Origin of the sequence: Frankia sp. AvcI1, from assembly GCF_001420875.1 — a bacterium.
Taxonomy (GTDB): domain Bacteria; phylum Actinomycetota; class Actinomycetes; order Frankiales; family Frankiaceae; genus Frankia; species Frankia alni.
This window is the reverse complement of record NZ_LJFZ01000002.1, coordinates 1-57,671: the sequence shown is the minus strand read 5'-3', so window position 1 is coordinate 57,671 and position 57,671 is coordinate 1. Positions and strand designations below refer to the sequence as shown.

General features: G+C 73.7%; 22 protein-coding genes and 62 pseudogenes (1 of these 84 running past the window's edge). 56 read left to right on the top strand and 28 right to left on the bottom strand.

Annotated elements, in window-relative coordinates:
- From UK94_RS37505 to UK94_RS37480, 6 genes and pseudogenes are all read right to left on the bottom strand, one after another.
- A pseudogene (locus tag UK94_RS37505) lies at positions 1 to 167 on the bottom strand (VOC family protein); its annotated part reaches 71 nt to the left of the window's first position; the annotation flags it as partial.
- Position 168: 1 nt separating this feature from the next.
- A pseudogene (locus tag UK94_RS37500) lies at positions 169 to 397 on the bottom strand (VOC family protein); the annotation flags it as partial.
- A gap of 565 nt (positions 398 to 962) precedes the next feature.
- Positions 963 to 1,115, bottom strand: a pseudogene (locus tag UK94_RS37495) (CoA transferase); the annotation flags it as partial.
- A gap of 1 nt (position 1,116) precedes the next feature.
- Positions 1,117 to 1,244 (bottom strand): annotated as a pseudogene (locus tag UK94_RS37490) (CoA transferase); the annotation flags it as partial.
- A gap of 1 nt (position 1,245) precedes the next feature.
- Positions 1,246 to 1,460: pseudogene (locus UK94_RS37485) on the bottom strand (CoA transferase); the annotation flags it as partial.
- Between the two features lies 1 nt (position 1,461).
- A partial coding sequence (locus UK94_RS37480; RefSeq protein ID WP_235486258.1) for a CoA transferase occupies positions 1,462 to 2,142 on the bottom strand: 681 nt, incomplete at its 3' end.
- A 174-nt stretch (positions 2,143 to 2,316) separates the two neighbouring features.
- Here UK94_RS37480 and UK94_RS37475 point away from each other — a divergent pair.
- The 3 pseudogenes from UK94_RS37475 to prpE form a co-directional block, all read left to right on the top strand.
- A pseudogene (locus UK94_RS37475) lies at positions 2,317 to 2,469 on the top strand (acetyl-coenzyme A synthetase N-terminal domain-containing protein); the annotation flags it as partial.
- 1 nt (position 2,470) lies between these two features.
- Positions 2,471 to 3,797 (top strand): annotated as a pseudogene (locus UK94_RS02430) (AMP-binding protein); the annotation flags it as partial.
- 1 nt (position 3,798) lies between these two features.
- Positions 3,799 to 4,209: pseudogene (prpE, locus tag UK94_RS37470) on the top strand (propionyl-CoA synthetase); the annotation flags it as partial.
- Positions 4,210 to 4,417: 208 nt separating this feature from the next.
- On the opposite strand, the pseudogene UK94_RS37465 reads toward prpE, so the two are convergent.
- The 4 pseudogenes from UK94_RS37465 to UK94_RS37450 all read right to left on the bottom strand — a co-directional run.
- Positions 4,418 to 4,759: pseudogene (locus tag UK94_RS37465) on the bottom strand (glutamate decarboxylase); the annotation flags it as partial.
- Between the two features lies 1 nt (position 4,760).
- A pseudogene (locus tag UK94_RS37460) lies at positions 4,761 to 5,097 on the bottom strand (pyridoxal-dependent decarboxylase); the annotation flags it as partial.
- A gap of 1 nt (position 5,098) precedes the next feature.
- A pseudogene (locus UK94_RS37455) lies at positions 5,099 to 5,574 on the bottom strand (pyridoxal-dependent decarboxylase); the annotation flags it as partial.
- Position 5,575: 1 nt separating this feature from the next.
- A pseudogene (locus UK94_RS37450) lies at positions 5,576 to 5,824 on the bottom strand (glutamate decarboxylase); the annotation flags it as partial.
- 317 nt (positions 5,825 to 6,141) lie between these two features.
- Between UK94_RS37450 and UK94_RS02420 the strand changes: the two are divergent.
- From UK94_RS02420 to UK94_RS02415, 4 genes and pseudogenes are all read left to right on the top strand, one after another.
- A pseudogene (locus UK94_RS02420) lies at positions 6,142 to 7,167 on the top strand (acyl-CoA dehydrogenase family protein); the annotation flags it as partial.
- 1 nt (position 7,168) lies between these two features.
- Positions 7,169 to 7,267: pseudogene (locus UK94_RS37445) on the top strand (hypothetical protein); the annotation flags it as partial.
- Position 7,268: 1 nt separating this feature from the next.
- A pseudogene (locus tag UK94_RS37440) lies at positions 7,269 to 7,422 on the top strand (acyl-CoA dehydrogenase); the annotation flags it as partial.
- Between the two features lie 78 nt (positions 7,423 to 7,500).
- On the top strand, positions 7,501 to 8,703 hold the full coding sequence (locus UK94_RS02415) for an acyl-CoA dehydrogenase family protein (RefSeq protein WP_055748565.1): 1,203 nt from the start codon (positions 7,501 to 7,503) through the stop codon (positions 8,701 to 8,703).
- Between the two features lie 101 nt (positions 8,704 to 8,804).
- Here the strand turns inward: UK94_RS02415 and UK94_RS02410 are convergent, their stop codons facing one another.
- From UK94_RS02410 to UK94_RS02400, 7 genes and pseudogenes are all read right to left on the bottom strand, one after another.
- A complete protein-coding gene (locus UK94_RS02410; RefSeq protein WP_011601634.1) occupies positions 8,805 to 9,533 on the bottom strand; it encodes an aspartate/glutamate racemase family protein in 729 nt (242 codons plus the stop codon).
- A gap of 46 nt (positions 9,534 to 9,579) precedes the next feature.
- Positions 9,580 to 9,764 (bottom strand): annotated as a pseudogene (locus UK94_RS72620) (NCS1 family nucleobase:cation symporter-1); the annotation flags it as partial.
- Position 9,765: 1 nt separating this feature from the next.
- A pseudogene (locus tag UK94_RS37435) lies at positions 9,766 to 10,071 on the bottom strand (cytosine permease); the annotation flags it as partial.
- A 1-nt stretch (position 10,072) separates the two neighbouring features.
- A pseudogene (locus UK94_RS37430) lies at positions 10,073 to 10,583 on the bottom strand (cytosine permease); the annotation flags it as partial.
- A gap of 7 nt (positions 10,584 to 10,590) precedes the next feature.
- On the bottom strand, positions 10,591 to 11,082 hold a 492-nt coding region (locus UK94_RS37425), incomplete at its 3' end, for a cytosine permease (protein WP_313949442.1).
- Between the two features lie 431 nt (positions 11,083 to 11,513).
- A pseudogene (locus UK94_RS37420) lies at positions 11,514 to 11,692 on the bottom strand (GntR family transcriptional regulator); the annotation flags it as partial.
- A 1-nt stretch (position 11,693) separates the two neighbouring features.
- A partial coding sequence (locus tag UK94_RS02400; RefSeq protein WP_235486255.1) for a GntR family transcriptional regulator occupies positions 11,694 to 12,221 on the bottom strand: 528 nt, incomplete at its 3' end.
- Positions 12,222 to 12,399: 178 nt separating this feature from the next.
- On the opposite strand from UK94_RS02400, the pseudogene UK94_RS34525 reads away from it, so the two are divergent.
- From UK94_RS34525 to UK94_RS37325, 20 genes and pseudogenes are all read left to right on the top strand, one after another.
- Positions 12,400 to 12,827: pseudogene (locus tag UK94_RS34525) on the top strand (acetyltransferase); the annotation flags it as partial.
- Between the two features lies 1 nt (position 12,828).
- Positions 12,829 to 13,050, top strand: a pseudogene (locus tag UK94_RS37415) (acetyltransferase); the annotation flags it as partial.
- 942 nt (positions 13,051 to 13,992) lie between these two features.
- A pseudogene (locus tag UK94_RS75690) lies at positions 13,993 to 14,667 on the top strand (hypothetical protein); the annotation flags it as partial.
- A gap of 1 nt (position 14,668) precedes the next feature.
- Positions 14,669 to 14,778 (top strand): annotated as a pseudogene (locus UK94_RS37405) (methyltransferase); the annotation flags it as partial.
- Position 14,779: 1 nt separating this feature from the next.
- Positions 14,780 to 15,084: pseudogene (locus UK94_RS37400) on the top strand (methyltransferase); the annotation flags it as partial.
- Between the two features lie 49 nt (positions 15,085 to 15,133).
- Positions 15,134 to 15,292 (top strand): annotated as a pseudogene (locus tag UK94_RS72615) (hypothetical protein); the annotation flags it as partial.
- Between the two features lies 1 nt (position 15,293).
- A pseudogene (locus UK94_RS37390) lies at positions 15,294 to 15,641 on the top strand (hypothetical protein); the annotation flags it as partial.
- Position 15,642: 1 nt separating this feature from the next.
- Positions 15,643 to 16,196 (top strand): annotated as a pseudogene (locus UK94_RS37385) (hypothetical protein); the annotation flags it as partial.
- Position 16,197: 1 nt separating this feature from the next.
- Positions 16,198 to 16,778 (top strand): annotated as a pseudogene (locus UK94_RS37380) (hypothetical protein); the annotation flags it as partial.
- 1 nt (position 16,779) lies between these two features.
- A pseudogene (locus UK94_RS37375) lies at positions 16,780 to 16,996 on the top strand (hypothetical protein); the annotation flags it as partial.
- Positions 16,993 to 17,295 (top strand): annotated as a pseudogene (locus UK94_RS37370) (ParA family protein); the annotation flags it as partial. The pseudogenes UK94_RS37375 and UK94_RS37370, both read left to right, overlap by 4 nt.
- A 1-nt stretch (position 17,296) precedes the next feature.
- Positions 17,297 to 17,373 (top strand): annotated as a pseudogene (locus tag UK94_RS37365) (hypothetical protein); the annotation flags it as partial.
- Between the two features lies 1 nt (position 17,374).
- Positions 17,375 to 17,669, top strand: a pseudogene (locus UK94_RS37360) (ParA family protein); the annotation flags it as partial.
- Between the two features lie 8 nt (positions 17,670 to 17,677).
- A pseudogene (locus UK94_RS37355) lies at positions 17,678 to 17,910 on the top strand (ParA family protein); the annotation flags it as partial.
- 1,024 nt (positions 17,911 to 18,934) lie between these two features.
- Positions 18,935 to 19,273: pseudogene (locus UK94_RS37350) on the top strand (hypothetical protein); the annotation flags it as partial.
- A 1-nt stretch (position 19,274) separates the two neighbouring features.
- A pseudogene (locus tag UK94_RS37345) lies at positions 19,275 to 19,450 on the top strand (hypothetical protein); the annotation flags it as partial.
- Between the two features lies 1 nt (position 19,451).
- A partial coding sequence (locus UK94_RS37340; RefSeq protein WP_235486253.1) for an SCO2522 family protein occupies positions 19,452 to 19,954 on the top strand: 503 nt, incomplete at its 5' end.
- A 1,158-nt stretch (positions 19,955 to 21,112) separates the two neighbouring features.
- Positions 21,113 to 21,304 (top strand): annotated as a pseudogene (locus tag UK94_RS37335) (mechanosensitive ion channel family protein); the annotation flags it as partial.
- Position 21,305: 1 nt separating this feature from the next.
- A pseudogene (locus tag UK94_RS37330) lies at positions 21,306 to 21,891 on the top strand (mechanosensitive ion channel); the annotation flags it as partial.
- A gap of 1 nt (position 21,892) precedes the next feature.
- Positions 21,893 to 22,696: pseudogene (locus UK94_RS37325) on the top strand (mechanosensitive ion channel family protein); the annotation flags it as partial.
- 694 nt (positions 22,697 to 23,390) lie between these two features.
- Here the strand turns inward: UK94_RS37325 and UK94_RS02350 are convergent.
- Positions 23,391 to 23,699 carry a GlsB/YeaQ/YmgE family stress response membrane protein gene (locus UK94_RS02350; protein ID WP_011601622.1) on the bottom strand — a complete coding sequence of 103 codons (309 nt, stop codon included), beginning with the start codon at positions 23,697 to 23,699 and terminating at the stop codon, positions 23,391 to 23,393.
- 149 nt (positions 23,700 to 23,848) lie between these two features.
- Positions 23,849 to 24,511 carry a hypothetical protein gene (locus UK94_RS02345; RefSeq protein ID WP_011601621.1) on the bottom strand — a complete coding sequence of 221 codons (663 nt, stop codon included), beginning with the start codon at positions 24,509 to 24,511 and terminating at the stop codon, positions 23,849 to 23,851.
- Between the two features lie 457 nt (positions 24,512 to 24,968).
- Here UK94_RS02345 and UK94_RS37320 point away from each other — a divergent pair.
- The 3 genes and pseudogenes from UK94_RS37320 to UK94_RS02335 form a co-directional block, all read left to right on the top strand.
- Positions 24,969 to 25,878, top strand: a pseudogene (locus tag UK94_RS37320) (amidase family protein); the annotation flags it as partial.
- Position 25,879: 1 nt separating this feature from the next.
- On the top strand, positions 25,880 to 26,453 hold a 574-nt coding region (locus tag UK94_RS37315), incomplete at its 5' end, for an amidase family protein (protein WP_268761189.1).
- Between the two features lie 131 nt (positions 26,454 to 26,584).
- Positions 26,585 to 27,658, top strand: a complete 1,074-nt coding sequence (locus UK94_RS02335; protein ID WP_308203095.1) for a PP2C family protein-serine/threonine phosphatase — start codon at positions 26,585 to 26,587, stop codon at positions 27,656 to 27,658.
- A gap of 81 nt (positions 27,659 to 27,739) precedes the next feature.
- On the opposite strand, the gene UK94_RS02330 is transcribed toward UK94_RS02335, so the two are convergent.
- A complete protein-coding gene (locus UK94_RS02330; protein ID WP_011601618.1) occupies positions 27,740 to 27,949 on the bottom strand; it encodes a DUF4236 domain-containing protein in 210 nt (69 codons plus the stop codon).
- Positions 27,950 to 28,242: 293 nt separating this feature from the next.
- Between UK94_RS02330 and UK94_RS02325 the strand changes: the two genes are divergently transcribed.
- Positions 28,243 to 28,677 carry a hypothetical protein gene (locus UK94_RS02325; RefSeq protein ID WP_011601617.1) on the top strand — a complete coding sequence of 145 codons (435 nt, stop codon included), beginning with the start codon at positions 28,243 to 28,245 and terminating at the stop codon, positions 28,675 to 28,677.
- Between the two features lie 150 nt (positions 28,678 to 28,827).
- Here UK94_RS02325 and UK94_RS02320 read toward each other — a convergent pair whose 3' ends face one another.
- A complete protein-coding gene (locus UK94_RS02320) occupies positions 28,828 to 29,565 on the bottom strand; it encodes a TIGR03086 family metal-binding protein (RefSeq protein ID WP_041938670.1) in 738 nt (245 codons plus the stop codon).
- Positions 29,566 to 29,915: 350 nt separating this feature from the next.
- Between UK94_RS02320 and UK94_RS02315 the strand changes: the two are divergent.
- Positions 29,916 to 30,822: pseudogene (locus UK94_RS02315) on the top strand (NtaA/DmoA family FMN-dependent monooxygenase); the annotation flags it as partial.
- 1 nt (position 30,823) lies between these two features.
- Positions 30,824 to 31,226: pseudogene (locus UK94_RS37310) on the top strand (FMNH2-dependent monooxygenase); the annotation flags it as partial.
- A 55-nt stretch (positions 31,227 to 31,281) separates the two neighbouring features.
- Here the strand turns inward: UK94_RS37310 and UK94_RS02310 are convergent.
- A complete protein-coding gene (locus UK94_RS02310) occupies positions 31,282 to 31,914 on the bottom strand; it encodes a TetR/AcrR family transcriptional regulator (protein WP_235486251.1) in 633 nt (210 codons plus the stop codon).
- 202 nt (positions 31,915 to 32,116) lie between these two features.
- Here UK94_RS02310 and UK94_RS02305 point away from each other — a divergent pair.
- From UK94_RS02305 to UK94_RS37285, 7 genes and pseudogenes are all read left to right on the top strand, one after another.
- Positions 32,117 to 32,693, top strand: a pseudogene (locus tag UK94_RS02305) (SDR family mycofactocin-dependent oxidoreductase); the annotation flags it as partial.
- A 1-nt stretch (position 32,694) separates the two neighbouring features.
- Positions 32,695 to 32,932, top strand: a 238-nt coding sequence (locus UK94_RS37305) for an SDR family oxidoreductase (protein WP_235486249.1), incomplete at its 5' end; no start/stop codon positions are given.
- A 325-nt stretch (positions 32,933 to 33,257) separates the two neighbouring features.
- A pseudogene (locus UK94_RS37300) lies at positions 33,258 to 33,554 on the top strand (glycosyltransferase family 1 protein); the annotation flags it as partial.
- Positions 33,555 to 33,557: 3 nt separating this feature from the next.
- Positions 33,558 to 34,679 (top strand): glycosyltransferase family 4 protein (locus tag UK94_RS02300; protein ID WP_235486247.1); only part of this gene is annotated, 1,122 nt, incomplete at its 5' end.
- Positions 34,679 to 35,531 (top strand): annotated as a pseudogene (locus UK94_RS37295) (lysylphosphatidylglycerol synthase domain-containing protein); the annotation flags it as partial. The gene UK94_RS02300 and the pseudogene UK94_RS37295, both read left to right, overlap by 1 nt.
- Before the next feature lies 1 nt (position 35,532).
- A pseudogene (locus UK94_RS37290) lies at positions 35,533 to 35,656 on the top strand (UPF0104 family protein); the annotation flags it as partial.
- Between the two features lies 1 nt (position 35,657).
- The coding region (locus UK94_RS37285; protein WP_235486245.1) for a lysylphosphatidylglycerol synthase domain-containing protein at positions 35,658 to 35,854 on the top strand (197 nt) is incomplete at its 5' end.
- Between the two features lie 198 nt (positions 35,855 to 36,052).
- Here the strand turns inward: UK94_RS37285 and UK94_RS37280 are convergent.
- The 6 genes and pseudogenes from UK94_RS37280 to UK94_RS75685 form a co-directional block, all read right to left on the bottom strand.
- Positions 36,053 to 36,890, bottom strand: a pseudogene (locus UK94_RS37280) (MFS transporter); the annotation flags it as partial.
- Position 36,891: 1 nt separating this feature from the next.
- Positions 36,892 to 37,006 (bottom strand): annotated as a pseudogene (locus UK94_RS37275) (hypothetical protein); the annotation flags it as partial.
- 1 nt (position 37,007) lies between these two features.
- A pseudogene (locus UK94_RS37270) lies at positions 37,008 to 37,062 on the bottom strand (hypothetical protein); the annotation flags it as partial.
- 1 nt (position 37,063) lies between these two features.
- Positions 37,064 to 37,921, bottom strand: an 858-nt coding sequence (locus tag UK94_RS37265; protein ID WP_235486243.1) for an MFS transporter, incomplete at its 3' end; no start/stop codon positions are given.
- A 279-nt stretch (positions 37,922 to 38,200) separates the two neighbouring features.
- Positions 38,201 to 40,201 (bottom strand): ABC transporter ATP-binding protein, encoded by a 2,001-nt coding sequence (locus tag UK94_RS02280; protein ID WP_055748550.1) that lies wholly within the window; start codon positions 40,199 to 40,201, stop codon positions 38,201 to 38,203.
- An 875-nt stretch (positions 40,202 to 41,076) separates the two neighbouring features.
- The coding region (locus tag UK94_RS75685) for a hypothetical protein (RefSeq protein ID WP_313949440.1) at positions 41,077 to 41,400 on the bottom strand (324 nt) is incomplete at its 3' end.
- Here UK94_RS75685 and UK94_RS02275 point away from each other — a divergent pair.
- From UK94_RS02275 to UK94_RS37190, 16 genes and pseudogenes are all read left to right on the top strand, one after another.
- Positions 41,393 to 42,157, top strand: coding sequence for a kelch-like protein (locus UK94_RS02275; RefSeq protein ID WP_231861453.1), 765 nt, complete (start codon positions 41,393 to 41,395; stop codon positions 42,155 to 42,157). The two genes, UK94_RS75685 and UK94_RS02275, sit on opposite strands and share 8 nt — an antisense overlap.
- Before the next feature lie 382 nt (positions 42,158 to 42,539).
- Positions 42,540 to 43,378 (top strand): annotated as a pseudogene (locus UK94_RS37260) (polyketide synthase); the annotation flags it as partial.
- A 4-nt stretch (positions 43,379 to 43,382) separates the two neighbouring features.
- Positions 43,383 to 44,306: pseudogene (locus tag UK94_RS37255) on the top strand (ketoacyl-synthetase C-terminal extension domain-containing protein); the annotation flags it as partial.
- Between the two features lies 1 nt (position 44,307).
- Positions 44,308 to 46,130: pseudogene (locus UK94_RS37250) on the top strand (acyltransferase domain-containing protein); the annotation flags it as partial.
- Position 46,131: 1 nt separating this feature from the next.
- Positions 46,132 to 46,783 (top strand): annotated as a pseudogene (locus UK94_RS37245) (polyketide synthase); the annotation flags it as partial.
- A gap of 7 nt (positions 46,784 to 46,790) precedes the next feature.
- A pseudogene (locus tag UK94_RS37240) lies at positions 46,791 to 48,373 on the top strand (acyltransferase domain-containing protein); the annotation flags it as partial.
- Between the two features lies 1 nt (position 48,374).
- A pseudogene (locus tag UK94_RS37235) lies at positions 48,375 to 50,675 on the top strand (polyketide synthase dehydratase domain-containing protein); the annotation flags it as partial.
- Positions 50,676 to 52,782: 2,107 nt separating this feature from the next.
- A pseudogene (locus UK94_RS37230) lies at positions 52,783 to 53,024 on the top strand (polyketide synthase docking domain-containing protein); the annotation flags it as partial.
- A 1-nt stretch (position 53,025) separates the two neighbouring features.
- Positions 53,026 to 53,796, top strand: a pseudogene (locus UK94_RS37225) (polyketide synthase); the annotation flags it as partial.
- A gap of 1 nt (position 53,797) precedes the next feature.
- Positions 53,798 to 53,952: pseudogene (locus tag UK94_RS37220) on the top strand (hypothetical protein); the annotation flags it as partial.
- Between the two features lies 1 nt (position 53,953).
- Positions 53,954 to 55,237: pseudogene (locus UK94_RS37215) on the top strand (acyltransferase domain-containing protein); the annotation flags it as partial.
- A 1-nt stretch (position 55,238) separates the two neighbouring features.
- A pseudogene (locus UK94_RS37210) lies at positions 55,239 to 55,404 on the top strand (hypothetical protein); the annotation flags it as partial.
- Between the two features lies 1 nt (position 55,405).
- Positions 55,406 to 56,062, top strand: a pseudogene (locus UK94_RS37205) (polyketide synthase dehydratase domain-containing protein); the annotation flags it as partial.
- Between the two features lies 1 nt (position 56,063).
- Positions 56,064 to 56,306 (top strand): annotated as a pseudogene (locus UK94_RS37200) (hypothetical protein); the annotation flags it as partial.
- A gap of 1 nt (position 56,307) precedes the next feature.
- Positions 56,308 to 57,471, top strand: a pseudogene (locus tag UK94_RS37195) (polyketide synthase dehydratase domain-containing protein); the annotation flags it as partial.
- 5 nt (positions 57,472 to 57,476) lie between these two features.
- On the top strand, positions 57,477 to 57,671 hold a 195-nt coding region (locus UK94_RS37190; protein WP_235486364.1), incomplete at both ends, for a KR domain-containing protein.

The following is a 57,671-nucleotide window of genomic DNA, read 5'->3' as shown; positions in this document are numbered from 1 at the left end:
CGGCGAGGCGACCATACGGAGTGTCCTCGGCCGGCAGGACGACCGAGCCGCCGAGCGCGGCGGCCCGCTCCAGCGTCGCGTCCGTGTCCGCCGTGGCGAAGTACACCGACCAGTGCGCCGGCACGCCGTCCGGCAGGAAACCGCTCGCATCCATGATCCCGGCGTGCNCGGCGTCGCCGGGCCCGTAGGTCGAGTAGCGGAACTCCGGGGTGTCGGCGGCGACGTGGACATCCCAGCCGAAGACATCACGGTAGAAGGGGACCGCGGCGTTGTAATCCCGGGTGAGCAGCTCGAACCAGCCCGGCGCGCCCGGCTCGGCGGCGACCCCGAAGCCGCTGTGCGTGCCGGGCTGCCACAGGCCGATGGCCGCGCCGCCCGGGTCGGTCACCACGGCCATGACACCGAGGTCGGCCACGGCCATCGGCCCGACGATCACTCCACCGCCGTGCTCGGTCGCGGCGGCGACGGTCTTCTCCGCATCGGGCGTGGACAGGTAGACNGACCAGCCGTCGGGGGCGTCCATCCCCGGCTGCTTGGGCATCAGACCGCCGATGCGGACGCCGTCCTTGGTGAGGTTGGTGTAGCCGCCGAACTCGGGGGCGGGCTCCTCGGCCGCCCAGCCGAACAGCTCACCGTAGAACGCCTTGGCACCGGCGGCGTCGGAGGTCATCAGGTCGACCCAACAGGGGGCGCCGGCGGGGATGTTGTCTCGCGTGGGCATGGTGACTCCTTCGAGTGCTGCGAACCGTGCCACCNCCCTGGACCCCACCACCGACAGTTTTTTCTCGTCGCCCGGCGGGACGCCACCCGGAGGCCACGGTGAGCCCACGGTTCGGACCCGCGGCGGGACTGTGGACCGGGTGGCATCGGTGCCGCGGAACGCCTGTGACCAGGNCCTACCCACGCTCTGGTCGGCGCATCCCGGCAGGGGCTCGGTGCTCAGGGCTCGGCGATGACCTTGNCGTCGAGCAGGCGGAGGATCTCCGTCTCGCCGTAGCCGAGCTCGGTGAGGACCTCGCGGGAATGCTGGCCCAGGGTCGGTCCAGCGCGCCGGGCCGCCGGCAGCTCGTCGTCGAACTGCACCGGAGCGGCCGCGAGCCGGACGTCGGGATGCTNGGGGTGCTGCATGAGATAGCCGTTGGCGACCACCGCCGGGTCGGCGACGACCTCCATCGGGGTCGCGAAGAACGAGAAGATGCACCCCTGGGCGCGCAGCTTCGCCTCCAGCTCGACGTGGTCGAGTGNGGTGATCACCGCATTGATCCGCTCGTGGATCACCGGCCAGCCCGCTCGGCGCGAGGCCGGGTCGGGGAAACGGGGGACGAGATCGTCCAGGCCGAGCGCCCGGCAGGCCTGCTCCCAGTAACGCGCCTCGTCGATCATCATCAGGGACACCCACCGGCCGTCGACGGTCCGGTACTGGCGCACGAGCGGCGAGATCTGCTCGTCGGCCGCCATCGNCATCTGCCCGCCGGCCAGGGTGGTGTAGGCCAGATCGGGCCCGAGCGTCCACGCCGCCGAGCCGAGCAGGGAGGTGTCGACCACGATGCCCTTGCCGGTCCGCCCCACGTGGACGAGCCCGGCGCAGATCCCGCCGGCGAGGAACATTCCGCTGGGGCCGTCGCCGAGGGCCGGGCGCTGCTTGGTCGGGCGCGTCGCGTCCGCGTCGGTCAGGACGTGGGCCACGCCGCCGCGCGCCCAGTACGAGACCCCGTCGAAACCACCGGCCTCGGCGTCGGGTCCGCGCTGCCCCTGGCCGTGCCCACGCGCATAGACGATGGTCGGGTTCAGCGCGAAGATGTCGGCCGGTTCCGTGCGCAGCTTGCGGCGGACGCGGGGAAGCTGGTTGGTGATGTACACCTCGGCCCAGCGCACGAGTTTTTCGAAGATCTCGCGCCCCGCGGGCTGCTCGACGTCTAACGCGATGCCGCGCTTGTTGCGGTTGAACAGCTCGAACTGGAAGTCGTAGCCGTCCTTCGTGGCGACCATGCCGCTGGCGATGATCCGGCGCATGGCGTCGCCGGCGAGCCGCTCGATCTTGACCACGTCCGCACCGAAGTCGCCGAGCGCCGCGGCGGCCGACGGCACGAAGCCGTGCTCGGAGAAGTCGAGGACCCGGACGCCCTCCAACGGTCTGGTCATGGCTGCTCTCCCTGTCTCGATTCGCTTTTGCGCGGAACGTAACACCACCACCTGGGCCGAAGTCATGATCAGCGCGGCAGGCCCGGGCCGCACCCCGCACGCCCGGTGTGCCGCTCGAGGCGGTGGGCGACCGGGTGGCGGGAATGCGCTCCGGCGGTCGCCGGGCGCGGGAGGATGCCGGTCATGGGCGCATACCAACGGGAGTACGACCGAGCCGCGAACGATCCCGAGGGGTTCTGGGCGGACGCCGCACAGGCACTCGACTGGACCCGGCCGCCGCGGCGGATCCTCGACGCCACCAGGGCGCCGTTCACCCGCTGGTTCCCCNACGCCGAGCTCAACACCTGCGCCAACGCCCTCGACCGGCACGTCGCCGCGGGCCGGGGCGACGCGCTCGCGCTGATCTACGACTCGCCGGTCACCGACACGGTCCGCCGCTTCACCTTCGCCGAGCTGACCGACGAGGTGGCGCGCGCCGCCGGGGCGTTGGCCGCGCTCGGGGTCGGCCGCGGCGACCGGGTCATCATCTACCTGCCGATGATCCCCGCGGCCGTGGTGAGCATGCTCGCCTGCGCCCGGCTCGGCGCGGTGCACTCCGTGGTCTTCGGCGGGTTCGCCGCGGCCGAGCTCGCCGCCCGGATGGACGACGCGCAGGCGAAGGTCGTCGTCAGCGCCTCCTGCGGCATCGAACCGACGAGGCTGGTGGCGTACAAGCCGATCCTCGACGAGGCGATCGCGCTGGCCGCCCACGCTCCCGCCGCGACCCTCATCGTCCAGCGGGACCGCCAGCGCTGCTCGATGGTCGTCGGCCGGGACCACGACTGGGACGCGGCTCTGGCCGCCGCGGCGCCGCACCCGCCCGTGCCGGTCGCCGCCACCGATCCGCTCTACATCCTCTACACGTCGGGCACGACCGGCCGGCCGAAGGGGATCGTGCGCGACAACGGCGGCCACGGCGTCGCCCTGACCTGGTCGATGGGCACCATCTACGGGGTCCGGGCGGGGGACGTCATGTGGGCGGCCTCCGACGTGGGCTGGGCGGTCGGGCACTCGTACGCGGTCTACGCCCCGCTGCTCGCCGGCGCGGCGACCGTGCTCTACGAGGGCAAGCCGGTGGGCACGCCGGATGCCGGCGCCTTCTGGCGGGTCGTCGCCGAGCACGGGGTGAACGTGCTGTTCACCGCGCCGACGGCGATCCGGGCGATCAAGAAGGAGGACCCGGCGGGCGCCCTGGTGCGCGGGTACGACCGCTCGTCGCTGCGCGCACTGTTCCTGGCCGGCGAACGCCTCGACCCGGCCACCTACGACTTGGCCGTCGCCACCCTGGGCATCCCGGTGATCGACAACTACTGGCAGACGGAGACGGGCTGGCCCATCTGCGCCAACCCGATCGGCCTGGAGCAGCTGCCCACCCGCGCGGGCTCCCCCACCATGCCGATGCCGGGCTACGACGTGCGGGTGCTGGACCCGGCGGGCCAGCCCGTCCCCGCCGGCACGGAGGGCGCGATCTGCCTGCGCCTGCCGCTGCCGCCCGGCACCCTGCCGACCCTGTGGGAGGACGACGACCGGTACGTCGCGTCCTACCTGTCCGCCTTCGACGGGTACTACCTGACCGGCGACGGCGGCTACGTCGACGCCGACGGGTACCTGTTCGTNCTGGGCCGCACCGACGACGTGATCAATGTGGCCGGGCACCGGCTGTCCACCGGATCGATGGAGGCCGTCCTCGCCGCGCACCCCGCCGTGGCCGAGTGCGCCGTCGTCGGCGTCGCGGACGCGTTGAAGGGGCAGGTGCCGCGCGGGCTGGTGGTGGTGAAGACCGGAGTCGAGATCGGGCCGGACGCCCTCGCCGCGGAACTGGTCGCCCGCGTCCGCGCGGAGATCGGGCCGGTGGCCGCGTTCCAGCGGGTCGACGTGGTGGCGGCCCTGCCCAAGACCCGCTCCGGCAAGATCCTTCGCCGGACCATGCGCGAGATCGCCGACGGCCGCTCCCCCGCCGTCCCGCCGACCATCGAGGACGCCACCGTCCTCGACGCCCTGCGCCCCGTCCTCACCGCCGCCCCCTGACCACCCACCCGCCGCAACCCCCGCCCCCGCCCCCGCCCCGGCCGGTTATCCGGAGGGATAAATCGGACGCCCGAGGCCTCCGGATAAGCGGGCGGGGCCGCAGCACCGATCCGCGGCACATTTCCCGGCTATCCGGAGGGATAAATCGGACGCCCGAGGCCTCCGGACAGGTGCGGCGGCCGACGGCTCGGCGAGCCGCGCGAGGTCGTCAGTGGTGGAAGGAGGCCGCCTCGCCGTCCGGCGGGGGCGGCGGGAGGGGCCGCCCGGCGCCGCTCAGCCTGTCCACGACCCGGCGCAGGTCGGCGACGAGCAGCCCGGCGAGATCGCGGCTGAACTCGTGGCGTACCACGATCCGCAGCACGGCGAGGTCGGTCAGGTCCGGCGGGAACCGGTAGGCGGGCACCAGCCAGCCGCGGGTACGCAGCAGCTCGGAGATGTCGAAGACGGTGTAGTCGGTGATCTCGTCGCGCAGCCGGAACGCGAACGCGGGAATCCCGCTGCCGTCCGAGACGAGCTCGAAGGGACCCATCCGGGCCACCTCGTCGGCGAGNCACCGGGCGTTGTCCCGGCACGCCTGAGCCACCCGGCGGTAGCCGGCGAAGCCCAGTTGGAGCAGCGTGTAGTACTGCGTGACGACCTGAGCCCCCGGCCGGGAGAAGTTCAGCGAGAACGTCGGCATCTTCCCGCCGAGGTAGTCCACCTCGAACACGAGCTCGTCCGGCAGGTGGGCGCGGTCGCGCCACAGCACCCAGCCGACCCCCGGGTAGACCAGCCCGTACTTGTGCCCCGAGGCATTGATCGACACGACCCGGTCGAGCTGGAAGTCCCAGACCAGTTCGGGGTCGCAGAACGGGGCGACGAACCCGCCGGACGCGCCGTCGACGTGCANCGGCACGTCCGGGCCACCCGCGGCGGCCAGGCGGTCGAGTGCGGCGGCGATCTCGGCGACCGGCTCGTAACTGCCGTCGAACGTCGAGCCGAGGATCGCCACGACGCCGATCGTGTTCTCGTCACAGCGTGCGGCGGCCTCGTCTGCGGTCAGGTGCGTGCGGCCCGGCGCCATCGGAACCAGCCGTGGCTCCACGTCCCAGTAGCGGGCGAACTTGTCCCAGCACACCTGGACGTTGACGCCCATGACGAGGTTCGGCCGGTCGGCCGGGGCGCCCGCCGCCCGCCGCCGGGCCCGCCAGCGGCGCAGCAGCGCCAGGCCGGCGAGCATGCACGCCTCGGAGGAGCCGGTGGTCGAGCAGCCGACCGCATGCTCCGAGTCGGGGGCGTGCCACAGGTCCGCGAGGATGTTGACGCAGCGCTTCTCCAGCTCCGCCGTCTGCGGGTACTCATCCTTGTCGATCATGTTCTTGGATGNGCACTCGGCCATCAGCCGATCGGCCTGGGGGTCCATCCAGGTGGTCACGAACGTCGCCAGGTTCAGCCGCGCGTTGCCGTCGAGCATCAGCTCGTCATGAACGATCTGGTAGGCGGTCTCGGGCGAGATCGACTCCCGCGGGATCCGGAACCGGGGGACGACCACGTCCTCCCCCGGCCGGACCAGCTGCGGCCGCACGTCGACCGTCTGCTCCGCCTGCGACCCACTCGCCTTCCCGTGCAGAGCCATCCGGTGTCCCCTCCAGTCGGGTCATCTCCAGCAGGGTCATCCCCCGGCCGGCCCTCATCGGCGCACCCGAGTCTGCAACGCCCCAGTCTGCAACGCCCGAGTCCGGCAACGGTCAGCGACATCCCGGTGACCGCAGGTCGCGGCGGNCCGCCTCCTGCCGGCGGTGAGACGTCCCGGCAGGACAGCCGCCTGCCGGGCCGAAATCCGACCATCCACTGCAATTGTTTGACCGCGCGCCACACCACCTGTTTGAGTCGGTGACGGATGCCACACCACGTGACCTCACCCACTGCTTCCGCCCCGCGCGAGGAGGGCCCATGAGCTCGGAGTTCGCCTGGTCAGCCGAGCAGGTCGAGCTGCGCCGGACGGTACGTGCGTTCGCCGCAGAGGTCAGTCCGCAGGAGGAGGTCCGGCGGCTGATGGCCTCGCCGCTCGGCCACGATCCCGCCGTCTGGTCCCGGCTCGGCGAGGAACTCGGCGTGCTCGGACTCGCCACGGACGAGGAGTACGACGGCGTCGGCGACGGGCTGGTCTCCCAGGCGGTGGTGATCGAGGAGCTGGGCCGGGCGCTCGTGTGCGGGCCGCTGCTCGGTTCGATCATCCTCGGTGCCACGGCGCTGGGGGGCCTGAGTGACAAGGCGGCGCGGGCGGAGCTGCTGCCGGGGCTCGTCGCGGGCCGCACCACCGCCGCGCTGGCGGCGCCGCTGCACCGGGGCGGGTTCGACCCGGCCGCCGTCACCGTGACCGCCACCGCCCGCCCCGGCACCGCCGCACCGGGCGGCACCCCTTCCTCCGACGGCACTCCCTCCCCGGGCGGAGCCGCGACCGCGGGGTACACGCTGCGCGGGTCCGTCGCGCACGTGCTGGACGGCGCCGCGGCGGACCTGCTGCTCGTCGCCGCGGCGATCGGCGGCACGGACGGGAACGGCGCGGACGGGGACGGCGCGGCCGAGGGCAAGGACGTGGACGGGGACAAGGACGGCTACGGGGGCGCCGTCGGGCTGTTCGCCGTGAGCGCCGAGGCCGCCGGGCTGGTCCGGCAGTCCACGCCGACGATGGACCTCACCCGGCGGCAGGCCACCGTCAGCTTCAACGACGTCCCGGCCCGGCTGCTCGCCGCGGCGCCGGAGGCCGCGGCCGTTCTCGCCACCACCGCGGAGACCGCCGCCGTGCTGCTGGCCGCCGAGCAGGTCGGCGCCGCTCAGTACCTGCTCGATCTCTCCGTCGAGTACGCCAGGACCCGGCTGCAGTTCGGTCGGCCGATCGGGTCGTTCCAGGCGGTCAAGCACCTGTGCGCCGACATGCTGGTGCTGGTCGAGCAGGCCCGTTCGGTGGCCTACCACNGGGCGTGGGCGCTCGACGAGGGCACCGACGACCCGCGCATCGCGGCGAGCCTCGCGCAGTCGGTGTGCTCGACGGCGTTCACCCAGGTCGCGGCGATGGNCGTGCAGGTGCACGGCGGGATCGGCTTCACCTGGGAGCATCCCGCCCACCTGTATCTCAAGCGCGCCTACACCGACGCAGCCCTGTTCGGCGGCGCCGAGGCGCACCAGGAGCGACTGGCCCAGCTCGTCCTCGACGACACCGACGGCCGCTAGCCCGCCGCCGCAGCCCGCGCCCCGCGCAGGCACCAGCAACCTTTGGCACGACGTGACGACGACAGGCGGGAGACGGCGATGAGCGCCGAGACGGCCAACACCCTGGCTGCGCCGGGGGATTCGCAGGACGATCGGGCACGCGTCGAACAGGCCGCCCACGCAGTGGTCGCCGGCCTCGACCCGGCGACCGCGACGACGGCGGAGTTCCTCGGCGCCTGCTACGACGCGGGTCTGGCCTGGGTGCACTTCCCCGTCGGCTTCGGCGGCCTCGGCCTGCCCGCCGGGCTGCAGGCGGTCGCCGACGCGATCCTGGCGGCAGGCGGTCGGCCCGACCCGTTCCTGAACAACCCGATCGGCGTCGGCATGGCCGGCCCGACCCTGCACGGCCACGCCGACTCCGAGCTGCGGGCGAGGCTGCTGCGCCCGCTGTACACCGGCGAGCAGATGTGGGCCCAGTTGTTCAGCGAGCCGGGCGCGGGCTCCGACCTCGCCGGGTTGTCGACCCGCGCGGTGCGCGACGGCGACGACTGGGTCGTCGACGGGCAGAAGGTGTGGACGAGCCTCGCGCACCTGGCGAGCTGGGCACTGCTGCTGGCCCGGACCGACCCGGACCTGCCCAAGCATCGCGGGCTGACGTACTTCATCGTCGACATGCACGCCCCCGGCGTCGAGGTCCGGCCGTTGCGGCAGGCCACCGGCCAGGCCGAGTTCAACGAGGTCTACCTGACCGGCGTGCGCGTCCCCGACGCCCATCGCCTGGGCGACGTCGGCCAGGGTTGGAACGTCGCGATGACCACGCTGATGAACGAGCGCTCCGCGATCGGCGACTCCGCGCTCGGCCGCGGCTCCGGCACGATCGCCGACGCGCTCGACCTGTGGCGGGACCGGCCCGACCTCCACAGCCCGGCGCTGCGGCTGCGGCTGGCCGACCTGTGGACGCAGGCCGAGGCCTACCGGCTCACCGGGGAGCGTGCCCGCGTCGCCCGCACCGCCGGGCCGCCCGGACCGGAGGCGTCCATCGGCAAGCTCGTCGGCGCCGAGCTCAACCAGAAGATCTACGACTTCTGCATGGAGATGCTCGGCCCCGAGGGCACCCTCTACGACTCCTACGACGATCCGTCCGACAGCCTGCAGCGCCGGTTCCTGCGGGCCCGGGCCAACACCATCGAGGGCGGGACGTCGCAGATCCTGCGCAACGTGCTCGGCGAGCGGGTGCTCCGGCTGCCCGGCGACGTCCGCGTCGACACCGGAAAGCCCTGGCGGGACGTCCCCCGCGGCTGACCGAGCCGCCGCAACCAACCCCCCGAGCCGCCACGACTCGAACCGCCGCAGCCGGCTGGAACCGCCGCAACCGACCGAACGACCACAACCGGACCGGGGCGTCAGGAGCCGAAGCCGTGCAGCAGGCCGGTGTACGGCTTGCGGGGCGGCGGGGCGTACTCGCCCCGGCCGCTGCTGCGCAGCCCGAGGCCGGCGAGGCCGGCGACCGCCGCCGTGGCGACGGACACGCCGTCGATCACCGGGATGCCGAGGTCGGCGGACAACGCGGCGCACAGGTCCGCCATCCCGGCGCAGCCCAGTACGATCACGTCGGCGCCGTCGGCGTCGCGTGCCGCCCGGCACTCGGCGAGCACCCGGGCCGGGGCGCCCGGGTCGCTGTCGAGGGCCAGGACCGGCAGGTCGCAGGCCCGCACGCTGCGGCAGACCGGACGCAACCCGTACCGGTCGACGAGTTCGGCGGCCCGGCCGCGGGTGCGGTCCAGGGTCGTGACGACGCTGAAGGCCCGGCCGAGGCAGCTCGCCGCCCGCATCGCCGCCTCGGCGATGCCGAGCACCGGCCCGGCCGCGAGCTCCCGGGCGGCGTCGACCCCCGGGTCACCGAAGCAGGCGATGACGTACCCGGCGGCGCCGTCCTCCTCGCCGGCGGCGATCTCGGCGAGGATGCCCGGGACGCTGAGGGCCTCGTCGTAGTGGCTCTCGATCGACGCCGGGCCCATCTCCGACGTGACCGCCTCGACGAGGACGCCCGGACGGGCCGCGAGCTGGGCGGACTTGTCGATCAGCGTGGTCATGGCGACGGTGGTGTTCGGGTTGATGACCCTGATGAGCATGGGCGCGGGCCGTCCAGGTCGATCGTTCGCCGGCAGGGGATCGCGGCTAGCGGGCGGCCGGTTCCTGGCTGGCCTGGGGCGCACGCGGCGCCGGCACGGGGGCGGGCCGCAGCGAGGTCGCGGTGATCGGTGAACGTCGGGCGAGCACGTAGTAGACGGCCAGGCCGAGGCCCATGCCGATGAACCAGCTGTACTGGCCCGCGGTGCCGATCCAGGAGATCGCCGAGGACGNCACCACCACGGTGACCATCGCGACGACGGCACCGACCGCGGTGGCGATGACCGCCGGCGGGTTGACGCCCTTGCGGTACCAGTAGGTGCCCTGCTCGGACATCGTGAACAGGTCATCGACCACCACGACCCGGCGGCGGATCACATAGAAGTCACAGATCAGCACCCCGAACAGCGGGCCGATGAAGGCGCCCAGGGTCTCCAGCGTGTAACGAATGACATCCGGGTTGTTGTACAGGTTCCACGGGGTGATGAGCACCGATCCGACGGCGGCGATCATGCCGCCGGCGCGCCAGCTGATCCGCTGNGGGCTGACGTTCGAGAAGTCGAAGGCCGGCGAGATGAAGTTCGCGACGATGTTGATGCCGATGGTGGCCGTCGTGAACGTCAGCGCGCCGAGGACGATGGCGAAGGTGCTGTCGATACGGGCAACCGTCTGCACCGGGTCGGTGATGAGTTCGCCGAACACCGGAATCGTCAGCGACGAGGTGAGCACCACCAGCAGGGAGAAGACGAGGAAGTTCACCGGCAGACCGAGCAGGTTGCCCCTTCGGACCGCGCCGAACGACTTCCCGTACCGGGCGAAGTCGCCGAAGTTCAGCATCGGGCCGGAGAAGTAGGAGACGACCAGCGCGATCGCCCCGAGCATCAGGGAGATCGTCGATCCGTGGTGGTCCCCGCTGCCGATGTTGAGGCTCATCGCGCCCCAGCCGGCCCGGTAGATGAGGTAGCCGGTGAGCGCGAACATGACGACGTACACGGCTGGCCCGCAGAAGTCGATGAACCGGCGGATCGTCTCCATCCCGGTCCAGAAGACGGNGGCCTNCAGGACCCACAGCACCGCGAAGCTGCACCAGCCGAGCAGCGGAAGACCCAGGAAGCCGTACTGGTGGACGTCGGCGTACGGGGTGAGCCCGGAGAAGAGCTTCAGCAGCACGACGTCGAGCGCGGCCGAGGCCAGATAGGTCTGGATGCCGTACCAGGCGACGGCGATCAGGCCACGGATCACGGCCGGGACGTTCGCCCCGAGGACGCCGAACGGCGCCCGGCAGATTACCGGGTAGGGCACCGCGCCCTGCTGACTCGGCCGAGCGACGAGGTTACAGAAGAAATAGACGATGGTGATGCCCACCAGCAGCGCGACCAGAACCTGCCAGCTCGTCAGCCCGAGCGCGAACAGGCTGCCGGCGGTCACGTAGCCGCCGACGCTGTGCACGTCCGACATCCAGAAGGCGAAGATGTTGTAGGCGGACCAGCCCTGTTCCTTCAGCGGCGCCAGGTCCGCATTGTGGAGGCGGGGGTCGTACCCCTCTTCCACGACAGCCACCCCGGCCGGCCCGGCGGTCTCGACGAGACCACCGGGAGCCGTTTCCGGGCTCCGCGATCGCNCCGCGGAGGTCACGGACTCGGTCATTGTTTCTCCCTCGATCGACTGCACGGTCCGGATGTATGATCGGGCGTCGGCCGACCTGCCGAAATCGCCGACATGCCGAAATCGCCGACATGCCGAGAGAACCGACCTGCCGAATGCACCGACCTGCCGAATGCACCGACGGGTCGCCGGCATCACGGCCGGCATCGGCACCGGACCGCCCTGGTCGAGCGAGATGATTCCGGTGTCCGGCTGCTGTCGAGAAAGCGTAGGGCGGCGATGTTTCTGTCGAATGACGCGACAGATATATCCGGACCAGCCCGGACCATCGGCGGGCCGCCACATCGCCGGCCCGTCTGCGTCTCCCCGGGGGCCGCTCAGCCCTGGCCGAGCTCGCCGGACTCCGGCAGGGCCAGCACGAAGTTCTGCAGGCGGCCGTGGTGCAGGCGCGAGACCTCCAGCAGCGCGGCCGCGTCGCGGGCCCGGAAGGCGTGCAGCATCCGTTCGTGGTCGTCGTTGAGCAGGTCCACGGCGTCCCGTGAGGCGTAGTCCATCGNCCGGGCGGGCTCGGTCATGTTCCAGGCGGACTCGAACATGCGCGCCAGGCGCGGCATGCCGCCCGCGTTGACGAGCGCGAGGTGGAACCGCCGGCTCTCCCGGTGGTGGCCGCGGGAGTCACCCGCCCGGATCGCCTCCGACGTGGCGGCATGCGCCTGGGAGACCAGCGCGTCGTCCGCGGCGGTCGCCCGGCGCACCGCGGCGCCGAGGGCCGCCGCCTCCAGCGCCTCTCGCACCAGGTAGAACTCGCGCAGCTCGCCCGGGGTGAGTGTCGCGACGGTGTAGCCCGCCCGGGAGCGGTGCTCCACCAGGCCCTCCCCGACGAGGCTCATCAGCGCCTCCCGGACCGGAATCCGGCTCACCTGGTAGCGCGCGGCCACCTCGTCGACGGGGATGGGCAGGCCCGGCGCCGCCGCGCCGTCGAGGATCACCCGCTTCAGCTCGCGCAGAATCGCCTCGCGGGCGGAGCCGCTCCAGCTCGTGGACAGGGTCGCGACCCAGGCGGTGGGCGGCCGGGGAACTCGCATCGCACCCTCCAGTAGGGCCACGGCCGGCAGACGCGGTCCCGGCACGATGCGGGGACTGTAGTCCCGGTCTGTTTCGTCCCGTCCACGGGCAGATCTCGCCGCGCTCACGCCGGACCGCGGGCGCCGGCGTCGCATCGCCGTTACCCGCGCGATGCGGCGAACGGGCAGGATCGGACAGGTGCGCATACGGCGGGCGTCCGAGGAGGACTGGGACAGGATCTGGCCGGTGTGGCGGGCCGTCGTGATCGAGGGTGAAACCTGCCCCTGGGAGCCCGACACCGGTGAGGAGACCGCCCGCGCCGTCTGGATGCTCCCGCCGCCTGCCGAGGTGCTGGTCATGGAGGAGGAGGTCGAGGCGGACGGGGCGGCGCAGGTGGCGCAGGTGGCGGACCGGGCCCCGGGCGCGACGACCGTCGTCGCGACCGCGCTGCTGACGCCGAGCCTGCCGGGCCTCGGCAACCACGTGGCGCAGGCGATGCTGCTGGTCGATCCGAAGCGGATCGACCAGGGGGGGCCGCGCGCCGGCGCCGGTCCGTACGAGGATCACGGGCCCTACGGCGGCCCGGCGTCCCCCACCCGTGGGCGTGCCGGCGGTCACTGGGAGAGNGTCAGCCGCCAGGCCGCCGAGGAGATGATCGACTACGCCACGGACCTGGGTTACCAGGCGATGCAGGTTCACGTCGTCGCGGCGAACCCGAAGCTGGTCTCGCTGTGGCGGTCGCTGGCGTTCCGCCAGGTCGGCACGCTACCCGCCGCCTACCGCCATCCCTGGCTCGGCAACGTCGACCTCTACGTCATGTACCGCTTCCTGCCGCCGCGCGAGCGCTGAGCCGACCGGCAGGCGCTGCACCCCGGCACGGCAGCATGGCCAGCCCACCATGACCTGGTAACCACATCAATCGCACCGGGAGACAGGTCTCCCCCCACACAGCGGGGCACCGCGGCAGCATCACACACATCTAAGTGCAAAGCAAAAAACCACCAGTCCTCCACGTAAGCGCCCTCATTGTCGCATCATGTGAACCATGGTCTTTCCTGCGGGACCAGCGACGGGTGTCTCCGCCCATGCTCCGACGCCGAGGCACCACGGGCGCGGTAGTCTTCGAATGCCCGGGGGATGGAGCCCGAGGCTCCGTCTCGTCCCCGGCGTGTCCGGCTCGACACTGCCGACCGGCCATGCCGCTCGTGCGACCTCGCGGCGCCGATTCGGGAGCGGACAGTGTTGTCGAGGCCGTCCCGGCGGTGCTGGAGGGATTCACAGTGGAGTCGCGGCTCGAAGTGCGCTTGGTCGAGAGAGAGGATCTCCTTCCTCTGCACGCGGTCGACCGGGAGGTCTTCGGCGAGCTGGCGTACCCGTACTTCGCTCTCCGGCAGCTCTTCGACGCGCATTCCGGGGAGATCCTCGTCGCGCGCATCGACGGCAGGCTCTGCGGCTACTNCCTGACCATGACGTCACGTACGTCGGATATCGGCTGGTTCCAGGGCCTTGGGGTCGTCCCGGGGCTTCGCGGGCACCGCATCGGGCGCCGACTCGCCTGCGACGCGTTGACGCTGCTGTTCGAGCACGGCATTCAGCACGTGCGACTGGCCGTCCGCGAGGAGAACATCGTGGCGACCAATCTCTACGAAAGCCTCGGTTTCCATCGAACCTCCAAGGAAGTGGACTACTTCGGCTCCGGCGAGAACCGGGTCCTGATGACCTGTCGGTTGACCCAGGCGATCATTCGCTCGTGGTCCGCAGAGGTCTCGTCGACGCCCGTCCGGACGGTGGATGTCGGCGCCGTCGCGCCGGATCGCGCCGACGCGCCGTCCACCCCGCGCTGAGCCGCCCGCCGACCTCCCGTCCTACCGCGCCGGCCTCCCGTCCTACCGCGCCGACCGGCGCCTGCCCGCACCGGCCGGCGGACGCCGGATGCCCACACCGGCGGCCGGCGGGCGCGGTGTGCCGCCGATCGGGTCGCGGCGCCTCGGCGCACCATCCCGCGGCGCCTCCTCGACCGCCGGACACGCTCGCCGGGATCCTGTCTCCCACGACGGCGCCGCCCGGGCCCGGCTACGCCCACCACCGGCCGCGGAGGCGCGTCCGATGACCACGCGGACTGATCCGCTTCCGGAGGCGGACCAAGGAGTGAACGTGGCACACAACTCGGATGCTCCGTGGGACGACTTCGATCCGACGGCCTACTTCAGCCACAACTACCACACGCTCCGCGATGACGACCGACTCATTCTCGGGCTGGTCCGGGACTTCTTCGTGAGTGTGGGACCGTCCCGACCGGTGCGCGGGATAGACGTGGGCACGGGCCCCAATCTCTATCCAGCGCTGTCGATGCTGCCGTGGTGCCAGGAGATCACCCTGGTCGAGCACTCCACCCAGAACGTGGCCTGGTTGGAAAAGGAGGTGGCCCATGGATACGCACCGACCTGGGATCCGTTCTGGACGGTGNTGACCTCGCGTGCCCCGTATCGGAGCATCGGCGACCCCCGCGGGCGGTTGGCGTCGGCGGCGCGTGTGCAGAAGGGTAACCTGTTCGGTCTTCCGGCCGGCGAGTGGGAGNTGGGCACGATGTTCTTCGTCGCCTGCTCGATCTCGGGTCATCACGGCGAGTTCGAGGAGGCGGTGAATCGCTTTCTGGGCGCGCTGCGACCTGGCGCGCCCTTCGCGATGGCCTACATGGAGAACTCCAAGGGCTACGAGGTCAGCGGCCTGAAGTTCCCGGCCGTGGAGGTTGGGATGCCCGAGGTTCGGCGCTGCCTGGAAACCCGCACGACCGATCTGCAGATCAGCCGGGTCTCCAGCGAGTCGCTACGTCCGGGATACACCGGCATGATGGTCGCCCTCGGCCGGGCGGCAGAACGCTGACCAGGCGCCGGAAACGGCGGACCGGCGGGGGCGGNGGNAACAGGNGAAGATTCAACCGCGACAGTTGCTCCTCGATCTCTGGCAGGCTGCGGCCGCGTACTCGTACGTGAAGGGCGAGTGGGTCTTCGGCGGGCGGGCCGAACCGAACTCGACCGCCGACGCCGAGCAGCTCCTCTGTCTGATGTATCCGGCCACGACGGAGTCACCCNATTTCCGGCTGGAGCAGCCGGACCTGACCGCGCGTGACGTCGCCGAGGCACTGCGCCCCCTGGGTGAGGCCGTCGACGTGCCCCAGGTGCTTCTCGGCGCGGTCAGTGCCTTCCTGCGCCGGTACCGCGACGACGACGGCATCCCGGTCTTCCACGGCGGGTCATACCTACAGGCGATCAATCAGGGCGACGAACTCCCCCCGGACCGCCAGCAGGTCGAAATCGTCGACTCCATGTCGATGTCGATCACGCTGTGCCTGGCGATCCTGGGCTTCTTCAAGGAGTACCGGAACACGGGCATCCGCCGGCCCCAACTGCTGCGGGACATCGAGTGGGTGGAGAAGGCGGNCAGCGAGCGACTGACCGCGGCGATGGTCGGTCTGCTGCGCAGCTTCGCCGTGCACGCCTTCTCCCCGACCTCCGCCGCCGGCGACACGTTGTTGCGCACCACCGACCAGGACCGGCTGCCGCGGGAGCAACTGACTGCCCAGCTCCAGCGCTCGCTGAACGACATCCGCGCCGACCTGCAGCGGGCCACCGCCGGAACCGCCGGCCTGGAGGTCCTGGAGAACGAAAACCACCTGTTCGAGTGCGGCTGGTCCTGGGGGGTCGTCCGTGCTGCACCGACGGTGCGGACCGACGAGTTCCCCGAGGCAGCCCAGAAGCCGGGACGGGCAATATCCCGACCGAACCTCTACTTCACGCTCACCGCCCTCGACGGCATCGCCGACCTCTTTTCGGAACGCACCCGCCGTCTCGGCCTGCTGACCGCGGCACAGCAGGCGCTCTCCGACAATCTCCAGTTCCGCTGGGATCTGGTGCAGCGGTACTGGTCGACGATCGCAGGATTCGGCAGCCAGCGCACCGCGTTGGAGGACATCCCCTGGCGGCCGACCGTCCGGGNCGATGGCGAGATCCCGGTCAACGACCACTACTACTCCCTGCAGGTCGCCGGCATGATGATCGAGGACCTGTACCGCCAGAAGCCGAGCGACAACGAGCTCAGCCGGGTTGCGAAGGTCCTGGACGAGCTGGCGATCCGCAGCCGGGTGACGCGCCGGGCCACCCGCCAGGAGGCGGCGATCGACATGCACGTCCCGGGCCTGCGCGTGCGGCTGGTCGAGACCGACGAGCGCGAGCCGGAGCTGGTCTGGCCGGTGGCCGACTTCGTGACGGCGCTACTCAAACGGACCGTCCGTCTGGCGACGCTCGCGCGCGGTGCCGAGCTGCGTCAGGAGCTCCTCGACCTGGCCGACCGGATCTGGGATCACATCGAACAGAGGATGATCGAGGAAGGTCCCGGCGAGGGACTGTGGGACGACCCCCGCCGCACGTTCCGGGATCTGTCCCCGGTAAGCACCGAGCCGTCGTGGTACTTCACCGAGCGGGTGATGGAGTGCCTCATCGCCGTCGTGGGCGCCATCGAGCGGGAGCCGGTCACCAGTGGCCGCGCCATCACCGAGGCACTCGAACTCCTCGCCGAGGNCGAGCACCTGTTCCACAAGCAGCTCCTGGGCGGCGGGCTGGACGCCGGCCCGGCGATGCGCCGTGAGCTGGACGGCATCGGGGTGCAGATCGAACGGGGTCGCGCGGCGGCGCAGCGCCGGCCCGGCACGGCGAAGGCGATCCTGCAGGAGATCCTCCTGCGGCTCGACCAGCTCGACGCGGCCCGCCCGCAGTTCTACGAGGCCATCCAGCCATGATCGTCCTGGCCACCTCGGACAAGGGCGGAACCGGACGGTCCGTCACGACGACGAACGTCGCCTACCGCCGTGCGCTGCAGGGGGACGATGTCTGCTACCTCGACTTCGATTTCGGATCGCCGACGGCAGGCGCCGTCTTCGACGTCGAAGCGGCGAGCCGGGGGGTCAAGACCGGGACCGGGGCGCACTCGTACTTCCAGGGAGACGCGGCGGAGCCGGTGCGCATCGACGTCTGGAAGCAGGCGAGCTGGTCGCGGCGCCGGCGGCCGACCGGCTCCGGGCGGCTGGTCCTGGTGCCCNGCGACGAAGGCGGCGGCGAATTCCCGATCAGTGTGGAGATGATCGGACGGTGCCGTCGGCTCCTGGTCCGCCTCGCCNAGGAGTTCAGCGTCATCCTCATCGATCTGAGCGCCGGCCGGTCGTATGCGGCGGACCTCGTGCAGGAGGCGACCGCGGCCCCGGACCTCGGCCGCGAGGACGTCCGCTGGCTGGTCTTCCACCGGTGGACCAGGCAGCACATCCTCGCGGCGCACGGCCTCGTCTTCGGGGAACGCGGGATCGTGAGCAACGGGATCAGGCTCGGCCTCTCCCGGGAGGAGATGGAGAGCTGCGTCAGGTTCGTCCGGACCGCCGTCCAGGAACCGAATTCCCCGCTGCTTAGTCCGCTGCGCGCNCAGCAGNCATCCTGGCTGCAACGCTGCCACAACGAGCTGGTCGACCTCGCCGCCCGTCGGCGACTGGGCCGGAGCATGGTCATCGGTGCCATACCACTGGATCCGGTGCTGCAGTGGCGCGAGCAGATTATCCGGGATCTGGACATCAGTAGCACCCAGATCGCCAACCGGGAGACCGGTGAAGCGTTCGAAGATCTTGCTAGAAAGCTCACGGATCCACGTTCCTGGCAAGGCACCTGACGGAAATACGATAGCAACGGAAGCCGAGATCTCTAGTATCTTCGAGGAGGTGCGACCAAAGGGGGATTCCAATGCGGCCCTTGCTACAGCGAATCTCGATAGCCCTGCTGACCGGAGCGGTCAGTTTCGGGCTGACAAAGCTGGCCAGAGGGTCGTTGGTCTCCACGCTCNCGCTGGCGGTCTTCGTGGCCGGCTCCGTGCTCGTGGTGGAGTTCCTCCGCGACGTCGAACGCTCCATGACCTCGACCGAGAACATGATCTCGCACGTGAACAATGCCACGCGGCTGCGCGAGGCCATCGAGGGGTCGGCGTTGGACGTGCTGCCGACCGGCAGTCGCCCGGTCCAGGGACTGATCAACAACGTGGTGGGTTTCACGCCGCCCTCGCCTATCCTGGGCCGGTTGGTCGTGTCGGAGATCCGCGACCTCACCGAGCTGGTCCAGGGCCTGACGACGGAGATCGGCCGACGATCGGCCTACGCGGCGAGCTGCGAGGGCGAGGATCGCAACTGGCTGCTCGCTCTCACGGGGGCCGCGACCGGCCGGATCCTGGCGACCAGCACGACCGCCGCCGACGGCGGCCAGGGCAAGTTCGAGGACGGCTTCTGGAAGACCGAGCTCGGGCGGGCCTACCTCAACGCGCAGCGGGCGGCGGNGGACCGCGGCGTCGAGATTCGCCGGGTCTTCATCCTCACCGATCCGGAGATTCTCGCCAGCGATGACTTCATCCGGACCTGCGAAAAGCAGCTCAAAGCCGGCATAGAGGTACGGACCAACGAGGTCCTGAGCAATTCTCCGTCCACCCGGAACGACTGGACGGCGACCTTCAAGGACTTCATCCTCTTCGACGACGAGGTGAGCTACGAGGTCGATCTGGAGGGCATCCCGCCCACCCTGAGCATCGCGAGGACGAACCTTCGCTACCACCCGGTGACGATTCTCGACCGCCGGACGCGGTTCGAGGAGATCTGGGAGGCGAGCACGCCGTTCCGACTGCCTNAGCCCTCCCCGCCGCCGGACGCCTGATGACCATTCCCGTGCACCGCCGCCAGGAAGCGCGGACTGAGCCGATGGACGCCGTGTACCGAGAGTCCACCGCGGTCGCCTGGACCAGCGAGGTGCCGCTGGCGCACGTGTCGGTCGAGCTCGGTCATCTCTATCTGGAGGACCTCCGTTCGACGGACCTGGACCGCTTCTTCGACCGCATCGCCCCGTGGACCGATCGCGCTCGCATGGCCGCGATCGCGGGGAATACCGCGGGGCGGCCGCGGGTGAGTACCTGCCTGCTGCTCGACGACTATTCCGGGACCGCGGATTCGACAGCCGAGTTGCGGCCCGGCGAGGCGATTCCGCGCCTGCTCGACNCCGCCCAGCGCGCCGGGGTGCCGATCGACTACCTCGCCCGGGAGTCGGGCCTCGTCGAGTACCGCGGCGGGTCCCTCGCCGAGCTGGTGGAGGTGGCGCTGGTCGCGGATCCCCCGTTCGGGGCCGACGGCTCCCGACCACCGGTCACCGAGACCGGCTGGCTGACCAACGGCCAGNGATCCCCCGTGGTGGGGGCGCGTCAGGCGATGGGCGGCCGGGCCGGCTGGTCGCCGCCGATCGAGAACGCCCGGCACCTGCACTCGATCTTCCTCGACGTCGAGCTGTGGAGCGGTCCGGACGGCAAGCGGACCTGGTCCTGCGCCTACCTCGCCGCCGTGTGGCAACTGGCCCGGCTCGGCGTGCTGCGCCGGCATGGCCGCGACGTGCTGCGCCCCGAGGTCGCCGAGGTCGCCGACCTCGCCGCTCTGCCCGACGACTGGTCGCAGGTGCCCGCCGTGCTCCAGGCCGGGCTCAACCCGGCGCCCTTCTGCGCCTACCGGACCTTCTCGGTGCTGGCCGGCCGGTTTCTCCCGGTGGAGAACGCGGTCCGCACGATCCTGTCCCAGGTGGCGGTCGACCCGGCGGCGCTGGACCAGACCGTGCGGCGCGCGGCGGCGGAACGGATCACGTTGCCGCTCGAGATCGTCGACCGGATGTCCTACGTCCTGCTTGGCCCGTGACGTATCGGCCATCCGCCACCGGTCCCGGCGGTCGGCAGCCCGCCAGGCCGGCATGAGCGACGCCGGGACCGGGACCGGGGACGGGGAGCTCGCCCTGCTCGTGGGTGGGGTGCGCACCGCGCTCCTGCGGCACTCCGGCGCGGTGAGCGAGCCGGTCGCCCAGGAGATCCTCGACCTGGTGCCGGCCGCCGCGGTCCGCTCGGCGACCAGGCCGTCGGCCCGAGCCGTCTCGCCCGACATCGTCGAAGGAGTCCACTGCCGGTTGCCGTCGGGCACCGGCCGGCGGGTGGAGGGCGTCGGAACGGTCGTCAGCCGCGCCGTCATCGCCGGCGGCCGCATCGCGCAGGCGTCCAGCCGGGCGCTGGTCGTGCCCGCCGCCGGGACGCGCCGGCGCGGCTGGGCCGCCTACCTCGCCCGCCGCGGGGTCATCGAACGGATCGGGCGCGGCTCCGCCGACGATCTCAGCGCCGGCTTTCTCGGCCCGCGACGGCCGGGAACCATCGATCTCGACGCCGTCGCCGGCCGCCTCCTCGACCGGGTGCAGGCGGCCCCCGCCCTCGACGGGGCGGTGCCCCTTCGCGCGGCCCGGACCAGGTTCAGGTTCGTCATCGACCTCGCCGACCGGGCCGAGACGGTTACTCCCGCGCCGCCCCGGTTCAGCCTCGACGACGACAACGTCCGCACCCTGATCCTCGACGCTCCCCGGGGCGGGCCCGAGGCCCTGGTGACACTCTGCGAGGACATCGCCTGCCACGACTGGTTGCTGACGGTCGTACAGGGCCTCGTCGACACGCTCGACGAGGCGCCGGGACGGGTGGACCGGATNGCGCGGATGGCGCGGGTGAGCCCGGCGATCGAGCAGCTCCTGCACCTGTGGATGCCGTGCGCTCACCTGGAGCCGGACCTGCGGTGGGTCTGGTCAGCGCTGGAGGGCCGCCCAGGTTTCTCTCGTCAGTGGGCGAGCATCGTCGATCNCATCCGCAACGAGCAGATGGGATCGATCCTTCGTGCGGTGACCGGCGACGGCTGGCGGAACGGCTCGGGAGCCGCTGCGGATTAACACGCCGACGCCGGTATGGCGCGGATCACCTCATGAGCCGGCGGATCAGGGGCAGAGCACCCGGGGAGCCATGACCCCCAGGGACGAGGAGCCTGCCTGTGCGTGTAAGCGCCGCGCCCGATCTGTCCTACTCCAACATGCAGTCGACGATTGCCGTGCTGACGGTCCTGGTCGGCGCGGTCGTCGTCGCCGTGGCCGCCGCCATACTGCTGCACCGGGTCGCGCTGCGCATCGGCCGGCATTCCCAGATCGTCGCCGACCTCGCGCACCGCGGCCGGCGGCCCGTCCGGNTGACCCTGATCCTCGTGGCGCTGCTCATCGGCCTCAATGCCACCCACGAGCAGGACTGGACGCAGCCGGCGATCCACGTCTGCGACATCCTGCTGATCGCCGGGATCGGCTGGTGCGTCGCCGTCCTGGCGTTCGTCTTCGAGGAGCTCGCGCTCGCGCGCTACCGGGTCGACGTCGTCGACAACCGTCATGCCCGGCGGGTGCGCACCCAGGTCACGCTGATGCGACGGATCACCGTCGCGATCATCTCGATCATCGCCGCCGCGTCGATGCTCATGACGATCCCGAGCGTGCGCGTCGCCGGGGCCAGCATCTTCGCCAGCGCCGGCGTCGTCGGCATCGTCGCGGGCCTGGCCGCCCAGACCTCGCTGGCCAACGTCTTCGCGGGCCTGCAGCTCGCGTTCACCGACGCCATCCGCGTCGACGACGTGGTCGTCGTCGAGGAGGAGTGGGGCCGGATCGAGGAGATCACCCTGACCTACGTCGTCGTCCACATCTGGGACGACCGACGGATGATCCTTCCGTCGACGTACTTCACCACGACACCGTTCCAGAACTGGACCCGCAAGGAGTCCGCGGTGCTCGGNGCGGTCGAGCTTGATCTCGACTGGGAGGTCCCGCTCGAGGAGATGCGTGCCGAGATGCACCGCGTCCTGGCAGCCACCGACCTGTGGGACCAGCGGGTCTGCGTGCTGCAGGTGACCGACGCCGTCGACGACCACATCCGGATCCGGGTGCTGGTCAGCGGCAAGGACGGCCCGACCACCTTCGATCTGCGCTGCCACGTGCGGGAGGCACTCGTGCTGTGGCTACAGCGCAACCACCACCGGGCACTGCCGCGAACCCGCATCGAGTTCGACGCCACCGCCCACCTCACCGGCCCCGCCGACGACCGCCCGCGCGCCACCGACGACCGCCGCAACGAAAGCCGGTACGGCAACGAGCGACACAGTGGTGCCGGCCCTTACGGTGCCAACAGCCACCAGAACGGAGCCGGCGACCGCGACGGGGGTGCCATCGGCACCCTGGTACGCGAGCGGGAAGACCGCGACGGGACGCCCGGCGACCGACTCCGCAAGCGCGACGGCGCTCGCCGCGGCTGGGAGCCGATCACCACGATCACCCTGTCAACCCGGGACGGCGACGGCAGTCATCTCCCCCCGAGGCCCCGCACCCCCGACGGCTCGACCGGCCCGGGTGAGGCCGGCGACGCCCCGGACGGCCCCCAGCCCCCGCACGCCGACGCCGCCGACGACGCGCGGCTGTTCTCCGGCGCAAGCGCGGACTCCGCCCAGCGGGCTCGCGACTTCAGTGAGACCACCGACCACACGAACGACCCGGACCTCCCCGGCGACGACCCCGGCCCCGGCAGGGACGCAGACGATCGGTGATCTGCTCGCGGTAAGCCGCTGCCACCGAACACCACCACCGGCGACCCCGGACCCGGACCCGGGGCCGGGGCCGGGACCGGGGGCCGGGCACGGGCACGGAACCGGTGGCGCGGTTCCGCGGAATCTGCATGACCTGGTCACGTGCCCGGTACTACGCTCGCCACCCACCTGACTACCCGCAGGCTTTCCTGACGGGGGTCGCGCGGCGTTTCTCCCGTTCCGGGACAGGNCGACTCCTCGATCTCGGTTGCGGNCCCGGCACTCTTACCATCGACCTGGNCGGACATCGNCCGGTTTCGCCTCGTGACCATGGGTGGACGATCGAACAGATCGCCGGCTGTCTCTACTCGACGTCCTTCCCCGTCAGGCGACTCCTGGGAGAACGGCGCCCTTCCTTCGAGAAGGAGATCATTGGTGAACATNCCGGCCATACCGTCGGCCGGTCGCCCACGACCCGGAACAGCGAAAAGCCGCCGGGACGGGTGCCGGCGGCGAGATCAGGTGCGGGCTGGTGCAGGGGGCGGGGCGTGGGGAGCAGGGAGCGGGGTGGAGACGGGGAACGTGGGGGGCAGGGCCGGCGGGCGAGGTCGGCGCGGGGCGGGCTGGGCCCGCGCCGGCCGACCTCGCTGCCGTCGGCTTCTCGGCAGTCCCGGAGATCACCGATGGGTGTCGCCGTGACCGACGGTCGGTTCGGTCACCGGCGGGCGTAGCGGCGGCTGCGACCACGCGACCGGCTGTTGCTGTGGCCACCGACGTTGCGCCAGATCAGCAGCACCAGGATGGCACCGATGATGGAGCCGACGATCCCGGACGGCTGGAGCGCGCCCTCACCGAGGTCCTTGTTGAACAGGACGTAGCCCAGGAAACCGCCGACGAAAGAGCCGATGATGCCCACGACAATGGTGCCGACAATGCCGATCGGATCAGGTCCGGGCAGCACCACGCGAGCGACGGCGCCGGCGACCAGACCGAGCAGAATCATGACGACGACGAATGTGACCATTTTATTCTCCCTGCCGAGGTGGTTGAGTCCTGTGTCCCCGCACCCGATCGGCATAAACACCGGTATGAGCCCTCTTTTCCGACCCGGAGGGAACAGGCCGGAGGAAGAGGGCGGGGACGGCAACCCACCCACCCCGGACAGGGCGGTGCTCAGTCGGCGCTGCGGCGGCGGCGCCGGCGGGCTCGGCGGACCAGCAGCACCAGCGCGGTGCCGGCGAGCACGCCACCGGTGGCCCGCGGGTTGTTCCGGGCCCGCTGCCCGGCGGAACGGGCCGCCTTGCCGCTGGTGGCAAGGGTCTTCTCAGCCGTGGCGTTCACCTGCGGGTGCTGGGCGAGCCGCTCCCGCACGGTGCCGACGGCCCGGTCCCGAGCACCGATCGTCCGCTCCGTCGCGGCGGCCAGCCGGGGGTTCTCGGCGACCTTCTCCCGCACGGTCCCGGCGGCCTTCTCCGCCGCGCCGCGGGTCCGCTCGCTCGCCGCGGCGACGTGCGGGGCGAGGGTCGCGGCCGCGCCGCTGACGCGCTCGCGCACCTCGGCCGCGCCCACCGCCACCCGCTCCCGGGCGCTGGGTGCCTCCCCCGGCCCGGAGGGCTCCGGAGCCGAGGTCGGCGAGGTCGGCGAGGTCGCGGCGGACGGCGAGGTGGCGGTGAGCGGCGGGGCGGCGGGGCTGTGACCGTTCAGCGCGGGTGCGCTGGCCGGCCGTTCCGGCTCGGGCGAGGACGGCCGGGGCCCGCCAGAGGCTGACGGCGCCGCGCCGGCCGGCGGCGTGTTCGGCGCGGGGTCCGGCGTCGCCGCGTTCGGGTCCACTGACATCGGGTGGTTCCTCCCTCATCGTCTTGCTCGTCTCGAGGTCTTCCGATCTCGACAACCTGCGGATCCGGGCGGCCCTCGCGGTCTCGGCGCGGCGGGCTGCCGCGTCGACGCACCGACGCCGCCGCGGCGGCGGGAGACGACCCGGTGGTGGGCGCCGGGATACCTCCGTACCACCGCGAGATGTTCACGATCCGTTCTTCCGTCGGCGGTACCCCGTCCCCGATGTTGATAACACGATGTGGCGCGCGTGATACGGCGTCACTCGCATCGCGTGTCCGACGATGCGCGATATGACCCGAATCTCACGTGATGTGCACTAAACCCTTCTCTTCCCCATGCTTCTGCCAAACCGGCAACGACGGNGGACAATGGGAGGTATCGCGCGAGGGGCGAGGCGAACGGTCCGCGGTCGGTTACGGTGCGGGCAGCAAGGCCCGATGCGGCAGGGGGGTGGCTGATGTCGGATGCACCTGGCACGCTCACCGATCCGGAGCGGGACGGCCCGCTGGACGGCGTCGCCGCCCTCGCCGCCCGCCTCGCGCGGGGCGATGTGACCTCCCACGAGCTCGTCGAGGCCGCGCTGGACCGGATCGAGGCGACCCAGTCCACGCTCAACGCCTTCCGCCGGGTCCGGGTGCGCGAGGCGCTCGCGGAGGCGGCGGCGGCCGACGCGGCGCTCGCGGCCGGGTCGGCCCGCGGCCGCGGCGGGCCGGCGGCCGACCGGCACCGCCCCCTGCTCGGCGTGCCGATCGCGATCAAGGATGACACGGACATCGCCGGTCTGCCGACGGCGTTCGGCGCCGTGGGCGAGTTCCCCCCGGCCGCCCGGGACAGCGAGATGGTGCGGCGGTTGAAGGCCGCCGGTGCCGTCATCGTCGGCAAGACGAACACGCCCGAGTTCGGCCAGTGGCCGTTCACCGAGGGCCCGGCGTTCGGGGTGACCCGCAACCCGTGGGATCTGGACCACTCCCCCGGCGGCTCCTCGGGCGGGGCGGCGGCGGCGGTCGCCGCGGGCCTGGTACCCGGCGCGATCGGTTCGGACGGCGCCGGCTCGGTGCGCATCCCCGCCGCCTGGACGCATCTCGTCGGGATCAAGCCGCAGCGCGGCCGCATCTCCAGCGCGCCCGTGCGCGAGCAGTTCAACGGCCTCACCGTCTACGGCCCGCTGACCAGGACCGTCGCCGACGGCGCCCTGCTGCTCGACGTCCTGGCCGGCAGCCTGCCCATCGACCGGGACTCCGCGCCGGCGCCGGCCGAGCCGTTCCTGTCCGCGGCCGGGCATCCCCCGCCCCGGCTGCGGATCGGGCTGTCGCTGCACCGCCCCTACAGCGGGATGCCGGCGAGTCTGGATCCGGCGGTGCGCGCCGNGGTGGAACGGATGGCCGAGGTGCTCGCCCGGCTCGGGCACGACGTCGTGCCGGTGGAGCCGCCCTACGGCCTACTCGGGACGATCTTCCTGCCGCGGTCCATGGACGGCATCCGCGACTGGGCCGGACGGGTTGCGGACCCGTCCCAGCTCGACCCGCGCACGGTCGCCAACGCGCGGACCGGTCGGGCGCTGCGGCCGCTGCTGCCGCTGGCCCGTGCGGCCGAGCCGCTGGCCCGGCTCAACATCGGCCGGATCTTCCGCCGGATCGACGTGGTGCTCGCGCCGACGACGGCGACCCCCCCGCCACGCGTCGGGGAGCTGAACCGCGACACCAACTGGGCCACCGACCAGGCGATCGTGGCGGCCTGCCCGTTCGCCTGGCCGTGGAACGTGCTGGGCTGGCCGGCCATCAACGTGCCCGCCGGCCGGACCGCCGCGGGTCTGCCGGTCGGCGCCCAACTCATGGGGCCCGCGGGCAGCGAGGCCCTGCTGATCTCCCTGGCCGCGCAGGTGGAGGACAGCGAACGCTGGCACCTGCATCACCCGGGCGAACGCGCCGCCCACGCCGCCTGACCTTCCGGGTAGGCTTTCGTCACCTGATGGCCGGGTTGCGAGGGTGCGTGGTCGAACGCCTGGTCTGCTCGGGAGAATGAGCCATGCGAACTGCCCGGACGAACCCTGCCGCGCCCGCAGGAGCCGATGCGGTGGGCGGCCCGGAAAACGTACGCCTGATCGTCGCCGGGGCGGCCGTGCTCACGTTGGCGCTCGTCGTCGATCTGGGACCCGGCGTCGCACTGACCGGATACTTCGGCCTGGGGCCGTTGATCCTCGCCGCCGCCTGCCCGCCACTGATCACCGCCGGCATCGGCGGCCTGACGGTGATCGTGGCGATCCTCTCCGGACTCTGGGACCACCGCTTCGGCACGCAGCCGCACATCGCCGCGATCATCCTGGTCCTGGTCCAGTCCGCGATCGCGGTCTACATCTGCGTGTACCGGGAGCGGCAGCGCTCGAAGCTGCACCGCGTCCAGGCCGTCGCCGAGGTCGCGCAGCGGGCGCTGCTGCCGGCGGTTCCGGGCCAGCTCGACGGGGCCGGCTTCGCCGCCCGCTACCTGTCGGCGGCGCGGGAGGCGTCCGTCGGCGGAGATCTCTACGAGGTCGTGCCGACCGCGAACGGCATCCGGGTGATCATCGGGGATGTCCGGGGCAAGGGGCTGCCGGCGGTCCGGCTGGCCTCGGTGGTGCTCGGTGCCTTCCGCGAGGCCGCGGTGACCTGGCTGGATCCCGAGCAGGTCGCGGCGGCGTGCGCCCGTGCGGTGGGGCGGGAAGCCGGGCCCGAGGACTTCGTCACCGCGCTCGTCCTGGACATCCACCCCGATGGGCGCCTGGGCATGTGCTCGGCGGGCCATCACCCGCCGCGGCTCGTCTCGGCGGACGGGTCGGCGACGCTGGAACTGCGCTCGCCCAGCCCCCCGCTCGGACTCGCCGAGCGGTTCACCGTCACGACGGCGCACTGGGAGGTCGGCGACCGGCTGCTGCTGTTCACCGACGGGCTGATCGAGGCCAGGGACGCCCAGGGACGCTTCTTTCCGCTGGACGATCGCCTGGACCTGCTGCGGGGCGGCGGCCAGCAGGAGGCGCTGGACCGGCTCATCGCCGCCCTCGGGACCCACGCCGGCGGTGCCCTGCACGACGACCTCGCGATCCTGCTGGCCGAACGGCAACCCGTCCCGATCGTGGCCCCGACCACGCCGACCGCGCGCGCCGCCGCCGACTGAGCACACGCCCGCCGGGATCAGCCCTCGACCCGCCGCGAGATCAGCCCTCGACCCGCGGATCAGCCCTCGACCCCCGCGGGATCAGCCCTCGGCTCGCCGGCGGCCGCGGCCCTCCCGCCGGTAGGAGAACGGCCCCGGCAGGTCGACGCTGGACAGGCCGCCGCGGCGGTTGCGCGACCAGACCCGCCAGGAGACGCGCCCGAGCTTCAGCGTGACCGAGGACACCCCCCGCTCGCTGACGTTGAGGTGAAACGGTCCGTACCGCGGTCGGCGGGTGTAACGCAGACCCATCAGATACCTCCGGAAAGGGGCAGTCGCAGGGAACGGACGAGGAACAAGCAGCGCTGATATCGGCTTTGTCTCCCGAAATTCGAGGGACTAACCATCAATCGGCACCCAGCCGACGGATCGCCATTCGGCCGACATCCGCGGCCTGCGTCGCACCGTCCCCCCGGAACCGGCTCGATCCGCTACGGTCGGCGCATGCGCAGGGACGCCGAGATCGCCATCCGCTGCCGGCGCATTCCCGCCGGCGCGGGACCGGCGACGCGGTCCGCCCGCGGGCCGGGTCGCCGGGGGCGCGGATGAGCGCTGCGGCGGGCTCCCCGGACCGCGGCACCGTGCGGCTGCTCGCCGTGCTGGTCGTCGTGATGAGCGCGGTGGCCGCGTTCGCGGTCGGCGGCCTGGTCGCGGTGTCCGGGGTGCAGGTGGGCTGGGGGCGCGACGGCGGCGGCTCGGCCGGGTCGGCGGGGGCGTTGTCCGCGGCCATCGGCCGCCTCGGCGCGGACGACGGCGCCGGCGTGGCGGCGCGGCCGTCCGCGGACCGCGCGGCATCGGACGGCGCAGCATCGCCGGGCTCGGCGCCGACTGCACCGTCCGGGGCCGTCAAACACGCGGCGCCTGACGCCGGCGGCTCCTCCACGCCGACGACCCCGGTCCCGCTGCGGAGCTGTTCGGCTCCGCCCACCGCCGCGGCCGGCGGGGCGGGGGCGCCGATCCTCATCTACCCCTTGTGCTAGATCGTGTCACGCTCGGTCCACGTTCGTAGCTCAGGCGTGCAGGCGGGCGCATGATCGTGGAGGTCGAGGTCGTGCCCGCCGGCAGCGCGGCGCGGTTGCGCGGAACCGCGCCGCGCTGCAGCCACGCGTGATCACGGAACGACACACACCCTAACCACCGTCGGGACGCTGCCCCTCGTCGGGAGGCTGGCCCTCGTCGGAACGCTGGCCCTCATCGGGATGCCGACCCCGGTCGAGGTGCCGGCCCGGGTCGAGGCGGGGACGCCAGTCCGGCGAGCGGCCGGTGAGGGCGATCAGCCGGGTCCACTCGTCGGCGTCGTCCGGCACCGGGACCGGCGTGGCGAAGATGCCGACGACGCGCCAGGCGTCGATCTGGCGGCGCAGACTGTCGTGGACCCAGTGCACGAGCTCCCGGTTGTTGCCGACGGTTCGCGCCGACGTGGTGTCGCCGGGCAGCCGGCCGGAGAGGTCGATCGCCCGGGCCAGGTCCCACCCGTGGAGGAGCAGGTCGGCGGTGAGCTGGAAGGCGTACTCGTCCGCCGGGGTGGGTCCGAACGACAACATCGGGAGCGATGCCCAGGCGTCCGGCCGGTCCCAGGCGTCCCGGCTGCGGCGGGCCGTCACCGTCCAGCGCGCGCCCGGATCGTCCCCGAGCTGGTCCCCGTCGAACCGGGTGCCGATGTCCCCCCGGGTCAGACCGGCCAGCAGCGGCGGAACCCACAGGTGCTCGACGGTGAGATGGTTGACCAGCGCCCGCACGTCCCACTGTCCGCACGGCGTCGGCGCCGCCCAGGACCCGGGTGGCACGGCCCGCACCTGGGTGTCGAAGATGTCCAGCGCCCAGTCGAGCCACTCGCGACGTTCCGTGACGGTCAGCGTGCCCACCATCGTGGTGCTCCTTCCGCGCCGCATGGCCGACAGCCCTCGAACCGGCGTGTCGGGCCGCGGCCTGCCCCGTCCCTGCCCTGTCTCTGGGCCTACCCGGACGGCGCAGCCGCGCAACCGGCGACGCCCGGTCCGGGTCGGGTAGTCCCGCCGGGAAGGAGATCGGGGCGGCGCGGTCGGGGCGGCGCGGTCGGGGCGGCGCGGTCGGGGCGGCGCATTCGTTGCTGTGGCCGCGGTATGCGGCACGGAAGCGAGCCAGTCGGCGCGGCGCAATGGCGCGGTAACCGGAGGGATCATTCGACGGAAACGGCGCCCCCGCACACTGCCCCAGCATGCCGACGTAGGGAGGTCACATGTTCCACCTGGGGTGGTTCGTCGGGGGCGGATTCGGCCCACAGGCCTGGAACAGCCAGTGGTCGGGAACGCACGGCGCCGAATGGACGCGGGGCGCCTTCTACGCCGACCTGGCCCGATCCCTCGAACGAGCCTGTTTCGACTATCTCATCCTCGAGGACGGCCTGATGATCACCGACGCGTATCGGGGATCGATGGAGGTCGACCTGAAGTACGCCTGGGAGTCGCCCCGCCTGGACCCGATGGCGGCGGTCGCGGTGATGAGCCAGGCGACCTCGCGGATCGGCCTGGTGGCCACCCTGTCGACGTCGTTCTACCCGCCGTACATGGCGGCCCGCATGCTGGTCTCCCTCGATCACCTTTCCGCCGGCCGGGTCGGCGCGAACCTTGTCACCTCGAGCAGTCACCGCTCGGCCCAGAACTTCGGCCTCGACGAGCACTTCGAGCACGACCTGCGCTACGAGATGGCCGACGAATGGATGGATCTCGTCGACCGGCTGTGCGCGTCGTGGGAACCACAGGCCGTGGTCGCCGACCAGCAGGCCGGCGTCTTCGCCGACTTCCGCAAGGTGCACACGGTGGATTTCGCCGGCCGGTTCCACCGCAGCCGCGGGCCGTTGAACGCCCCCGCCGGCCCGCAGGGCCGCCCGGTCGTCTGCCAGGCCGGTGGTTCCCCGGCCGGCCGGGAGTTCGCCGCGAAGCACTCGGACACGATCATCGCGGTGCCGCACGGCATCGAGGGGATGAAGGCGTACCGGGAGGACATCTCGGCCCGGATGATCCGTCACGGCCGCAAACCGACCGACTGCAAGGTGCTCTTCCTCGTCAACCCGGTCATCGGGGAGACCGACGACCAGGCGCGCGAGCTGCTGGCCCTGCGGCGGGCCCGCCAGCGCAGCCCGGAGGNGATGGAGACGGTCCTCGCCCAGATGTCGTACTTCAGCGGCATCGACTTCGCGCAGTTCGATCTGGACGGCCCCTTTCCCGACCTGACCGGCCGGGTCAACGGGCACCAGAGCTCGATGACCCGGTTCGCGAACGCCGCCGCCGGCCGGACGCTGCGCGAGACGGTGATGGACCACGACACTGTCGAGTCGGTCGAGCTCGTCGGCTCGCCGGACACGGTCGCCGCACAGATGGGCGAGGTCATGGCGGAGGTCGGCGGGGACGGGTTCCTGATCGCCACGCCGGTGCACCGCCGCGTCGTCGCCGAGATCGCCGACGGCCTGGTGCCCGCGTTGCAGCGCCGCGGCCTCGTGCGGACCTCCTACTCGCACGAGCTGTTCCGCGACAACCTGCTCGAGTTCTGAGCCGCGATCGAGGACTGGGCCGCGATCGAGGACTGGGCCGCGATCGAGGACTGGGTCAGCCGACCGCGGGGGTCGCCGCCGGGCCGACTCCGCGCAGCAGCAGGTCGACCAGCGGCGTGACGTGCGCGGCGAGGTCGGTGCGGGCGGCGGCGTGCTCGCTGGGCGGCAGCGCCAGCGTGTGCAGGAGCACTCCGCCGAACAGGCCCTCGAGCAGCGGCCGGCCGTCGACCCCCGCCGGTAGCTCGCCCCGGCCGATCGCCCGGTCGACGATGCGCTGGGCCGCGTCGTTGTGCTTCGTGACGATCCGTTCGTGGAAGCCGCCCAGGTCGACGGACTCGACGGCGGCGTCCACGGCGATGCGCACCGTCACCCAGCCCATCGGGTCGAGGAAGTGGGCCAGCAGGCTCGACGCCAGGGCGAGCACGTCCCCGCGCAGCGAGCCGGTGTCGTGGTCGACGACGAGCGGGCGGGTGTAGGCGTCGATCGCGTCGACCAGGAGCTGTTCCTTGGTCGGCCACCGCAGGTACATCGACGACTTGCCGACCCCGGCGCGCCCGGCGACGGCGTGCATGGTGAAGCCCGCCCAGCCGGATCGGGCATACTCGGCCAGCGCCGCGTCGAGGACCCGCGCCGGCAGGTCCGGGTCACGGGGCCGCCCGCGCACCGCCTGCCCCGTCGTCGTCTGCATCATCGATCTCCTTGTCCCCTTCCGCCTGACTATGCCGACGGCCGCCCACGAGGTCTCCCCCCGCCTGCGGTGTCGCCGCCGCCCGCGGTCCATCTTCGCGCGGCGGCCCGCGAGCACCTTGCGGACGATCGGTGTCCGCAATATCGTTTGTGACCTGAAGCACACCAACGTCNGGACTTCCCGTTTCCGTAAGGAGTGCCGGATGGGCACGCTCGACGGCAGGACCGCCTTCATCACCGGAGTCGCCCGCGGGCAGGGGCGGGCACATGCGGTGCGGTTGGCCCGCGAGGGGGCCGACATCATCGGCGTGGACATCTGCGCCGACATCGCGTCGATGGACTACCCGAACGCCTCGGCGGCCGATCTCGCCGAAACCGTGGAGCTCGTCGAGAAGCTCGGCGGGCGGATCGTCGCCCGGCAGGCGGACGTGCGGGACTTCGCCGGGCTCAGCGCCGCCTTCCAGGAGGGGTTGGCCGCGTTCGGCCGGGTGGACATCGTCATCGCGAACGCCGGCATCATCCGGCTGTCGCCGGAGGCCGACCCGTTCACCGAATGGCAGGACGTCATCGACACGAACCTCACCGGCGTCTTCAAGACGGTGCGGGCCGCCTTACCGGCGCTGATCGAGGGCGGCCGCGGCGGGGCGATCGTCCTGACCAGTTCCAGCGCGGGCCTGAAGGGGACGGGCAGCCCGGACGCGGGCCCGCAGGCATACACGGCGGCCAAGCGCGGTCTGGTCGGGCTCATGCAGGTTCTCGCGAACGACCTGGCCAAGCACTNGATCCGGGTGAACACGATCCACCCGACCGGCGTCGCCACCGGCATGACGATGAACGAGTCGATGGCGAAGCTGCTCGCCGAGTCGGACAACGCCACCGCCGCGATGCAGAACGCGCTGCCCATCGAGATCCTCCAGCCCGAGGACATCTCCGACACGGTGGCCTGGCTGGTCTCGGACGCCGCGAAGTACGTCACCGGTGTCGCGCTGCCGATCGACGCCGGCTTCGCGGTGCGCTGAGCGAGCCCGTCCGCGTCGAGCACGTCCACGCGAGCACGTCCGCGCGAGCACGTCCGCAGGAGCACGTCCGCCGCCGGCCGACCGGCCACGGCCAGCCAGCCCGCCGCCGCGGGGCGCATCCCATTCGCGGCACTCATCCAGCTCACACCGGCCGCCTGCAATCATCTCCCCTCATGGATGGTCGCCGACTGCCGTCGTTGCCCGTCGTACGGGACGACGCCTTCCTCCCACCGCCGCATGCCGCACCCCTGCGCCGGCCGGACGCCGCGTGAGGCCGACTCCCCGCCCGGCGGGGCCGGCCGAGTCCGCGCTGCCGGCGGGCACCGTGCCCGCACCGGCGGCGCCGCCCGACTCCCGACCGGCCGGCCCCGCGGGTGCCGTCGACCTGCCGCGGACACTGGTGGTGGCGGACAAGTTCCCGCCGGTCCTCGGCGGCATCCAGACGTTCGCCTGTCATCTCACCGCCGGCCTGCCCGCCGACCGGGTCGTCGTCGTCGCGCCGGCGGCGCCCGGCGCCGAGGAGTTCGACCGCACGTTGCCCTTCCCGGTGGTCCGGGCCGGGGAGCGGATCCTCACCTCGCCGCGATCCCGGCGCCTGCTGCGCTCGCTGGTGCGCAGCGAGNGNTGCGAAGCCGTCTGGTTTCCCACCGCCGCGCCGTTCGGGGTGCTCGGCCCGACGCTGCGCGAGGCGGGCGTCACCAGGGTGGTGGCGTCCAGCCACGGGCACGAGGTCGCCTGGTCCCGGCTGCCGGTGGGCTGGTCGCTCGTGCGCACCGTCGCCGCCCGCGCCGACGTGTTGACGTACCTCACCGCGTTCACCCGTCGCCGGCTGGTCGCCGTGTCCCCGCGGGGCACCACGCTCGCGCGGCTGACCGGCGGCGTCGACACCCGCCGCTTCCGGCCGGGTGCCGGCGGGGCCGACATCCGCCGGGCTCTCGGCTGGTCGGATCGCCCGGTCGTGATCTGCGTGGCCCGGATGGTGCCGCGCAAGGGGCAGGACACGCTCATCCGTGGCTGGATCACCGTGCGACGCCGCCATCCGGGGGCCCGGCTGCTGCTCGTCGGGCAGGGGCCCGCCGAGGGCCGGCTGCGCCGTCTCGCCGGGCAGGTGGGGGTGGCCGACGACGTGCACTTCGCCGGCGCGGTCGGCGAGGAGGAGCTGCCCGCCTACCTCGACGCCGCCGACGTGTTCGCCATGCCGTCGCGTACCCGCTGGCTCGGCCTGGACCTGGAGGGGCTCGGCCTGTCCTCCCTGGAGGGAGCGGCCAGCGGGCTGCCCGTCATCACCGGCGCCCAGGGCGGCGCCCCCGACGTCGTCCTGCCCGGCCGCACAGGCGAGGTCGTCGACGGCCGGAGCACCGCTGCCGTCGCCCGAGCCGTCGTGGAGCTGCTCGACGACCCCGACCGGGCCGCCCGGATGGGCCTGGCCGGGCGGGAGTGGATGCGCGAGGCATGGAGCTGGGGCGGGCTCGCCGGACGCCTCGCCGGGCTGCTCGCGGGCGGCTCGGGTGCCGATCTCGACGCGGTCACGCGACACTCGGGTGAACCGTCACGGACGCGTCGCGGAATTCTCGACGAGGACATGCCGGGGAGCATCCCCGCGGATGGCATCATCCCGAACGGCATCGGGACCGACCGCGTCAGGACCGACAGCACCACGACGGACGGCATCGGGACGGACGGCATCGCGACGGACCGGGTCGACGTGGCCCAGGGCCACGCGGACGCCAGAACGGGAGGACCGTGATGCGCCAGCTACCGGAGGCGTCGGCGGCGAGCGGCGGGGCGCTGCCCGTGGCGACTCTCGACGTCACCCCGTCGGCTCTCGTCGCCACCCCGACGGCCCTCGCCACCCCGACGGCCCTCGCCACCCCGACGGCCCTCGCCACCCCGATGGCCGTCGCCACCCCGACGGCCCTCGACACGCTCGTCCTCGCCGGTCCGAGCGGGGATGTGGCCGAAGCCGTCGCGCCCCGCCGGGGTCGGTTCTGGCTGGTTCGTCCGCTGCTGGCCTGCGCGGCGCCGCTGGTGGCGGTGGTGTGGCTGGTGCGGTCGTGGTCGACCGTGCGGACCGGCATCGACGCGCTGGCCAGCGCCCATCCGTTCTGGCTGGTGGGCGCGGTCGCCGTCGCCCAGCTCACCTGGGTCGCCGGGGCGGCCTGCCAGCAGGGGACGGTGCCGCGGGCGCTGCCGGTCCGTCGCCTGCTCGCCGCCCAGGTGGCCGGCAGCGTGGCCAATCACGTGCTGCCCGCCGGGTTCGGCGTCGGCGCGGTGAAGCTGCGTTTCCTGCACCGGCACGGCTTCTCCCTGCGGGAGTCGCTGACGGCGGTCGGCCTCGACGCCACCGCCGGCGTCACCACCCACCTCGCCGTGCTGGCCGTCCTGCTGGCCGGGGGGTTCCTGCCGGTGGACTCCGCCCGGCTGCCCGACAGCGGCCCGGTGGCCCTCGGCGTCGCGGTGGCCGCGGCGGCCGTCGCCCTCGCCGCGCTGCTGGGCTGGCTGGTGCCGGCGATCCGCCGGCTGGCCCACGGGGTGTGGGCACGGGTCGTCGACCATCTGCGGTCGATGCGCTCCACGGTGCGCTCGCCCAGCCGGGCGGNGATGCTGTGGGGCGGCTCGGCGGCCATCCCCCTGCTGCACGCCGCGACCCTGTGGGCGATCATGCGCGCGCTACACCTGCCGCTCGGCGTCGGGGCGGTCTTCGCGCTGTACTTTGCCGCCAGCNCCGCCTCGGCCCTGGTGCCCTCGCCGGGCGGCTTCGGTTCGCTCGACGCGGCCCTGACCGCGGCGATCATCGCCGCCGGGCAGTCCCCCGCCGTCGCGCTCGCGGCGGTCCTGGGCTATCGGCTGGTCACGGTGTGGCTGCCGATGGCGCCCTCGGCCTGCGTGCTCGCCCTGATGGTCCGCCGCGGCCATCTGTAGACGGAACCGCCCCGCGAGAGGTGCCGCGTGGGTCTGCTTCGGATCGTGCCGCCGCCTGGACTCGATCCCGGCGGCGCACCTCGAGCACTGGTAGTCGGCGAATGCCGGCCGCACGTACGACGGGCATCCGTGATCCGTGATGATGACAGGGCCGCGGGTGGCCGCCCGTAAGGCGCCGCCTCCGACATGTGCGGCCCTCTAGCCGCCGACGCGCGGCCCAGGGGCTTCAGCGTTCCCCGCCTCCGCCGCAGCCGTCTCCTGGGCGGCTGCGGCCTCGCTCTGGCGGGCATTCTGGCCCGTGGCGTCCGCCGACGGGTCCGGCGCGGCGGCCGCGCTCGGCGCGGGGGTGCCCGGACCTGCGGGTGCCTCCCCGGGCGCGTCCGGCTGGTCGGCGAAGGCCGCGCCGGTCTCCCGCAGCGGCACCTCCTTGAGCAGCAGGGACAGCACGAAGGCGATGACCAGCACGGCGGCGCCGACCAGGAAGGCGACCGTGATCGCCTCGGTGAAGCCGGACTTGAACGGGTGGGTCAGCACCGGGTCGAGGCCGCCCAGGAACGAGGTGTCGTTGAGGCTGCCCGAGCCGCCCGAGGACGCCGATCCGAGCACCTTGAGCTGGTCGGGATGGCTGCGTGCGGCCGCGTCGAACGCCGCAGTGCCCCGCGCGTCCGCGTAGGCGGAGGTGATCCGGGAGCCGACGATCGAGTACACGATCGACAGGAACACCGCCACGCCGAGGGTGCCGCCGAGCTGCCGGAAGAACGTCGTCGAGGACGTCGCCACGCCGATGTCCCGCGGCGGCACGGCGTTCTGCATCGCCAGGACGATCGTCTGCATGTTCAGGCCGAGGCCGGCGCCGACGACGAACATCGCCAGGTCGACGTAGACGAGGCTGCTGTCGGCCGACAGCCGCCACAGCAGCAGCATCCCGACGACGAGCAGCGCGGAGCCGATCACGGGCAGGATCTTGTAGCGGCCGGTCCGCGAGGTGATCTGCCCCGCGACGAGCGAGAGCAGCATGATGCCCAGGACCAGGGGGNGGGTGAGCAGGCCGGCCTTGGTCGGCGAGTTCCCCTTGACGAGCTGGAGGTAGAGGGGGAGCAAGGTGATCCCGCCGAACATGCCGATTCCGATGATCGCCGACTGGGCGGAGCCNACGGCGAACACCCCGTTGCGGAACAGCCGGGGCGGCAGCAGGGCATCGTCCTTCGNGCGCCGCTCCGCGACCACGAACGCGGCGATGCCGACCAGCCCGATCGCGTAGCAAACCAGCGAGGAGCCCGCGCCCCAGCCCCACTCGCGGCCCTGCTCGGCGACGATGAGCAGCGGCACCAGGGCGACGATCAGTGTGAGGGCGCCGGGATAGTCGATCCGGTGCTCGCGGCGCTCGTGGGAGATGTGCAGGACCCGCGCGACGACGACGAGCGCGCCGATGCCGATCGGCACGTTGATCAGGAAGATCCACCGCCAGCCGGCGACGCCGAGCAGCGTGTCCTGGCCGGCCAGCGCGCCGCCGACGACGGGCCCGAGGACGCTGGACGTGCCGAACACCGCCATGAAGTAGCCCTGGTACTTCGCCCGTTCCCGCGGCGGGATGATGTCCCCGACGATCGCCAGGGCGAGCGAGAACAGGCCGCCCGCCCCGATGCCCTGCACCGCCCGGAACGCGGCGAGCATGTACATCGACGTCGCGAAGGTACACAGCGCCGAGCCGGTGATGAACACGGCGATCGCGAACAGGAAGAACGGCTTGCGCCCGTAGAGGTCGGACAGCTTGCCGTACAGCGGGGTGGCGATCGTCGAGGTGATCAGGAAGGCGGTGGTGACCCACGCCTGTGCGGTCAGCCCGTGCAGGCTCTCGCCGATCCGGTAGATCGCCGTGGAGACGACCGTCTGGTCCAGTGCCGCGAGGAACATCCCCAGCAGCAGGCCGGAGAGGATGACCATGATCTGGCGGTGCGTGTAGCCGCCCTGGGCGGTGGGCCCGGCGGCGTTCGGGCCACCGGCGTTCGGGCCACCGGCGGCGTCCGAGCCACCGGTGGCAGTGGCTTTCCCGGCAGTGGAGGTCATGCGGGTGTCTCCTCTCGACCTGCCGGTCGCGGTCCGGGTCGGCGGGTGCCACGACGGCGCCGGCCGCACCGGATCCACTACCGGAATGCTCCTCCCGCAGGCGTTAAACCACGTTCCGCCCACGACGCTTCAGGCCATCCTGCCCCCCGCGGCGCCCACCGTCCCGCGACCCGGCGCCGGCCGGCCGCGGCGGGCCGGCCCGCCGGCCTCGTCGATGCCGTCGATCCCATCGATCCCGTCGATCCCGTCGATGCCGTCGATCTCGCCGGTCCCGCCCGGTCAGACGGTGCTCGGCCGGTAGAGGCGGGCGTAGGCGCCGCCGTCGGCGAGTAGGTCGCGGTGGGTGCCGTCCTCGACGACGCGGCCGTGGTCCATGACGTAGATGCGGTCGGCGTCGATCACCGTCGAGAGCCGGTGGGCGATCACCAGGCAGGTCCGGCCGACGGCGAGCCGGTCCAGCGCCGTGCGCACCGCGGCCTCGGAGACCGTGTCCAGCGCGGACGTCGCCTCGTCGAGAACCAGCACCCGCGGCGACTGCAGCAGGACGCGGGCGATGGCGAGCCGCTGGCGCTCGCCGCCGGACAGCCGGTAGCCCCGCGCGCCCACGCGGGTCGCCAACCCCTCGGGCAGCCGGTCGAGCAGGGCGGACAGGCTGGCCGCGTCGAGGGCGGCCCGCAGCTCGTCGTCGGTCGCGTCCAGCCGGCCGTAGCGCAGGTTCGCCGCGATCGTGTCGTGGAACAGGTGCGGGTCCTGCGGGACCACGCCGATCGCCGCGTGCAGCCGGGCCGGCGGGATCGCGTCGAGTGGGACGCCGCCGAGCAGGACCCGGCCCCGCTGCGGGCGGTGCACACCGCTGGCGAGGTAGGCGATCGTCGTCTTGCCCGCGCCGCTGGCGCCGACGACGGCCGTGGTCGTCCCGGCCGCGACGCGCAGCGTCACGCCGCGCAGGTTCCAGGACGGATCGTCGGGGCCGGGATGCTCGCCCACCGCGGCGCCCACCGCACGCGCGGGCCCCGGCACAGCCTGGTCGTAGGCGAACCACACCTCGTCGAGGGCCAGGTCGAGGCCCACCGGCGCCGCGTCCGCGCCGACGCTCGGGTCCAGGTCCAGGTCCAGCGGCCGGGGCACGGCGAGGGCGGGAGCGGGCCGGGACCGCCGGCCCGCTCCCGCCAGAAGATCGCCCGCCGCGGCGGGCGCCTGCCCCGCGAGGACTGCCGGCGATCCGGCGGCCATCGTTGCGGCCTCGTCCTCGGGCACGTCGAGCAGGGCGAAGATCCGCCGGAAGGACGCCCCGGCGCCGGCCAGCTCGGAGCGCAGATCGACCGCAGTGGACAGCGGGCCGAACGACACCAGCAGCGCGCCACCGAGGGCGGCGACCGTGCCGAGCGTCGTCCGCTCCGACGAGACCAGCCAGGCGCCGAGGGTGACCACGGCGGTCATCGTCGCGACGATGCCGAGATTGACGAGGAAACGGACCCGGGAGGTCAGCCGAGCCTGTTCCCGGGCGGCGGCGAGCAGCTCGGCGCCGGCCGCGTCGAACCGTTCCCGCTCGTAGTCGACCCGGTCGAACAGCCGCACATGCAGCGCCCCGGACACCGACGCGGTGTCGGACACCTGGGCCATGAGCTGGCCGTCGAGCTCGCGCTGGCGCTGCGACAGCGCGGCCAGGCGACGCCGCCCGGACCGGATGATCACCAGGGTGGCCGGGGCGAACACCATCACCGCGAGACTGAGCCGCCAGTCCAGCGCGAAGACGACGGCGGTGCCGACGACGATGTCCGCCAGCCGGCAGATCACCGCCTGCACGGTCGCCGAGATCGCGTTCTGGGCGGCCAGGACATCCGACGACATCACCGTCATCACCTCGCCCTGCTGGCTGCGGGGGAAGAAGGCGAACGGCAGCCGCTGCAGGTGGGCGTTGACGGTCTGGCGGATGCGCACGGAGACGACCCCGCCGAGCCGGGCGATGAGCGCCATCCGCAGGGACAGCACGGTCGACTCGAACACCAGCACCGCGCACAGCAGCAGCACGGGGACGGCGAGATCGCGCACCCGGCCGGTCGGCAGCGAGGTGTCGATGAGGTGGCGCAGGATGAACGGCCCCGCGGCGACCGCGGCCGATCCGAGCACGGACAGGCCGACGAGGGCGGCCACGACCCGCCCCTGGTCGGCGAAGAAGCGCTCGCTGCGCCGGGCCTCGGCCGCACCCGTCAGCCGGGCGAGTGCGCGGGCGTGCAGGACGGTCACTCTCGACGGGACCGGCGGCGGCTGGCTGGGCACGGGAAGAGGCTATGCGGCCCCGGGCCGCAGTCCCGAGGCGGCGGGTGGCGGGTGGCGGGGTGGCGGGGGCCGCGAGGCGGCCTCGGGTGGCGAGCCTCGGGTGGCGGGGGGCCGCGAGGTGGCCTCGCCGCAACCACCCACAGCGGGAAGCTTACGTTCCGAAGCAGAGGGAACACATTCCGTACCTGTTCTGTGCGCGGGACGCCCCTGCCCACCCGGCCGGTCCCCACGGCCACCACAGGCCCGGCCAGCCGGTCGCTCGGGCCGTCCGGCCCCGCGACGCCATCCATCCATGCACCCATCCACGCCATCCACCCGTCGGTGGGGTCCGCGGACGTGGGCCTGAAGAGGGGGGAACCCATGAGTTGGTCCCGCACGTCACGTCGGTGCCCACCACGCGCCTTCGTCCTGGCCGCCACCCTGACGGCGGCGCTCGCCTCGCCCGGCCTGCTCGGCACGAGCGCCGCCGCGACACCGACCGGCGCCCCGGGCGGCCCGACGCCGACGGGCAGCCCAGCCACCGCGAGTGCCGCCACGCCGAGCTCCGGCGCTTCGAGCCCCACCGCCACCAGCTCCGCCGCGTCGAGCCCCGCGGGCGGCGGCTGCCCGGCCTACCCGTCGACGGCCGGCCCGCTGGGAAGCTGGGAGACCATCACCGCGCTACCCGACCCCCGCGCCCACCTCGCCGCCACCACCGGCTGCGACGGTCGGATCTACGCGATCGGCGGCCAGGCGACCGCCGGGGCCGCGGGCGGCGCCGGCGGCGCGTCGGGTTCGGCCACCGGCTCGCCCTCCCAGAGCGCCTCCCCGTCGAGCACCTCCGCCTCCCCGACCTCGACCTCGACCTCGACCCGGGCAGGGTCGCCGACCGCATNGCCCACGTCGCCCGCGGGCGGTCCGACCACCACCTCGACGATCATCCCGGGCGCGTTGACCGGCGATCCGACGTTCGGCCCGTTGTCCAACGCGCCGAACGCGCCCGGCGACAGCGGCGCACCGTCCGCCACCGACTCGCCCACCGGCACCTCCTCACCGACCGACGAGTCGTCGGTGACGCCGAGCACCTCGTCGTCGGCCACGCCGAGCACCTCGTCGTCGGCCACACCGAGCGGCTCGTCGTCGGCCACACCGAGCGGGTCGCCGACCGGCACCGGCTCGCCGAGTGGGGCGCCCGGCGCGGCCGTCGCCCCGGTGGGCACCGTCCAGGTCTTCGATCCGAGCAGGAACGCCTGGACGGGCGCGGCCGACCTGCCGACCCCGCGGACGCATCTCGCCGCCGCGACCGGCACCGACGGCCGGATCTACGCGATCGGTGGCCGTTCCGGTGCCGCGAACGACCCGACGGACACCGTCGAGGTCTACACGCCGTCCAGTAACACCTGGACGAGCGGGACGGCGCTGCCGAAGCCGATGGGTGAGCCGCGGGCGGCCCGCGCGACCGACGGGAAGATCTACGTCCTCGACGGCGACACGCTGGCAGTCTACGACCCCGACGCCGCGAGCTGGACCACGGCGGACGCACCGCCGACCCCCGTCACGGCGCCGGTCCTCACCGCCCTGCCCGACGGCCGCATCCTCGCCGCCGGCGGCAGCGCGGCGGGCGGCGGCTCGGCCGGCCGAGCCTCGTCCGGCGTGTACGCCTACACACCCGGCACGGGTGGCAGCGGATCCTGGACCCAGGTGTCCGACCTGCCGACCGGGGTGACCCAGGCCGCCGGCGCCACCGGGCCGGACGGGCGGGTGTACGTCGTCGGCGGCCGGGACGCGGGCGGTGACGTCACCGACGCGGTGCAGGTCTACTCCCCGGACGACGACCAGTGGACCGCCGGCCCCACGGGTGCTGCGTCCAAGCGGGCGGACGCCGCCGCGACCACCGGCGGTGACGGCCGGGTGTACGTGCTGGGCGGCACGGCCGGCGGTGGCGCGCTGGACACGGTGGGGGCCCTGAGCGGTTAGGGTTCCCAACCCGTCTGCACGGGGCGGTCGGCAGGGCGCCGACCGCCCCGTCCGTGCCTCTCGATCGACCCCGCACCGCGAGCCGCCACCGGCGGCGGCCGGGTGCGGGCGCGCGGTACCGGTACCGGTACGCGGAAAGTCAGATGCGGTGGCAAGGAAATATCGGCCAACAGGCCCTTCGGCGATCATTTTTTCGGCGCCGCCGAAGCCATTTTCGCAACAGCCCGGAAATCGTCTCGGCCGCTCCCCGGAAAATACCTTTAGCGGATCTAAAGGCAGTTGTTAGTACGTGCTCCTACGCTGGCAGGCGTTCCCGAGAAATGTGCCGTCCGAGGGCGGCGCGTCGGGGGTCTGAACGTTCACGACGAGGAGCGCCCCAGCGATGAGCAGTGGATCAGCCGTGTCCGCGAACGCTGACGACACCCCCCGGGGAGCGGGAGACCCGATTGCGGTGGTGGGGCTGGCGTGCCGACTGCCCTCGGCGCCCGACCCGGCGGCGTTCTGGCGCCTGCTGCGCGCCGGCGGCGACGCGGTCGACCGCGGCCCGACTGTTCCCCGCCGGCTCGGCGCCGCCTTCGGAGCCCACCTCGACGACGTCTACGGGTTCGAGCCGGAGTTCTTCGGCATCGCGCCGCGGGAGGCCGCGCAGCTCGATCCGCAGCAACGGCTGGTGCTGGAACTCGCCTGGGAGGCGGTCGAGGAGGCCGGCCTGCGCCCGGAGACGCTGGCCGGCAGCCTCACCGGGGTCTTCGTCGGCGCGATCACGAGCGACTACGCCACCCGGGTGCTGCGCGCCGGCCCGGGCGCCGTCACCCGGCACACCCTCACCGGGCAGAGCCGGGGGATCATCGCGAACCGGGTCTCCTACACCCTGGACCTGCACGGCCCGAGCCTGACGGTGGACGCCGCCCAGGCGTCGTCGCTGGTGGCCGTGCATCTCGCGGCGGACAGCCTGCGCCGGGGCGAGTGCGACCTCGCGCTCGCCGGCGGCGTGCAGCTCAACCTGGTGCCGGACAGCACCGAGACCGCCGCCCGGTTCGGCGCACTGTCCCCGGACGGCCGCTGCTACACCTTCGACGCGCGGGCGAGCGGATACGTCCGCGGCGAGGGCGGCGGCATCGTGCTGCTCAAGCGGCTCTCGTCCGCCCTCGCGGACGGCGACACGATCCACGCGGTGATCCGCGGCGGCGCGGTCAACAGCGACGGCGCCACCGACGGGCTNACCCTGCCCAGCGCGGACGCCCAGGAGCGGGTCCTGCGCCAGGCCGCGCGGGCGGCGGGCGTCGACACCCGTGACATCCAGTACGTGGAGCTGCACGGGACGGGCACGCCGGTCGGGGACCCGATCGAGGCCGCCGCGCTGGGACGCGCATTCGGTGCCGGACGGGCCGCCGACGCGCCGCTGCACGTCGGCTCGGCGAAGACGAACGTCGGTCATCTCGAGGGTGCCAGCGGCATCGTCGGCCTGCTCAAGACGGTGCTTGCGATCTCGCGCCGGGAGCTGCCGCCGAGCCTCCACTTCGCCACCCCCAACCCCGACATCGCGTTCGACGAGCTGCGGCTGCGGGTGCAGACCGACCACGGCACCTGGCCGGCCGGCGACCGGCCGCTGATCGCCGGCGTGAGCTCGTTCGGCATGGGCGGGACGAACTGCCACCTCATCCTCGCCGAGCCCCCGCCGGCCGAGACCGCGCCGGCCAGACTGGCGTCGACCGAGACGCCGCCGACCGAGACGCCGCCGACCACAGCGCCGGGCCGGCCCGCCGCCGACGACGAGGCGGCGGCGCAGGCGTTGCCGTGGCCCGTGTCGGGCCGCGACGAGGCCGCGCTGCGCGCGCAGGCCGGGCGGCTGCACGACCGGCTGACCGACCACGAGCCGCCGGCGTTCGACCCGGTGGACGTCGGCCATTCCCTGGCCACCACCCGCACGGCCTTCGAGCGGCGGGCGGTCGTGATCGCCACCAGCCCGGCGCAGTTCCTCACCGCCCTGCGCCGGCTGCGCGACGGCGAGCAGGACGCCGCGCTCGTCACGGGCCCGCCCGACGGAGCCGCCGACCGCGGCGGGGTGGTGCTCGTCCTGCCCGGACAGGGGTCGCAGTGGGCCGGCATGGCCCGCGAGCTGCTCGCGACCTCGCCGGTGTTCGCGGAGNGGATCGCCGCCTGCGCCGAGGCGCTCGCCCCCCACGTCGACTGGTCGCTGCCCGACGTGCTCGCCGGGGCCGCGGGTGCGCCGCCGCTGGATCGGGTGGACGTGGTGCAACCGGCGCTGTTCGCCGTGATGACGGCGCTGGCGGCGGTGTGGCGCTCGTACGGGGTGCGGCCCGACGCGGTGATCGGGCACTCCCAGGGCGAGATCACCGCCGCGCATCTGGCCGGGGCGCTGACGCTGGCCGACGCGGCGGCCGTGGTGGCCCGGCGCAGCCGGGTGCTGGCGGAGCTCGCCGGGACCGGGGCGATGGCGTCGATCCCGCTGCCGGCGGCGGCCGTGCTCGAACGCCTCGGCGGCCCGGACGCCGTGCTGGCGGTGGCGGCGGTGAACGGCCCGTCGGCGACCGTCGTCTCCGGCGACCCGGCCGCGCTGGACGCGCTCATCGCCGGCTACGCCGCGGACGGCGTGGACGTGCGGCGCATCCCGGTGGACTACGCCTCGCACTCGCCGCAGGTGGCGGCCGTCGAGGCGCCGCTGCTGGACCTGCTGGCCGGCATCACGCCGCGCTCGGGCGACGTCGCGTTCTACTCGACGGTCACGGGCGAGGCGGTGGACACGTCCCGGCTCGACGCCGGCTACTGGTACGCGAACCTGCGCGGGACGGTGCGCTTCGATGCGGCGGTGCGCGCCGCGCTGGCCGCCGGCCACCGGACGTTCATCGAGGTCAGCCCGCATCCGGTGCTGACCGGCGGCATCCGGGCGATCGTCGAGGACGCGGCGCGTTCGGCCGCGGGCGGTGGCGCGGGACCGGCCGCGGTGGTCGGGACACTGCGCCGGGACGACGGTGGGCTCGACCGCTTCCTCCGCTCGCTGGCGGAGGTCCACGTCGCCGGTGGCACGGTGAACCTGGCGGCGGCCTATCCGGCGCGGGCGCGGCGCGTCGCGCTGCCCACCTACCCGTTCCAGCGCCGGACCTTCGAGGTGGACATACCCGACAGCCCCGCACTCAACGGCACCGCTCCGAGCGGCACCGCTCCGAACGGCAGCACCCCGAACGGCACCGTCGCGCCGATCGGTGTGGGACCGAGTGGTGCGGAGACGGCCGCGGCCGCGGCGGATTCGGCGGCCAGCGACGCGGTCCCGAGCTCCGCGCTCGCCCGACGGGTGGCCGGGCTGCCCGCGCCGGAGGCCGACCGGGTGCTGCTCGACGTGATCGGCGCGAGCCTGACGATCGTGCTGGGCCACGCCGCCGGCACCGTGCAGGCCGAGCGGACCTTCGCCGACCTCGGGTTCGACTCGGTGAGCGCCGTGGAGTTCCGCGACCGGCTGGCGGCGGCGACCGGGGTCGCGCTGCCGACCACGCTGACCTTCGACTACCCGACGCCGCGACGCCTCGCCGGGTACCTGCGCGCGGCGCTGACCGGCACCGACCGGCCGGCGGCGGTCGGCGAGGCGCCCGGCCCGCACGGTCCGGTCCGCTCGGGCGACGAACCCATCGCGATCGTGGCGGCCGCGGGCCGCTGGCCGGGCGGCGCGCGCTCGCCGGAGCAGCTCTGGGAGCTGCTGGACGCGCGGGTGGACGCGATCGGGCCGTTCCCGACCGACCGCGGCTGGGACCTCACCGCCCTGCACGATCCGGACCTCACCCGGCCGGGCACCTCCTACACCCGCCACGGCGGCTTCCTGCCCGACGCCGCCGAGTTCGACGCGGACTTCTTCGGGATCTCCCCGCGGGAGGCGACCGCGATGGACCCCCAGCAGCGGCTGCTGCTGGAGACGTCCTGGGAGGCCCTGGAGCGGGCCGGGATCGACCCGGACGCGCTGNGGGGCACCGCCACCGGCGTGTTCGCGGGCGTCACCCCGCACGACTACGGCCCGCGGCTCGTCGAGGCGCCCGAGGGCTATGGGGGCTACGTGCTCACCGGCAGCCTGACCTCGGTCGTCTCCGGCCGGGTGGCCTACACCCTGGGGTTGGAGGGCCCGGCGGTGACGGTGGACACCGCCTGCTCGTCGTCGCTGGTCGCGATCCACCTGGCCGCCCAGGCGCTGCGCGGCGGGGAATGTTCCCTGGCCCTGGCCGGCGGGGTCACCGTCATGCCGACACCGGGCATGTTCACCGAGTTCTCCCGCCAGCGCGGCCTGGCCCCGGACGGACGGTGCAAGCCGTTCGCCGCCGCCGCCGACGGCACCGCCTGGGCCGAGGGCGTCGGCGTGGTGGTGCTGGAACGGCTGTCCGACGCCCGCCGGCTGGGCCACCACGTGCTCGCGGTGGTCCGCGGCAGCGCGGTGAACTCCGACGGCGCCTCCAACGGGCTGACGGCGCCGAACGGGCCGTCCCAGCAACGGGTCATCCGCGCCGCGCTGACCGCCGCGGGCCTCCGACCCGCCGACGTCGACGCCGTCGAGGCCCACGGCACCGGCACCACCCTCGGCGACCCCATCGAAGCCCAGGCCATCCTCGCCACCTACGGCACCGANGACCCCATCGAAGCCCAGGCCATCCTCGCCACCTACGGCACCGACCGCCCCGCCGACCGCCCCCTGCGACTCGGCAGCCTCAAGTCCAACATCGGTCACACCCAGGCCGCCGCCGGGGTCACCGGCGTGATCAAGCTGGTCGAGGCACTGCGGCACGGCCGCCTGCCCGCGACACTGCACGTCGACGCGCCGACCCCCCACGTCGACTGGTCCGCCGGCACCGTCACCCTGCTCACCGAACCCGCCGACTGGCCCACCACCCCCGGCCGACCCCGGCGCGCCGCCGTCTCCGCCTTCGGCATCAGCGGCACCAACGCCCACCTCATCCTCGAACAGGCCCCCGAGGACGTCGCCGAGCCCGAGCCCGCTCCACCGGCCGAAGATCGACCGGCCGAAGATCGGCCGGCCGACGGCGAACCGGCCGAGGCCGCCACCACCGGTGCCGACGCGCTGCCCTGGGTGCTCTCCGCGCACTCGGAGTCGGCGCTGCGGGCACAGGCGGCGCAGCTCGCCGAGCACGTCGCCGCCTCGGCCGGGGAGGCGGACCGCCCCTCGGCGGCGGACGTCGGCCACGCCCTGGCCACCACCCGGGCCCTGCTCGCGCATCGGGCGGTCGTCGTCGGCGACGGCCCGGAGCAGCACCGCGCCGGACTGCTGGCGCTCGCCGCCGGGGACTCGGCGGCACACGTCGTCGTCGGCGTCGCCGGGCCGGCGGGCCGCACCGCGTTGCTGTTCACCGGGCAGGGCAGCCAGCGCGCCGGTGCCGGGCGGGAGCTGTACGCCGCGTCGCGCGTCTTCGCCGCCGCGCTCGACGAGGTCACCGCGCATCTCGACGGCGCGGTCGGCCGGTCCGTCGGCGAGCTCATGTTCGCCGAGCCCGGGTCGGCCGCGGCCGAGGAGCTGGACGCCACCGCCATCACCCAGCCCGCGCTGTTCGCCCTCGAGGTCGCGCTGTACCGGCTGGCGGAGTCCTACGGGCTGCGGCCCGACTACCTGATCGGCCACTCCGTCGGCGAGCTGACCGCGGCCCACCTCGCCGGCGTGCTGTCCCTGCCGGACGCGGCCACGCTGGTCGCCGCGCGGGGCCGGATCATGCAGAGCGTGCCCGCGACCGGCGCGATGGCCGCACTGGAGGGCACCGAGGAGGAGATCGGCCGGCTGCTCGCCGACGCGGCCGGGACCATCGGCATCGCGGCGGTCAACGGGCCGCGTTCGGTGGTCGTCTCCGGCGATCGCGACGCCGTCGACGAGATCGGCCGACGCTGGCGCGACGCCGGCCACCGGGTGCGCGGCCTGCGGGTCAGCCACGCGTTCCACTCCGGCCACCTGGACCCGGTCCTCGCCGAGTACCGCGAGGTCGTCGCCGGCGTGACGCTGCACCCGCCGACGATCCCCGTCATCTCGAACGTCACGGGACGAGTGGCGACCGACGCCGAGCTGACCGACCCCGACTACTGGGTGCGCCACCTGCGGGGCACGGTCCGCTTCCACGACGGGATCCGCACGCTGGCCGACCTGGGCATCACCACCTACGTGGAGCTGGGCCCCGACGCGGTGCTCTCCGCCCTGGCGGAACAGGCCCTGGCGGANCCCGGTTCCGCGGAACCGCCTCTCACCGAACCGGTCGTCAACGAGTCGGCCGTCAACGAACCGGTCGTCAACGAGTCGGCCGTCCACGGCGCCGTGCCGGCATCGGACGCGGCTGTCGGCCCGGCGCCCAGAGTCGTCGCGCTGCTGCGCGCGAACCGTCCGGAGGTCCGCTCGTTCACCACCGCGTTGGCCCGGCTGCACGTCGACGGGGTCGCCGTCGACTGGTCGGCGGCGTTCAACGGCCGCCGGCCGCGCCACACGGACCTGCCCACCTATCCCTTCCAGCGGCAGCGCTACTGGCTGGACGCACCGACCCGCACGGCGGACCGCGCAGGCCTCGGCACGGGCGCGGGCGGCCCGCAGCACCCGGTGCTCACCGGCGCGGTGGAACTGGCCGACGGCGGCCTGGTGCTGACCGGCCGGCTGGACCCGGCCGCGCTGCCCTGGCTGGCCGACCACGCCGTGCGCGACACGGTGCTGCTGCCGGGAACCGCGCTGCTGGACCTCGTGCTGAGCGCGGCCCGGCACTGCGGCGCCCACCGGGTGGAGGAGCTCGCGCTCACCGCCCCGCTGGCCCTGTCCGCAGCCGGGACGCTCGACGTCCAGGTTCTGGTCGCACCGGTCGATCCGGCCGGCGGCGGCGGGCCCGACGGGGTCGAGCGCCGGGCGGTCACCGTCCACGCCCGTCCCGTCGCCGACCAGACCGACCCGCCGGGCCCGTGGCAGCGACACGCCACCGGCTTCCTGCGCACGGACGACGGCGCCGCAGCGGACGACCGCGGTGGGGCGGACGACCGCGGTGGGGCGGACGACCGCGGTGGGGCATGGCCGCAGCCGGATGCGGTCTCGATCGACGTCTCGGGCCTGTACCCGCGGCTGGCCGGCGACGGCTACCAGTACGGACCGGCCTTCCGCGGCCTGCGGGCGGCCTGGCGGCAGGGCGACGACGTGCTCGCCGAGGTCACGCTGCCGGACGCGGCCGGCGCGCGGGATCGGTTCGAGGTGCATCCAGCCCTGCTGGACGCGGCGCTGCACGCCGTCGTCGGGCTGCTGCCCGGTCCCGACGCCGACCCTGGGCGCATCCGGCTGCCGTTCGCCTGGCAGGACGTGACGCTCGCCGCGCGCGGCGCCTCGTCGCTTCGGGTGCGGGTCTCCCCGACCGGCCCGGACACGGTGCGGCTGGCCGTTGACGATGCGGCCGGCGAGCCGGTGGCGAGGATCGGCGGGCTGAGCCTGCGCCCCGTCGCCACGCAGGTGTTGGCCGACGCGGGCCGGGCGGTCGCCGGCCGTGGCGCGGGCGACGCGATGTTCCGGCTGGACTGGCAGGTGGTGCCCCCGGCCGCGGACCTGGCGGACCTGGCCGACCTGGCCGACCTGCCGAGCCTGGCGGACCTGCCGAGCCTGGCGGACCTGGCCGACCTGGCCGCGCTGCGCGCGGAGATCGACGCGGGCGGCCACGTGCCGGCCCTGGTCATCCATCGGTCTGCCGCGGTCGGGCCGACCGGGACAGCACCCGTCGAGTCTCCCACGGACGAGGAGGCCGATCCGGTGCCGGCGGCGCATGCCACGGTCCGGGCGGCCCTGCACCTGCTGCAGGACTGGCTGGGCGACGAGCGGTTCAGCGGATCCCGCCTGGTGATCCTCACCGAGCGGGCCGTCGCGACGGGTCCCGGGGAGGACGTCGCCGACCTCGCCGCGGCCGGCGTCTGGGGACTCGTCCGCAGTGCGCGGACGGAGAACCCCGACCGGGTGGCGCTGCTCGACGTCGACGGCCGCGCCTCCTCCCGCGACGCCGTCCGCGCCGCGCTCGCCCTGCTCGCCGCGCGGCCCGCCGAGCACAGCGAGCTCGCGGTGCGCGACGGGGAGATCCGCGTGCCGGTGCTGGCCCCGCTCGGCACGCAGCCGGCGCTGCTCCCGCCGGCCGGCACCGACGTCTGGCGGCTCGACGTGACCGCCGCCGGCTCACTGGACAACCTCGCCCTGCTGCCCGAGCCGGCGGCGCAGCGTCCGCTGGCGCCCGGCGAGGTCCGCCTCGCGCTGCGGGCCGCCGGGCTGAACTTCCGGGACGTGCTGATCGGCCTGGGGATGTATCCCGGCGGGGCACGCATCGGCGCCGAGGGTGCGGGCATCGTGGTCGAGGTCGGCGCGCAGGTGTCGGACCTGGCGCCCGGCGACCGGGTGATGGGCCTGGTCCAGGGCACGCTCGGCCCGCTGGCGGTCACCGATCGCCGGCTGCTGACGGCGATCCCGCCGGGCTGGTCGTTCAGCCAGGCCGCCGGCGTCCCCGTCGCCTTCCTCACCNCCTACCACGGCCTGGCCGGTCTGGCCCGGCTGCGTCCCGGCGAGTCGCTGCTGGTGCACGCCGCCACCGGCGGGGTGGGGCAGGCGGCGGTGCAGCTCGCCCGGCACTGGGGCGTCGAGGTGTTCGGCACCGCGAGCCCGGCGAAGTGGCCGGTGCTGCGCGGGCAGGGGCTCGACGACACCCACATCGCGTCGTCGCGCACCCTCGACTTCGCCGACAGCATCCGCGCGGCGACCGACGGACGCGGGGTCGACGCCGTGCTCAACTCGCTGGCCGGGCCGTTCACCGACGCGTCGCTGCGGCTGCTGGCGCCGGGCGGGCGGTTCGTCGAGATGGGCAAGACCGACCTGCGGGACCCGGCGGCCGTCGCCGCGGACCTCGACGGCGGCTCCTACCAGGCGTTCGACCTGTTCGAGGTGGATCCGGCCCGCATCGGCGAGATGCTCGCCGTCCTCGCGGACCTGTTCACCCGGGGGGCGCTGAGCCCGCTGCCGACGACGAGCTGGGACGTCCGGCACGCGCCGCAGGCGCTGCGCCAGCTCAGCCTGGCCCGGCACACCGGCAAGCTGGTGCTGACGCTGCCCGCGCCGCTCGACCCGGCGGGCACGGTGCTGATCACCGGCACCGGCGCCCTCGCCGCGCTCGCCGCCCGCCGGCTGGTTACCCACCACGGCGTGCGGCACCTGGTGCTGGCCAGCCGCGGCGGCCCGGCCAGCCCGGACGCCGAGGCCGTGCGGGCCGTGCTCGCCGAGGCGGGTGCGACGGCCACCGTCGTCGCCGCCGACGTCGCCGACCCCGACGACGTGCGCCGGCTCGTCGCGGCGGTGCCGGCCGACCATCCGCTCACCGCCGTCGTGCACACCGCGGGGGTCCTCGCCGACGGGGTGGTGACCTCGCTCGACGACCCGACGATGGACCGGGTGCTGCGCCCGAAGGTGGACGGCGCCTGGCTGCTGCACCGGGCCACCGCCGGGCTGGACCTGGCCGCGTTCGTGCTGTTCTCCTCGGTCGCCGGGCTGCTCGGCAACGGCGGGCAGGGCAACTACGCCGCAGCGAACGCGTTCGCCGACGCCCTGGCCCACCACCGCCGCGCGGCCGGGCTGCCGGCCGTGTCGCTGGCCTGGGGACACTGGGCGCAGGCCGGGGGGATGGCGGGGCAGCTCGCCCCGGCCGACCTGGCACGGCTGGCGCGCACCGGCATCGCGCCGATGTCCACCGCGCAGGGGCTCGCCCTGTTCGATCTGGCCATCGGAGGGGGAACAGCCGCGGGCGCGCAACCGCTGCTGGTCCCGGCGCGGCTGGATCCGGCCGGCGCCGCCCGACCGGCCGGCGGCGGGCTGCTGCGCGGGCTGGTCCACGTGCCGTCGCAGCGCTCCACCGCCGGCGCGGGCGGGGCCGTGGGCGCCGGTGCGGCCGGTGCGGCAACCCCGGCCGGCGCGGCCGGCACACCGCCGGCGGACCGGGCCGCGGCCCTCGTCGAGCGGCTGCGCGGGCAGGGCCCCGACGAGCAGCGCCGGGCGCTGCTCACCCTGGTCCGCACCACCGCGGCCGAGATCCTCGGCCACGCCTCGGCGGCGGCGATCCGGCCGGATCGCGGCTTCCTGGAGTCGGCCTTCGACTCGCTGAGCGCGATTGAGCTGCGCAACAGGCTCGCCCGGGAGACCGGCGTGCACCTGCCGACGACACTGCTGTTCGACCACCCCACGCCGGCGATCCTGGCCGCCCACCTGCGAGACACCCTGTTCGCAGACAGCCGGTCCCCTGACAGCCCGTCCACGGACAGCCGGTCCACGGACAGCCGAGCCGCGGACAGCCGAGCCGCGGATGGCCGGGCCCCAGGCGAAGGGGTCCCGGACAGGCAGCCCCTCGACGAGCGGCTCGCACTCGTCGACCTGGCCGACGAGGNCGACGCGGCACTGCTGAGCGAGCAGATCGCCGGCGCCACCGACGACGAGATCTTCGACTTCATCGACCGGGAGCTCGGCATCTCGTGAGCCGCTGCTCCTCCTGCCGGCCACGCGCCGCCGTCGCCCCCCGCACCGCGCCCGGCAGCACGTGCTCTCCGGTCCGCCCCGACTCCGCGCATCGAGAAGGCTGATACCGCACATGGCGAACGAAGCGAAGCTCCGCGACTACCTCAACCGGGTCGCCGCCGATCTGCACCAGACCCGCCAGCAGCTGCGCGAGCAGGAGGCGGCCCGCCGCGAACCGATCGCGATCGTCGGGATGAGCTGCCGCTTCCCGGGCGGGGTGAGCTCGCCTGCGGACCTGTGGCGCGTCGTCGACGAAGGACTCGACGTCACCGGCCCGTTCCCGACGAACCGCGGGTGGGACGTCGACGGGCTCTANGACGCCGACCCCGACCGGCCCGGACGGACCTACGCCCGCTCGGGCGGCTTCCTCCACGACGCCCCGGAGTTCGACGCCGCCTTCTTCGGGATCTCTCCCCGGGAAGCCCTCGCCACCGATCCGCAGCAGCGGCTGCTGCTCGAGACGGCCTGGGAGGCGGTGGAGGAGGCCGGGATCGACCCGGTCTCGCTGCGCGGCTCCGCGACCGGGGTGTTCGCCGGGGTGATCGCCCAGGAGTACACGCCGCGGCTGCACCAGCCGACCCCCGAGCGCGTCGACGGGTACGTGCTCACCGGCAGCACGACCTCGGTCGCGTCGGGTCGGGTCGCCTACGCGCTGGGGTTGGAGGGCCCGGCGGTGACGGTGGACACCGCCTGCTCGTCGTCGCTGGTCGCGATCCACCTCGCCGCCCAGGCGCTGCGCGGCGGGGAGTGCACCCTCGCCCTGGCCGGCGGGGTCACCGTCATGTCGTCACCGGGCATGTTCGTGGAGTTCTCCCGCCAGCGGGGGCTGGCCCCGGACGGGCGGTGCAAGCCGTTCGCCGCCGCCGCCGACGGCACCGCCTGGGCCGAGGGCGTCGGCGTGCTCGTGCTGGAACGGCTGTCCGACGCCCAGCGGCTCGGCCACCGCATCCACGCGGTGATCCGCGGCAGCGCCGTGAACTCCGACGGGACGTCCAGCCAGCTGACGGCGCCGAACGGGCCATCCCAGCAGCGGGTCATCCGCGCCGCGCTCGCCGCCGCCGCCCTCACCCCCGCCGACGTCGACGCCNTCGAGGCCCACGGCACCGGCACCACCCTCGGCGACCCCATCGAAGCCCAGGCCATCCTCGCCACCTACGGCACCGACCGCCCCGCCGACCGCCCCCTGCGACTCGGCAGCCTCAAGTCCAACATCGGCCATTCGCAGGCCGCCGCCGGGGTCGGCNGCATCATCAAGCTGATCGGCGCGATGAGCCACGGCCGGCTGCCGAAGACACTGCACGTGGACGCGCCCACCCCGCACGTCGACTGGTCCGCCGGCACCGTCACCCTGCTCACCGAACCCGCCGACTGGCCCACCACCCCCGACCGACCCCGGCGCGCCGCCGTCTCCGCCTTCGGCATCAGCGGCACCAACGCCCACCTCATCCTCGAACAGGGCCCGATCCCGGCGGACGCCGGCACAGCGGACGGGGACACGGCGACCGGCGGCACGGGGACCGACGGCACGGGGACTGGCGGCACGGGGACTGGCGGCACGGGGATCGAGGACGCGGCAGGCGCAGACACGGCGGACGGGGCCGGCGACGCGGGCCGTGGGCCGGCCGTCCGGGGCCGGGCGCTGCCCTGGGTGCTGTCGGCGCGCACCGCCGAGGCCCTCGGCGGGCAGGCGACGCGGCTGGGCGCGTTCGTCGATGCGCATCCCGGGCTCGCCCCGGTCGACGTCGGCCGGGCGCTGGCCACCACCCGGGCCGCACTCGAGCACCGAGCGGTGGTCGTCGCCGAGGATCCGGCCGGGTTCCGGGCCGGCCTCGCCGCCCTGGCCGCCGGTTCCGGCGGATCGGCCGGATCGGCCGGCGTGGCCGGCGTGGAGGTGATCGCCGGGATTGCGACGCCGGACGGCGCGGCCACCGACGCGCGCATCGTGCGCGGCGTCGCCGACACCACCGCCACCACCGTGTTCGTCTTCCCCGGGGCGGGCACCGCCTGGCCGGCGATGGCCCGCGAGCTGCTCGCCACCAGCCCGGTCTTCGCCGAGCACATCAATGCCGTCGCCGCCGCCCTGGCCCCCTACGTCGACTGGAATCTGCTCGACGTCCTGCGCGAACGGCCCGGCGCGCCCACCCTCGACCGCGTCGACGTCTCGCAGCCCGCCGTGTTCGCGGTGCTGGTCGCGCTGGCCCGGCTCTGGCAGCACCACGGGGTCCACCCGCACGCCGTCGTCGGGCACAGCCAGGGCGAGATCGCCGCCGCGCACATCGCCGGCGCCCTCACCCTCGACGACGCCGCCCGCGTGGTCGCCCTGCGCGGGCAGATCCTCGGCGCGCTGCCCGCTCCCGGGGCGGTGGTGTGGGTGAACCTGCCCGCCGACCAGGTCCGCGAGCGGCTCGCCCGCTTCCGCGAGGGGGCCGCCGCGGTCTCCGTCGCCGTCCTCAACAGCCCCACCAGCACCGCCGTCGCCGGCACCGAGGAGCCGCTGGCCGAGTTCGTCGCCGGCCTGCAGGCCGAGGNCATCCGTACCAGGGACGTCCCGGTGGGCTACGCCTCGCACTCGGCACGGGTGGAGGCCGTCCGCGAGGAACTACTCGCCGCGCTCGCCCCCATCCGTCCCCAGCCGGCCACCATCCCGATCCTGTCCACCGTCACCGCCGACTGGATCGACCCCACCGCCCTCACCNCCGACTACTGGTACACCAACCTGCGCCAACCCGTCCTGTTCGAGGCGGCCACCCGCGCCCTGCTCGACGACGGCCACGACCTGTTCATCGAGGTCAGCCCCCACCCCGTCCTCACCACCGCCCTCGCCGAAACCCTCGAGAACACCCCCGGCCTGCCCGGCCCCGTCGCCATCACCGAGACCCTGCGCCGCGACACCGGCGGCCTCACCAGGTTCCACACCTCGCTGGCCCAGGCGTATGTCCGCGGGGCCGGCCTCGACGCCGCAGCCGTCTACGCCGGATCCGGCCGCGGGCACGTGGACCTGCCGACCTACGCGTTCGCGCGGCGGCGGTTCTGGCTGGACGCCTCGTCCACCTCACCCAGCGGCGACGCCGCCGGGCTGGGGCTGGGTTCCGCCGACCATCCCCTGCTCGGCGCCACGGTGCGGCTCGCGGACTCGGACGGGGCGGTGCTCACCGGCCTGCTGTCGCTGCGCACCCACCCCTGGCTGGCCGACCACGTCGTGTTCGGCTCGGTAGTGCTGCCGGGCACGGCCCTGGTGGAGCTGGCGGTCCGCGCGGGCGACGAGACGGGCGTGCCGGTCGTCGAGGAGCTGATCGTCGAGACGCCACTGGTGCTGCCGGAACGCGGCGGGCTCCAGGTCCAGCTCACCGTGGNCGCACCCGACGAGGACGGTCTCCGGCCGGTCAGCATCCACACGCGAGCCGAGGACGCATCCGCGCAGGCGGCGTGGACCCGCCACGCGCACGGGGTGCTGCGCGCCCCGGAGGCGACGGACGCCGCAGTGTCGTCGGGGGTGCCGTCGGGGGCGTCGCCGGAGGTGTGGCCGCCCGCGGGCGCCGTTCGGGTCGACACCGGCGATCTCTACCCGTCGTTCGCCGCGGCCGGGCTGGTCTACGGNCCGACCTTCCAGGGTCTGCGCGCGGCGTGGCGGGACGGCGAGGATCTGCTCGCCGAGGTCACCCTGCCCGCGGACGCTCTCGACCGCGCCGGCGCCTTCGGTCTGCACCCCGCGCTGTTGGACGCCGCGCTGCACCTGACCGGCCTGCCGTCCGCCGCGACTGCCCTCGACGGAACTGTCCTCAACGGAACTGCCCCCAGCGGAACTGCCCCCAGCGGCACCGCCGGCGGCACCCGCCTGCCGTTCGTGTGGCGCGGAGTGCGGCTGCACGCGTCGGGCGCCGGCGGGCTGCGGGTCCGGCTTCGGGTCAGCGGGCCGGACCAGATCGCCCTCACCGCGGTGGACGGCACCGGCGCCCCGGTGGTGTCCGTCGCCGGGCTGGCGCTGCGCCCGGTCACCGCCGAGCAGATCCGCTCGGCGCCCGGGCCCCGCAACGACTCGTTGTTCGCCCTGACCTGGCCCGAACTCCCGGCCACGCCGGGCGGCAACTCCTCCGGCGCCGTCGAGCCCCCTGGCGCCGTCGAGGTCGTCACGGACCTCGACGAGCTGGCCGCCCGGATCGACGCCGGCTCCGCGGTGCCGAACCTCGTCGCCGTCGCTGCCCCCGCCCCGCCCGGCGAGGCGACGGAACCTGACGCGGTTGCGGCGCGCGCGCGGACCGCCGCCGCGGACACCCTCGCGCTCCTGCAGCGCTGGCTCACCGAGCCCCGCTGGGCCGAGGCGACCCTCGCGGTGCTCACCTCGGGCGCGGTCAGCGTCGCCGGCGAGGACGTCGACCTCACCACCGCCCCGCTGTGGGGGCTCGTACGCACCGCCCAGAACGAGCATCCCGACCGCATCCTGCTCATCGACCTCGACGCCGACCCCGACAGCCGCACCGCCCTGCCCGCAGCGGTCGCTACCGCCCAGGCCACCGGCGACAACCAGCTCGCCCTGCGCCGCGGCACCGCCCACACCCCACGCCTCGTCCCAGCCACCACGCCCACCGCCCCACCCACCGCCGCACCCGGTGCCGCGCATCCAGCCGACCCGGCCAAGCCAGCCGACCAGACGGATCCGGCCGACCCGGCGGATCCGGCGGGCTGGAACCTCGACCCCGACGGCACCATCCTCATCACCGGCGGACTCGGCACCCTCGCCCACCACCTCGCCCACCACCTCATCNCCCNCCACCACACCCGCCACCTCCACCTCACCAGCCGCACCGGCCCCCACCACCCCCACGCCACCGCACTACGCACCGAACTCGAAAACCTCGGCGCCACCATCACCATCACCGCCACCGACACCACCAACCCCACCCAACTCCACCACCTCCTCGACACCCTCGACCCCCACCACCCCCTCACCGCCGTCATCCACAC

What these genes read in the sequence shown, in the direction of transcription:
- UK94_RS02415 (WP_055748565.1), top strand. Translation starts at nt 7,501, where the DNA reads ATGAGCGCCGAGACGGCCAACACCCTGGCTGCGCCGGGGGATTCGCAG.
- UK94_RS02310 (WP_235486251.1), bottom strand. Translation starts at nt 31,914, where the DNA reads ATGCAGACGACGACGGGGCAGGCGGTGCGCGGGCGGCCCCGTGACCCG.
- UK94_RS02320 (WP_041938670.1), bottom strand. Translation starts at nt 29,565, where the DNA reads ATGGTGGGCACGCTGACCGTCACGGAACGTCGCGAGTGGCTCGACTGG.
- UK94_RS02350 (WP_011601622.1), bottom strand. Translation starts at nt 23,699, where the DNA reads ATGGTCACATTCGTCGTCGTCATGATTCTGCTCGGTCTGGTCGCCGGC.
- UK94_RS02325 (WP_011601617.1), top strand. Translation starts at nt 28,243, where the DNA reads ATGAGCGCTGCGGCGGGCTCCCCGGACCGCGGCACCGTGCGGCTGCTC.
- UK94_RS02410 (WP_011601634.1), bottom strand. Translation starts at nt 9,533, where the DNA reads ATGCTCATCAGGGTCATCAACCCGAACACCACCGTCGCCATGACCACG.
- UK94_RS02330 (WP_011601618.1), bottom strand. Translation starts at nt 27,949, where the DNA reads ATGGGTCTGCGTTACACCCGCCGACCGCGGTACGGACCGTTTCACCTC.
- UK94_RS02345 (WP_011601621.1), bottom strand. Translation starts at nt 24,511, where the DNA reads ATGTCAGTGGACCCGAACGCGGCGACGCCGGACCCCGCGCCGAACACG.